Below are 56,568 nucleotides of genomic sequence, written 5' to 3'. Positions count from 1 at the left end.
TAGATATGGCTGAAGCCAAGAACAAACGCAGCAAACAAACGGTATTGTGTCAACTCCAAGAGTGGATGGCCGATTTGCCCTTGTACATTAAGGGTTTATTCGCTAATCTAAGCTGCGAAAGTTGAGTCACTTATTCCAGGTCTATAGTATCCACCTGCTAATGAGCCAATCACTATAACAACTTTTAAGTGGCTTCCAATAATATCAGCAATTCCATCTGAAAATTTCTTTGATATATCCCAAGCCTCTTTCTCGCTAATCATGCCACCCCTCCGAAAAACAAATTTACCACAATTATATACCATGGTCATAATTATAAGTATCCTGACCGTTAGCGGAATGAGGCCGCCGATCGATTCGTCGGCAGCCTCGTTCTAGTTGACTATTGAACTAATGTATCCGATAGTTTAACGAGTTTATTTCTTTTCCGATATGATTATTCAGTATATTTGAACTTGATATTTCCGTGTATTTCCCCAAAATCCTCGATTTCTTTCGCCGTTTGCGTCCCGATCAGAATATCGGCCATCATGCCGTTGGAACGGAACCAGCCTAATCTGCGTTCATGCTTGTTATAGAAAAGAGCGCAAAACGGATGGTAATACAAGTCCAATGCCCGGAATGTACTGCTAAATTGTTGTTCCGCAAGCTTTCTCGCTTGCAACGAAGATACCAACTTGCCCTTTAATCTACCTTTGGCGGAATGCTTCATATGACTAATGGCAAAGATCGCCGCTGTAATCATGACGTTTTCACAAAAAGATTCCATATTGGGTTCCCAGTACCATGCTTCATCGTCCATGAACATAATTTGTCTCTTGACCGCTGATAACGCAAAGGGCTCTTTTTTTCTCATACGATAGACGATATTTCCGTCGGAAACATGGATCTCGTCAATCGGTAAATAGCGGTCCTTCTTTTTCGAATTTCCGTCGGTCGTCAGCAGTGGATCGTTGCCGGCAGTAAGATAATATATGCGCAATTCGGCCGGCAATGAAACTCCTAACCTTTCTTCCGCGTCTTCGATTTGTTCTTCTGTGCAACCATTACAAATATCGCCGCCATGAACGATGTAGCTTAAGGTTTTCAACCATTGTTCCATATTCCGGATTTCTTCGTCGGATGCTCCGTGATTTTGAACCAATTTCGGAGCTTTGCCGTCCTTGCCTTCATTCAATACTTCGGATGAATAATACGTGCCGTAAAATTCCTTTTTGCCGCAATTATCTACTGTATATGTACCGGTTAGCTTAACCTCTTCTATGCAAATTCCTCCTCGCTATAGCCTCGTCTCCATCTCCTATTCTTTTACGCGCTGGTAAATGTAGTACTGGCCGCAATTGGTTTCCAAAGGAACTACTCATCCGTTGTCTCCCTCCAGTGGGGCATAGTTTTTCTCCATTATTCAACATTGTACTAACACTATCCTGCCCGTTAGCAGAGCGAGGCTGCCGATTGATTTCCGACAACCTCATGATGTATGCAATACGCTCACCAAAATTTCCACCAAGGGGCATTTAATTTCTTTACTTCATTAACATCTAATTCAAGTCCATCGAACTTTATATCTGTATTAACTATAGATATCAGCAATAGATCCGTTATTTCTAATAAGGCTTCAATACTCAGTTTGCATAATGGAGTTGTAATTTGAATTATTTGTGTTGAATCACCTTGGTTATAAATAGTTGCGTCAAAATCATCACCTTGGAAATTTTCCTTTAATGTCTTTGCTTGTTCGTATGAGTTTGAGATTAATACCCCTTTAATTCGACCCTTATCCCCTGTTTTTATATCCATCTCACGCAGTTTCTGCCAAAGTGCTTTCGTGAGTTCATGGTGTTTTAATCTTTCAGTAGAGTCGATTAATTCGATTCCTGCATAACCACTCATTTACGTATCCCCCGATTTAATAGGAATCTGCTCGGTCCGGGCTAATGTGGGTCCCGCTGATCAGCAGTAGTTCAACAGTTATTTATAAAAGACAAGCTACATAATCAAAAGGCTCTACCCCCGTTATCGGTGCTTTTGAATCTTTTTTGAAGGCATTTCCTTGATGGCCATAGTAAGAATCCTGCCCGTTAGCAAACCAGGCTGCCGATCCCGCCGGCAGCCTGGTTTCATTGAAGTATCGTACCCGTTAGCCATACATGCAGCGCAAGCGCCGCACCACAGATGATGAAAATGGGTCGAAACCGTCAATACTGCTACTATGGCTGGGAGAGGAAGGTCGATGAACTATGGTGCCATAGAGCCGCCCATCCGTTAGTCTGACTCCAACGACCACGGTGCATCACAGATTATCGCTCCCTTTCGGGAAGCACTCATGGGAGATTAATCCTACTCTGGTTGCTGCACCAGCCTCACTTTTATGTTCAGCCTTGAAAGGCCTTTAGTAATTTCATAACTCTTCCCAGGCACAGCCTTTTTTTAAAAAAACATTCGGCTAGGTCTAGTTTATTATTGTCTTTTTGAGGTTTTTAGCGGATTTAATTTTCATGGGAGTTGTACAATCTTAAATGTAAATTCGTTTTCCAGTTGATTCCTTATACAAACAAAACTTATCAAACAATCTTCCATGCTCATCAATAGCTTGCAATTCCAAAGAATTAGTAGTCATAACCACATTAAGAAAATGAGGTACAGCTAAGGATTGTGCAGTATGCCAACTTCTTTTGGGTAAAAACCAATCAGGCATTGCTCCTGCACCACCTGCAACAATATAAACGATCCCATTTGCAAAATCGATCTTACCATCACAGATTGGGTGACTTCGTTCGTACACAATCGTATGTGAATTAATGACCAAATCGACTCCGTACTGTTCCATTATCGGGCATAATTCACGTAAATCTTCCACCTGATACCCACCTGAAACAAAAGGAGGGTAATGAAAATAAACAATTTTCCACGTTGCAGAAGTCGATTGTAAATCGCGAATAAAAAAATCAAACTGCTCATTCCCGGGTACCATCTTCCCCGAACTATTGGGGTAGGTTTCACGGTCAATAAAATCTGTGCTGTCTAAGCAGATAAAATGGACATCTCCATAATCAAATGAGTAGTAATTTTTGGGGGAATCATAAGCAAAAAAGTCATAGTACCATGAGGCATTATCCTCATGATTGCCTAAGCAACTATAAAACGGTGTATTCTTTAGGAACTCCTTACCTGGGCCAAAAAAATATTTCTCCCAATCTTCGTATTTATTTCCGTCATCAACAATATCCCCAACAAACAAGGTAATATCGGGGCGGTATCTTTGCATTTGACTAAATATATTCCGATTTATTTGTCCCTGAGATTGATCGAAACCGCTATATCCACCAGTTTCACTTGTTACTGTAAATGAAAACGACTCTCCCCTCCGAACTGCCGTTTTGAGGAAATGGTGTCCTGATTCGATCTCATCTTGCTCATTCACCGAACGTACCTGATAAAAATAAAGGGTATTGGGTTCCAAATGATCAACTGTAAGCTGATGAATCGTTGAATACTCTCTTTCATCCACGGTTACTAGCACCTGCTCTGGTTTCTTGTAATTCCCCCGATATCCGCTATGTATTCTTTCGGTCAATAGGATATTTACAGTTGAAGAAGCAGGTTCTGATGTCTCCCACATGATGCTTATGGAATTTTCAGTTGGCCATTGTAAGTAAGGTCCCTTCACAATAGTTAGCATGTTTTACAATCCTCTTTCCGCTTAAATATAACGCAAAATACAGAACGTATGTTTGCTTATTATACACCATTTTCCAATTCTTTTAAAACCAATTACTAATATTTGGTTTAAAAGTGTTCGCGAAGCATTGCGGTAATCTGCCGGTTAGTTTAGCCCATCGCGTGCCCCCCCCACTAGAAACTCATGTACATATACAATGGCGCTACGGATGCGGCTTACCTGTTTTCGTACGCGGGCAAATGTTACCGGGGACTCAAGCTCGCCCTCCAGCAGCTCCGGCGCATTCAACAGATTGGGCTGTATGTACCTCCCGGCGATATCGTAATATTTACGCGTTCCTTTTTTGTGATGAATAATTAACTCTCCTGTGGAGTACATCTGCTCCAGCTTCGACCGGGATGAATTGTTTCCACTGCTCCAGTGGATGACCGATTGCCAGGAGAAATTTCCATCCAATTTTAGATCATCCGAACTTAGCGCACCGTGATTTTGGATGTGAGCCCGTACTTGCTCTATCAACGCTTCCATCTCGGGATAGCGCTTGGTATGTTGCCTTGCGGCCAGCCTGTACCGCTCAAAGTACGGCCAGTCCTCGACAGGGATAATGCAACACCGGCAGCCGAACATTTTTGGCCGGCTGCCGGTGTTTATGATTGAACTATCGTCTCCGCTAGTTTAGCAATACCAGTAAATACGCGCCCTTAAAACCAGGTGCCCATTCATCACCTTTATTTATGAACAGATCTTTTGGTATAAACAGGGGGTTAAGGTCTGTCCACCTTGTTCAAGATGCGCATATATACACTTTAAAGCATTCTTTGCGTCTTCTCTTTCTGATAAGAGCATAAATGAAGCCGCTGGTATATAAATGGTCATATACTTTTTAGGTATATCAAGATTTTGCATGTGTTGATCATACAGAACTGGAGACTGCCCATTTCTCTCAGCCTTAGCTCTGCATATATCCAACATGTCTTTAGAACAATCAACCCCATCAACATCAAGACCAGCGTCCAAATAGGGCAAAAATAATCTTCCAGTACCACATCCAAGCTCCAATTTCCGCTAGAATACCTTCGTATGATTCATCATTATTTAACAACATAATTTGTTGTTCCCTCCATGTTTTAAATGTTTTTACACACGGATGGTTATTAACAAGAATTCTATATTAACCCTTCCGCACCTCGAACTTTACTCTATTTTCAACTTTACTATAGCCAAAGCCCTCATCTTGATTGATGCATAGCTACTAGTTTTTTCCCCAAATCCCGACTAAACGCACGGCATTATAAGTAATTAGACCCTCCACCAAAAGTCATAAACCCTTAACAAATTTGATCTTGTGCTTCCCCAGCATCGATACTATACTGGAGATCAAAGAAAATAGTTCCAGAGGAGGACTTGCATGTCTGACATTCGACAAGGGAGTCAAATTGTGATTCCCGAAAACCCCGTATCGCATTTTTTATTCTCCAGCACACGTTCGGCACTCATCTGGCTCGTAATTCGCGTTTATCTGGGCTACAACTGGATTAAGGCCGGCTGGGGCAAGGTGACCAGCGACACTTGGACCGGCGACAAAGCGGGCGCTTCGATTCAAGGGTTCGTCAAAGGAGCTTTGGCCAAAGCCGAAGGCGGCAAGGACGTCACAGGCTGGTATGCGTCGTTCCTGGAGAACACCGTTCTCCCGAACGCCAAAGTATTCTCGTACATGGTCGCTTACGGCGAAGTGCTCGTGGGACTTGGCCTGATCGTCGGGTTGTTGACGGGGATCGCCGCATTTTTCGGCGGCCTCATGAACGTAAGCTTCCTGTTCGCCGGAACCGTCAGCACGAACCCGCTGCTGTTCGTTCTCGCCACCTGGCTGGTGCTCGGATGGAAGGTAGCCGGCTGGTACGGCTTGGACCGCTGGGCGCTGACGTACCTCGGTACCCCTTGGAACCGGGCCAAGAAGAAGTCGGATACGACTTCCGCTTGATTGCCGCCGCTGCCCGGCTCATATGAGTATGCAAACGGCGATAACGGGGCTATCCGGAAAGTCAGTGAAAGCTGACTTCCGGAGGCCCCGTTTCAGTTTAATCCTTCTTTTGTCCCACTGGCATAGGTGTCCTTAAAATGGGTAACCCCCTTAGGAACACCCATGAGTCCATGTATATCAGGCGCAATTCCTCCAAGCATGAATTCGCTCCTGTTTTTGATGCTAAGTTCGTCTGCCAATAAGGCCGCTATGCAATAGTGCATCATTCTTGAACCCATTCCAATCCCTCCTCGACAACTTTCTGACCTATCATAATCCTTCATGGCTCGATAAAATAATTATGCATTATGCGCTCGATTTGAGAAAACAATCCCTGATGTTACCCTAACATTTGACCATTCCTAATTCTGAAACTCTCTTCGGCAGCTTCCATAACGGTAAAGTCGACACAAAAAAGGCCGGAAAACAGGAAGTCGTTTTCCGGCCAACTTTACTTTTAGAGACTAATTAGACAAAAATCAATGATGGGATAAGTTCGTTATTCAGACTTGGCCGGGAAATTCAGCTCCGGCATCCACCGGCTCATATGACGGCGGATTGTTTCTTCGTGTGACGCGGTGTCGGGAATTTGGTCCGCTCCGGCTTCCCATACCGGCACTACCTTGTACTTCCGCCAGTTGGTCATCGTGATCCAGGTCGGGATAAACGACGGATGCTTAACCTCGATTCGTGACGTCCCGCCGGTCGCCGTTTTCTCGATCTCCAGCCGGAGAATGCCGCCGGTTCGCTTGTTCTCGCCTTCCTGCGCCGCGATAAAATTACCGAGCGAATAGATGACGAATGTTTTACGGCCCGTTCCGGTGTCGATCCACTCGGCCGGTTGAAGCACGTGAGGGTGGTGGCCGATCACGATGTCGGCTCCCGCTTCCGCGGCTTCTCGGGCAAACTTTTTCTGGCTGTCGTCCGGGAGATCCTTGTATTCTTGACCGAAATGCGCGCTGACGACGACGACATCGGCTGCCCGCCGTGCCGCCTCTATATCCGCCGCCGCGCGGTTCGTATCGATCAGATTAACCAGATACGGCTTGCCGGCCGGGACGGGAATGCCGTTCGTACCATACGTGTAAGCCAGAAAGGCGAACTTGATGCCTTTGACGTCGACCACCCTGACGGTGTCGCGATCTTCCTCGGAGCTGTACACGCCCACCGTCGTCATCCCCAGCTTACGCCAATGGGCCAGCGCGTTCGTTATGGCCTTCTCTCCGCCGTCCATCGAATGATTGTTGGCGAGACTGACGACGTCGAAGCCGATCGTCTTCAGCGCATCTCCAATCTCGTAAGGGCTGTTGAAGCGGGGATAATCCGACAAGCCCAGCGCTTCCCCTCCGATCATGCTCTCCTGATTGGCGATGGCGATATCGGCTTCCTCGATATACGTGCGGACCCGCTCGAACATCGGTACAAAATCGTAGCCGTCCTGCTTTTTCGCATCCTTGTAGATCGAACTGTGAATAAGCACGTCTCCGATCGCGGCCAGCGTCACCTTCGTCGTTACGATCGGCTCTTGAACCACAGGAGGCGGTTGCGGCGGCTCGGGAGGGCCGGTGGGCCCGGATGGCATCCCCTCGGTCCCGCCTCGTCCAGTGACGCCGGGATCGGGCGACGGGCTCCAGTCGTCGCCTGCCGCCTGCCGGCCTGGCGGCGCTTCAGGCCCGCTGGGCCGCTCCGTCCCGGAACATCCGGCAACCAACAAAAGAACAACTGCAAACCACAAAAGGAGCGGTCTCGCAATCGGCCTGCAATCCCGCACTGCGACTCCCTCCTTTTTATAAGGTATCAAGTATAATGATTCATCAGCATCAGCTAAGCTGAGCTTGTTGCCTTTTCATATCTAGTATTAAACCGAACGGCAGCGTCTCAACCTTGGGAATCTTTGCTCCCTCTTGTCTTCACCTCGGCCAGGCTGCGAATCGGGTCGAAACCTCCGGACACTTCCATAATGTTGCCGGTCAGAAAATCGGATTGCGGCATGCATAAAAAAGTGATGACCCGCGCTACATCCTCGCCGCTTCCTTGCCGGATGCCGGGAAACTCCTCATCGTGCAGATGGAGCACGTCGTCGATCCCTTTTTCCTTATTCGCCCCACGAATATCTCCCGGACATACCATATTGACGGTAATGCCGTATTCCGCCTGTTCGGCCGCAAGCGTTTTCGTAAACGAAACAAGTCCGACCTTGGCCGCGGCATACACGGCCCGGTGAGGCCAGCCCCGGGCTTCCGCCGCCAGACCGAAGCCGAAATGGATAATGCGTCCCCACCGATTGCGCCTCATATGCGGAAGCACGCAATGATCGAGCTCCAAAACGCCAAGCAGATTGCCGCGCATCACATAATCAATCTCATCGAGCGAATAAGCATCGAACGTACGCCGCTCCCGCACGAACGGACCTGCATTGTTGACCAGAATATCGATCGGTCCTAACGTTTCCGCAACCGTTTCCGTCATCCGGGTATTGTCTTCACGTACCGCTACGTCCGCGCGCACCGCCATAGACCGTATTCCTTTGGCCTCCAGCCGTGCGACCAGCCCGAACGCCTCGCGTTCGCTGTTCATATAGCTGACCGCCACATCGCAGCCGAGATCGGCAAGGGCGAGCGCCGTCCGTTTGCCGAGTCCTTTCGCGCTTCCCGTAACGAGCGCGATTTTTCCGTGAAGCATGGGAGCTTCCTCCTTTTCTTCATCGTTCAACCGCGTTTACGTTTTTTTGCGATGATGCACATAGGTGAAAACGGTCGATAATGTCCGGCATACCATCTCCAACCCCTGCTCCAGATCGTTCAGGTTGGCATCCAAATCTTCTATGTAGGTCCGGTCCGCCCGGCACAAATCGACATGAAGCAAATCGTCGAGCATCTCAGTATTGACCAGATGGATCTCCATGTTGCGTTTCTGGCGAAGCCGGGCGAGCGGCTCCTTGTATTGCTCTTTAATGTCATATAGCAGCCCTTCCAGGCCGGGTTCCGCATTGCGGTGTTTCATCTGGCGAAGAACGGTGAAGTACGAGAACTTATGCTTGACGCGTTCGGATTTGAGCCGCAGCAGATCGTTCAGGAAATAGCCAAGTTTGTCGAGAATCGAGAACAGGCGGATAAATCCGTTCTTGTAAAAATAAACGTGACGCCGGTAATCGGCCCGTTCCTCGGGCGACATCTTCTCTTCCTGATCGTGCGTCACTCCTGCGCGAAACTTGGAGGCGCAGTATACGCTCTGCTCCAGCTCGTCCAGGGCGTTCGTGAGCCCTCGGGCCCACAGCTCGTAACGCGTATATTTGCCGCACAGCGGAGTCTGCTCGTCGATAAGCTCCGTAAGCAGCTTGCGGTATCGGGTAATGGCGCGGACGGCTTCAAGAAGAGACCCGGAATCGGTACGATTGGGCTCTTCAAACCAAGCTCGGAACAATAAGAGTCACCGCCTCGAGTAAAGTATGAAAACGTGCCGGAGCTGCGGAAACGCCCTTTTGATGCGGGCAGCAGTCGCCCGCCGGGATCGCCGGCGGCCAGCGTTTTAGTGTTGACCCTCTACCGTTCGCTTATACGTCCGGCTTCTGCGAAGCTTACCCATTCTTGTAAGATCTCCATGCCAGCACGCTCATATAGCATAACACGCCGAACAAGCCCGATACGAGCACAACGTGAATTAACGCCGTCAGCAAATACCAGTCGCTTGCGAGCGTCCAGACGACCGATGCGCCGCTGAAAATTTGCAGCACGGTCAGCAGCAGCGCCCAGCGCGCAGAAGAGCGCAGCAGCTTCGAAGCGTTGCCCTGGCTGCCCGACTTATACGTGATATATGCGATGAGGATCAGCAGCAGCACAGCCGCTATCCGGTGGGCAAAGGCGATGCCGGTCGCCCCTTCGAGCGAGGGCACGACTTGACCGTTGCATAGCGGCCAGCCGAGACAGCCGCCGACCGATTCCGTATGCCGGACGAAAGCTCCGATGTACACGACCACGTAGCTGTAAATTGTCGTAGCCCAGATCAGCTTGATCATGTTGCGCGTCATAACCGGGGCATGCACGTCTTCGCTCCCGGCCTGTCCCTTGCGTGACGCTCCCCTGCTCCCTGACGGAACGTAAGCGCCGGTCCGGATGCCAATCACCAGAAGCAGCGAAGCGGAAAAGGCGACGAGCGAAAATCCGAAGTGTAGCGCCATCACCGCATCCGACTGCGGAAATACGACTGCCAGCGCTCCGAGAATCGCTTGCAGGATCGTAAAAAACAAAGTGCTGTAAGCGAACAGCTGCGCTTCCCGGCTGTGCCGGAGCTTCATGAAGGTCGCTATCGCCGCGCCCAGCACGAGCAACCCTACCGCCGCACTGACGAACCGGTGGCTGTACTCGATCATCGACTCGATCGTATAAGCCGGAACGAACTTGCCGTTGCATAAGGGCCAGTCGGTCCCGCAGCCTTCTCCCGACTCCGTCTTCGTAACGAGAGCTCCCATAAACAGAACGAGCCCCATCCCAATGGCGGAACCCATCGACAGCCATCTCAAATGTTTACCCATGGATGCACACCTACTTTATGTTCAATCGCGTTCCGAGAAAGTCGAAAATTGCGTCAAGTCCAATTATAGCGATTCTAACTCAGCAAATCCATTTCGGAAATGTGAACATCCTCCCTGCTCGGCCGATTTTCGCCGTTTAGCCATATCTGCATCGAGCATCCGGGCGGCCGGTGTCCCGATACGTCCGGAAAAACAGCAAAAGCCTTCCCCTCTGGGAAAGGCTTTTCGTATGTATTCCGTATGTTCTTCGGCCGGCAGGGCAGAGCTGATCGAAATCGCGGAAGCGGAAGCGAGAAAACATCCCGGCTTCGCTCCCGGGCCTCAATCGAACAGCCTCACGCCCCGGTTACTTCGCGGCGGCTTGAGCCGCTTCTACGACTTGGTCGAGAAATTGCTCGATTTCCTCGCGCGTTTTGCGGAGCTTGCTTACGAAGCGGCCGAGCTCTTCGCTTCGGCTAAAGCCGATAAAACTCGGAATGCCGAGAATATTGTATGTCTCGCACAGATCCGGAAGCTCGTCGCGGTCAATCTGAATAAACGTCAGCTTGTCTGCGTACGCCTTCTCTACATCGGGCATAAACGGATCGATATAGTGGCAATCCTTGCACCAGGTCGTCTTAAATACCGCAACGGTCGGTTTCTCTTGAGCGATCGCATCGTAAAACGCCTGCTCCGTTCTGATCGGTTCCATGTCGTGCACCTCCGGTCCGACCGGTGATGGGGTCGGTTTTACAGCTTGTTATAGCACGATGAGTCGGCAATGTCAATGTGTCTGCACCTGACCACCGGCACCGGGCTGTATACGGGTCCGCCGGAAGGCGCCGTATAGCGCCCGTTATCCGGCTGCTCCTTCCTTCTGGCTGAACATGCATGAATTCATTATTTTACAATACATACTAAAACAGAGCGGCGGAACCGTTCGGGAAGGGCGATTACTTCCAACCTGGACAGGCTGGAGGAAGAAAATAACGTTTTACATTTTATTGAAAAAGTGATATCATAAATATATCAAAAGAACATCACTTCCAAGGAGAGATGCACATGACAGAGAGAAAAACATGGCACGTTAGCGGATACTTCGGACTTTTGTTCATCGCGTTGCTGGTCGCACTAACCATCTACTCTTTCGTGCAGGAGCGATTCGTGCTCGGAGTGCTGCTGGCCGTAGCCGCCTTCCTGTTGTTGACCTCCATCACGGTCATTCAGCCTAATCAGTCGAATGTAGTTACATTCTTCGGCAAATATTTGGGGACGGTGCGCAAGGACGGCATATGGATCGTCGTTCCGTTCAGCAGCCGGAAAAAGTTGTCGCTGCGGGTGCGCAACTTCAACAGCGCCAAGCTGAAAGTGAACGATATCGACGGCAATCCGATCGAGATCGCCGCCGTCGTCGTCTTCCGGGTAATCGATACGGCCAAAGCGATGTTCGATGTCGATAATTACGAGCAGTTCGTGGAGATTCAGAGCGAGACCGCTCTGCGCCATGTAGCCAGCAAATATCCTTATGACAATCTGGACGGAGGCGGATATTCGCTGCGCGGCAATACGGAGGAAGTGGCGGCCGAGCTCGCCAAGGAGCTGCAGAGCCGATTGTCGGTAGCGGGAGTCGAAGTAATCGAGGCTCGCCTGACCCATCTGGCGTATTCGACCGAGATTGCCAGCGCTATGCTGCAGCGCCAGCAGGCGGCGGCGATCATCTCGGCCCGCGAGAAAATCGTGGAAGGCGCGGTCGGAATGGTGCAGATGGCGATCGCCCAATTGGAGCGCAACGGGTTGGCGCTCGACGAAGAACGGAAAGCGGCTATGGTCAACAATCTGATGGTGGCGATCGTATCCGACCGCGGCGCCCAGCCGGTTGTCAACTCCGGCTCGCTCTACTGACGGTGCGTCATGTCTGCCAAAAAAAGCTTTCCCCTCCGCATCGACCCGAAGCTGTACGAAATATTGGAGCGGTGGGCCGCTGACGAATTCCGCAGCGTAAACTCGCATCTTGAGTATTTGCTGCGCGATGCCGCCAGCAAAGCCGGACGACTGCCGGGAGGCCGTTATCCGCCGCCGGAATCGCCGCCTTCTTCAGACACAAACTAACAAGCGCAGCCTTCGGGCTGCGCTTGTTAGTTTGTACATGCCGAATCCGAATCGGAGTCTGGTCGTGTCCAGCCTCATCACGGGCATTACCTGACGATTTTATCGATCAGCCCGTAAGCAAGCGCTTCCTCCGCGGTAAAAAACTTGTCGCGGTCCGTATCCCGTTCGATCGTCTCGATCGACTGCCCGGTTCTCTCCGCCAGGATGCCGTTCGTGAGCGCGCGCGTGCGCAGCATCCAGTCCGTACGGATTTTAATATCCGTCGTCTGGCCTTGCGTGCCTCCCCACGGCTGATGGATCATCACCTCGGCGTTCGGCAGCGCCGCCCTTTTCCCTTTGGCCCCGCCGACCAAAATAATCGAGCCCGCCGAAGCGGCCATCCCGACGCAAATCGTAGCGACATCCGGCTTGATGTACTGCATCGTATCGTAAATCGCCATACAAGCCGTCGTCGACCCGCCCGGCGAATTGATGTACAGGCTGATATCCTTCTCCGGATCGTCCGCCGCCAGGAACAACAGCTGCGCCACAATCGCATTGGCCATCTGATCGTTAAACTCCGTGCCTATAAATACGATGCGATCCTTGAGCAAGCGCGAATAAATATCGTAGGATCGTTCCCCCCGGCTGCTCTGTTCGATGACCATCGGCAAATATAAAGACATGTGAACACCTCCGTTATTGTCCTTGAATTTCGTTTCGCTGCAAACCCCAGCCTGGCATTTCAACTGCCGACTGCCGCCTTATGCCGCCATACGTACCGTACCGCCGTCCGGCTTGACCGTTCTCGTCCAAAATCCGGCGCCTACGTACGTTACGGTCCCCGCTGGCTTCGCTTCCCCCGCTTGCCCCGGCAAAGCCGTCGTCACGACCGTCGGCTCGAGCACCGGCTCTGCTTTGGCCCCTCTCGGGGGCGGGTTAACGGCAGACACCGGAGCACGCCCTGAAGATCCGGATCTAATGAACAAACGTATTTCCGCAACAGACGTCCGCTCCCCGCGTACACCGCGCTCCGCCTTGCGGGGCGATCTCTTCCGGCTGCCACGCGCTGTGCTGATCGCGGCATTCCGTTCACCAGCTTGCTTCCGGTCCATTTAATCCTCTCCCTCGCCAATAGTCGGGTATACAGCCACAAGCACCTGATACGTTTCTTCTGGAGCGGGAGCATCCGCAGCTGCAGATGAGCTTCCTTCGGGCAGCCCAGCACCATACTTCTCCGTCAGCCGCCGAACCGCTTCCAGATATTCCTGAACGAACGATTGCCTCGCTTCCTCGCCGGCCAGACGGACCGTCGCCGACAGCGAAGCGCTGTGCACCGTCTCTCCCGCTTCCGTCTTCTCCATCAGCTTGACGGCGTCCCGCTTCAGCTTGTCGGACGTCCCGATCAGATGGGATAACGAAGCGTCTTCTTTCATCCGTCTGGCCGCTGAGGGTTCAAGTCCAAGCGCATCCGACAGTACGAACGTTTTGGCGATCGCCTGATACAGCACCTCGACCAGGTTGCGGACTTGCCGGGTTCCCGTCTTGCGTACAAGCCCGACCTTCTCGAGTGCTTTCAGATGGTAATTGATCCGCTGCGGCGTCTCTCCCATCGCCCGGCCGACCTCGGCTGCGGAGACAGGGGTTCGCATATGGCTGACGATCTGTCCCCGGAGCGGGTTCAGCAGAACGACCGCCTGCTCGGGGTTTACCACCGTGTATGTTTCTGCAAGCTCGATAGCATCCAACATTACTCACCACACAATACAAATTGTTTACGTAAAAATATATTATTACGTTACGATTCATTTGTCAAGAACACTCCGCCCTTCAACTGCAGACTGGAAAAACCGGATGGAACCGCCTCCAGCGATGCATGACGGAATCTGCCCGCTCCGTCCGAATGGGAGATCATTCCGGTCCATATACTGAACGTATACGAACCCACTTGGAGGAGGATCGCGAATGAACCGTACCGGCACTCCGTCCCGGCTGGAGGAGTTTCTCCGCCGCATCAAGTCCATTCCCGGGGGACTGGCCGCTTACTGGAGCGGCAAGCTGTCAGGCTGGCTTCAATCGGAGAAGCTGGCCGAAGAAGCGTCCGCGCTGCCCATCGCCCGGGACGAGATCCGCAGATTGCGCAAGTCTGCGCTGCACGGGCAGACCGCCTTCTCCGCTCCGCAGGCGCAAACGCCCAATGAACAGTCGCTGGTCGCCTCCATCCGCGAAGAGACGAAGCGCTTCAACCGCAACAACTTAACGAGAACGGCGGCGTACTGGAACGTTTTCTCACGGACTCCCGAGCTGCACTGGGCTTTTTTGGCCCATATGGTTTCCCGCAACGGAGGGTGGACGATGACCGATCTGAAGGGCGGGCTGCTCCCACGGCTGCTGTCGGGCAAAAGGGCGGAAGCGATATTTGCGCTGCTGGAGCGGGCCAACGGGTTAATTTTTCAGGATGCGTATCCTCAGCTTCGGCTGTATGAAGCTTCCATCCAGCGCAAACAGCCTTTATTCCATTTGCTTCGCGAATTCGATGTGTCGGCTTTTATGAGGCCGGTATGGGAGCAGTTCTGGGCCGAACGCAATTCCGCTCTGCTTACCGTCGCCCTGATCGTTAATGAACAACACTATATCGAAGGCCGCGTCGTGCAGGACGGCTATTTTCGCCGAACCGTTCTGGATACGCCCGCCTTTCAAGCCCAATCGCTGCTGCAAATGAACATGATCGTATTCCCCTACTTGGCCGAAGGGAACCCCGCCGCCCTCCCCGGTCCGGATACCGCCTACCGGCTCGCGGGACTTGTGATCGAGGACTTTACGGACCTTCACGAACGGATCGCTTTCGGCAAAAAGCTATACGCGATTCTTTTCGCCGTTCCCGGCATAACCCGCGGGGCCCGCGACTTCGCCGCCGGCAAACCGCACAGCGGCTCCCGGGCGGACTACTGGCCGCATCTGTTCGCTCCGGTCCGCAGACACGCGCCGGCCGCCGCCTACACGGCCAAGCTTGAAGGAGGCCTATTGAAGCCGGGAGCCGAACCGTTTTACAGTCCGAAGCTGGAATACGTGTGGCCAGACGTTTCTTTTCAGCCGGTAGATCGTTACGACTGGCATGCTTCCTGCAAAGACGCCTTCGCCTGGTTTGAATCGCCGCGTCCCCCGGCATCCTTCGAGATCACGAACGAATACCTCTTTTCCCTGAACAAGCTGGAGCTGGCCGTCCTGGCCGGGGAGCTGCTGTTTGAATAAGCGAGGGGAACGGAACAAGACAAAAAAAGAGACCCGCAAGCAACGGGCCGCGGGTCTAACAGATCTATATATCAAAAAGGGGGTCGACTTTTATTATAGGCGCTTATCATTAAGGGAAGATGAATTTCATATTTCATTTTTATTACAAATGTCATCCGTTGGACGGTTTGCGGTTTTTCACGAATTTGCGCAGTACTTTTTGCAGCGGTCCGGGGAAACGGGCGGCATCCTCAGCGGTTACCACTTTGGTTAACGCCAGGAGCGCCGCGTAAGCCGCCAGAACGACGACGCCTACGATCGCTCCGCCTATCATTGCGCTCATCCGGTATCCGAAAGGCTGGACATACGCATGGACCAGCTGCTCTAGCCCAAAGCCCGCCGCCACTACGATCAGGGTCGTCAGCAGCAGACCGTACCATTTCCGTCCGAGAATCGTATAATCGACATGTCTGCGCAATACGACGAGGTTCAACTGGGTCATCACGATGAAGCATAATGCCGTAGCCGTGATAATGCCGTATATGCCGAATACCGGAGCGAGCAGGTAGCTGCACGCCAGCTTGACGACGATGCCGATCCCGACATGGACGATAAGCGGCCGCATCTGCCCGATGCCCATCAGCACGGCGCCGGACGTCTGCATGACGATCTGGAAGATCGCGCTCGCGGTCAGCAGTATAATAATCCCGGTTCCTTCATCGTTGCCGAACATGAAGATGTTGATCGGACGCGCCGCCGCACAGATCGCCAGCACGAGCGGAAGCCCGGTCAGCACGGAAATGTACAACGCTTTGGACGCCTGGGCGTTCACGGTCGTTTGCTCTTTTTTGGCGAAAGCCGCCGAGATGACCGGGACGGTCGACTGGCTGAGCGCGATCGCCAGAATGATCGGGATGCCGGCAAGCGACTGGGCCCGTCCGCCGAGCACGCCGAGCGCGTCCTTCGCCGCTTCGTAGGCCAGATCCGGCTGCAGCAGCCCGATCGTGATCGTCGAATCGATTGCGTTAATGAGCGGAACGGCCAGCGAGAACAGCACGATCGGCACCGACAGCTTGAATATTCGCGCATAAATGTCGCCGTAGCCGAGCGGAGCGGCCGACGGGTTGCGGTTGCCCACTTCCCCGCTCTTGCGGTCTTCGCGTCTCAGCTTCATCGCATAATACAGCATGACCAGCACGGCTCCGACGCTTCCGGCTACCCCCCCGAACGAAGCGCCGGCAACGGCCCATACGTGGCCCCAGCCGATCTGGAGCAGCAGGAAGGCAAGACCGATCGCGGCAGCGAGCCGGACAATCTGCTCGACGATTTGCGATAAGCCGTTCGGCGCCATCCGCTGCCGGCCCTGGAAGTAACCGCGCATAATCGCGATCAGCGGAAACAGCAGCAGCGCCGGCGCCAGCGCGCGGATCGCCAGCGAGGCGTCGGGGTCTTTGGCCATATGCTGCGCATAATAAGGAGCGGCGGCGAACAGCAGCACGGTCATCACGGCGCCCGCGACGAGCGCGAATAAGATAGCGGCGCGGTATATGCGTCCGGCCTCTTCGTATTGCCCCAGCGCGGTCCGCTCGGATACCAGCTTGCTGAGCGCGCTCGGGATGCCGGCCGTTGCAACGACAAGCAGCATCATGTAAATGTTGAAGGCGATCGAATACGTCGCCATCCCGGCATCGTCCAGCAAATAAACGAGCGGAATGCGCTGCACGGCTCCAAGCACCCGGGCGACCAATGCCGCGACCGCCAAAATAATCGTACCTTTAATAAGCGAATCTTTGGACAAAGAACTCTTACCTTCTTCCGTATCATAATGAAAAAAGACAACGGAATCATTATACACCGATTCGGCTGCAATCTCACCCGTCGCTGCGGAAAACATCGCTTCGCTCCGGTGTTTGGCTGGTGTTGACACCGGCATCGGCAACGTTTATGGTTGGGGGTAGACAGGATGCGCAGACGAGATGATGGGCGGCGGATACGATGCCGGTCGTACGAATCGGCAACAGCCAATAGCCGGCCGCCTTAGCATGACCATACGAAAAGAAGCAGGTGGGATTCAATGGAACGGGATACATTGGAACTGTTTAAGACGTTAACCGAGCTGCCGGGAGCTCCCGGCTTCGAAGACGAGGTGCGCCGGTTTCTTCGTTCTCAGCTGGAACCGATCACGAACGAAATTGTGACCGACGGCCTCGGCAGTTTGTTCGGCGTTATGCGTGGCGATCCGGACGGGCCGGTCGTTATGGTAAGCGGCCATATGGACGAGGTCGGCTTTATTGTAACCGCTATCCAAGATAACGGCATGATCCGCTTTCAGCCGCTCGGAGGCTGGTGGAATCAGGTCGTCCTGGCGCAGCGCGTACACATTGGCACGAAAAACGGACCGGTTACCGGCGTAGTCGGGTCGATCCCCCGCCACTTTCTCAGCGAAGCCGACCGGAGCCGGCCGGTCGACTTCCCGGCGATGTTTATCGACGTCGGCGCGGATAACCGGGAACAAGTGCTCGCGATGGGCATTCGGCAGGGACTGCCGATCGTCCCGATCTGCCCGTTCACCCCGCTCGGCGACGGGAAGAAGCTGCTCGCCAAAGCGTGGGACAACCGTTTCGGCGTAGGACTGGCCATCGAGCTGGCCCGGGAGCTGCAAGGCAAGCGGCATCCGAACGTGCTGTATACGGGCGCTACCGTGCAGGAAGAAGTGGGCATGCGGGGAGCTCAAACCGCGGTGAATCTTATCAAGCCGGATATCAGTTACGTGCTGGAGGCCGGACCGGCGAGCGACGTCAGCGGGGATAAGCTGGCGTTTGGACAGCTTGGACGCGGGGCGGCGGTACGCATTCTGGACAGCGCGATCGTCACGAACCGGACGCTCGTCGAGTTTATTATCGATACGGCCGAGACGAATCGGATTCCTTACCAGTACTACATCTCGCCCGGAGCGACCGATGCGGGCAAAATCCATCTGAGCGGCACCGGGGTCCCCGCCGCCGTAGTCGGCGTCGCCGCGCGTTATATCCATACGGCGGCCACGATGATTCATACGGACGATTACGACGCGGCCAAGGAGCTGATCGTCAAGCTGGTGCAGGCGACGGACCGCACTACGGTCGATACGATTACCGCTTTTGCCTAGCAACGGCCTCGCCTGTCCAGGAGTACAAGGCGGCGGGACTGGCGGGGCTGGTGGTTTAAACATCTAAAATATCTAGTACCTCTAGCACATCGAGCTCGCTCAGGCGCGTACAGCATGTCTAGCACAACCGGTACGCTGAGGCGCGTCCAACATCTCTACCGCGTCGGGAACGGCCTGCTAACACTTCTACACATTGAATCGACAGCCTCATTTGCACCTCCTATTCGGGTCGTTTTGGCGGAAATCCTTCATTAGGGCCAGTTTAAGATCTGCAAACCGCTCTTATTTCCGCAACAACTCCGATTTCCAACGAAATAAAGGGTGCGAATCGCTCTTAATCTCCTTCTGTCGGCCGTAGATGACCCGACGGCGCGAATATCGGCTGCTGCCAACGGCTTGCTATACCGCTGGAGTTGGCTTCTTTAAAAAGCATCGCCAAAAGACCGCAGGCGTTCCGGAACCTACTATCCGGGCGGCCTTGCGGTCTTATCGTTTTACAGCTAGCTCTACATGCCCTTACCTTCATTTACTCCTGAGCGATCTCGTACAGCCCCTGGTAACAAATATCGGCGTGACGCATCAGGTCCTCGATGACGATGAACTCGTCAGCCGCATGGATGTTGTTATTGACTCCGCCGCGCAGCCCGGCGCCGAACGCCACTCCGTTATTGCGCAGCTTGCGGGCGTATGTGCCGGCACCCATACGCAGCAGCTCGGCCTTTTCGCCGGTTACCCGTTCGTAGGCGCGGCTCAAGCGGCGGATCACCTCATGATCCGGGTTCACATAGACCGGATGCAGATGGCGGATGACGTCGGTCTCCAGTCCGTAAGAACCGGCCAGCTCCGTAACCGTCTCGATTACACGCTCGCCGCTGTGGGTTACCGGGTAACGGATGCTCACTACCGTCTCGACCCGGTCCTCCTCGGTCGTTACCTGCTTCACATATACGACGAGCTTGCCCGATACGTCGTCCTCGCAGGAGATGCCCAGCGACGCACCGTTGGATTCCAGCCCGATCCGTTCCTGCAAAAAGCGCAGCAATCCGTCCATGTTCGTCCTGCATTTCACCGCGCGCAAAGCCGCCATCAGGTTCACGACGGCATTCGCCGTCCCGGTCTCCGCGTTCTGGACCGGCTGACTTCCGGACTGAATCCGAAGCCGGTCGCCCCCTTCTCCATCCCATTCTGCCGTTATGTTAGGCAAAACGGATACAGCCTCCCGAATCCGGCCAAGTTCCTTCCGGCCTTCCCCGTCCTCGGCGCCAAGCACAATACCGCTTTCCTTCGGAATGAGCGCGATGGGAATTCCGCCGCTGAAGGAGAGCACGGCTACCCGGCTTCCCGCAGCCAGATCGACCTCGGTACGCATCCACCGGAAAGCGACGAGCATATTGCCCAGCTCCACGTTGTAGATTGGATACCCGGCGTCCGGGGCGAAGGCAAGGCTTGGCAGCGGCTCCTTGGCAAAATAATAATCCAAGTCCTTCATCCCGCTCTCCTCGTTCGTTCCGAAAATAACCCGAACCCGTTTGCGAGGCAGAAATCCGGAATCCTTCAGCGCTTTCAGCGCGTACAGGGCGACCACGGCAGGCCCTTTGTCGTCCGCAGCCCCGCGTCCGTATATGCGGCCGTCCGCGATCGTGCCTCCGAACGGATCGTAGTTCCAGCCGTCTCCCTCGTGGACCGTATCCAGGTGAACCAGGACGGCCGCAATCTCTTCCCCCGCGCCGTATTCCGCATGGCCGGCGTAGCCGTCGGTATGGCTGACCGCAAATCCCATCGATTCGGCCAGCTTCAGCATATAGTCGAGCGCGCGCCAGTTCCCTTCGCCGAACGGCTTGCCCGGCAGCTCCGGCTCCTTGACGCTGCGGATTCGGATCAGCTCGCACGTATGCCGCACAATATCATCCTTATACCGGCTCATGGGGCCGGCATAAACGGGGACGGGCACACTCCCGTTCGTATCATTCATCATCGGTATCCTCCGTGAAAGTAGTCGGTTGCCGCTCCTATTTGGCCAGCACCGGGAACAAACGTCCGCGAATCGGCTGATCCGCCGTCAACGCCTCGCCGTTCGTGACCGGATGGCCTTTGCCGCTGTAGGTCGTGCCGTCCGGCATATAAATAATCGCCAAAACGCGGCGGGGTGCGTCGGTCTGGTTCGAATGCGCGTAATGAAACGTCAGGCCGTCATGGAACGTACAGCTTCCGGCCTTCATCCGGACGATGACCGGCTGTTTCGCGGCAATCTCGTGATCTTCCACGTATTCGTTGATATCCTGCGGATTGATAAAATCGATTCCTTTCAGCTTGCCGGCTTTTTGCGAGCCGGGGACGAACATCATGCAGCCGTTGCGCTCATCCACATCGTCCAAAGTAATCCAGATCGACAGCGAGCCTTTCTCGTTCATCGGCCAATACGGCATATCCTGATGCCACGGCGTCGGTTTGGAATCGCCCGGCATTTTGTACAGCGCATGATCGTGGAACAGCCGGATCGCGGACGCCCCTGTCAGTTGCTTGGCCAGCCCGGCGAAGCGAGGATGGAGCACGTATTTGGCCATCCCGCCGTGATCGCGCCATGTGTTCACCTTCTGGTTCAAGACGCGGTAATACGCTCCGCCCTCTTTGTCCGTAGAAAACGAATTGTCTTGATCGGCCTGCATCGCTTCCCCCAAATACTCGCGCAATTCCTCAAGCTCCTCTGCGTTCAGCACGCCGTCCACCTGGACAAAGCCGTTCTCCCTGTAGAAACGGATCTGTTCGTCCGTCAGTATCGTCTGTTCCATCGCTGTACTCATATGGCTTCTCCCTTTCGAAAGGAATGGATTCTGTTTGGTTACGACTTTATTGTAAGGGGAGAGCCGGCATACGGACTTGGTCGATTTCACGCAAAATAGGGTGTATCCGATTCGCATCGGTCACCCTGGGTATAGGCAGTTGCGCACGAAAAAGCATACCCCCGTGCACGTTTTCGTTCCTTACCGTTGGACTATATGAGTTGAACTAATGAATTGACGTCCATTCCATAGCGAACAACCCGGACCTCTCCCATTCGAAACGTCACGATCGGATCTGGCCCTTCGACTATTGCCGGGGAGAAGATTCAGCTCCATTTGCATAGAGACTCTGGCTGTCTCCCTACCAGCTGCTCCAGCCTCCGTCTACAATCAAATTGTGGCCGGTCACATAGCGGGACGCATCGGAAGCGAGATAAACGATAGCCCCTTTAATGTCCGTCTCGTTCGCCATCCTTCCGAGCGGCGTGCGTTCTACATAATTTCGCACGAATTCCTCCGCCCGAATCTCGCGATCCGTGCCGACCGGATTGTAGCCGCCCGGACTGATGCAGTTGACGCGGATGCCGTATTTTCCGTAGTAGTTGGCCAGCCACTTCGTCATCCCGACCATCCCCCACTTCGCATACGTATACTCGATTCCGCTCGTCATGCCGGTTTCTCCGTATACCGGAAAATGGGGTCCCAGAACGCCCTGGATGGACGCAATGTTAATGATCGTTCCGCCGCCCTGCTCCCGCATCCGGGCAACGGCCGCTTTGGTCAGCAGCATCAGCCCGAGCCCGTTCACGCGCTGCGCCTCCGTCCAGCCTTCGGAGGTCGTCTGCTCGATATCGGCGAGCCCGGTCCGGGACACCGAATTGTTGATCAGAACGTCGATCCGCCCGTGCCGGTCCGCCGCCTCCGCCGTGAAGGAGCCGATGCTGGACTCGTCGGCCATATCAAGCCGCATTCCCTCGGCGCGATATCCCCGCCCGCGAAGCTTGGCCGCTTCCTCCTCGCACCGCTCCCTGCTTCGGGAAGCGATCAGCACCGTCGCACCCGCCTCGCAGAGCGCTTCCGAGATAGAAGCGCCGTACAGGCCGGCTCCCCCGGTTACGACGGCTACTTTGCCGCTTAATCCGAACATGCTCATTACGTCCATTTCCCATCGCCCCTTTCATGTCTGATTCCGCCGTTTCGATTATCCCTGGAGCTGGAGCTTCCCGCATTCGCCCACAGCTTGCATAATCCGGTTGTACAGCTCGTCGATCTGCTGTTCGTGCTCGCCGCCCACCTGTTCGAGCGGAGCTCTCACCCCGCCGCAATCGATGCCGCGCCGCTTGATAAGCTCCTTAAGCGCTCCGTAAATCGGCAGCTCCAGCATCCGGGTAATGATCTCGTTGATCCGGACCTGCAGCGACAAGGCTTCCTCCAGCTTCCCGGCCCGGATCTGACGCTCCAGCGCGACGAACAGCTCGGGCATCACCCCGTAGGTGCCGCCGATTCCGGCGTTTGCGCCCATCATTCTGCCGGCGAGATATTGTTCGTCCGGACCGTTGAATACGACGAACCGATCGCCGCCGACCGCTTTAAATTGCTGAAGCTCGTAGGTGGAGGACGTCGTAATTTTCACGCCGATTACTTTCGGGTTTTGCTTCATTTCTTGCAGTACAGAAGCGCTTAAGTGGAATCCGGTCGTCGACGGAATATGGTAAATGATAAACGGCAGTTCCGTGCTGTCGATCATCGCGTTCCAATGCTGCTTGACGGCCTTGTCGCTCACCCGGTAATAAAACGGGGCAACCGACGACAAAGCGTCCGCTCCGGCCCGCTCGGCATGACGCGCCAGCTCTACGCTGTCCCTCGTATTCGCCGCTCCGATATGGGCGATGACGACCGCCTGGCCGCGCGCCTCCTCCATCACCGCTTCGAGCATCCGTTTGCGCTCCTCCACGCTTTGGATCAGCCCTTCTCCCGTACTGCCGCCTACGTATAGACCGCTTACCCCTTTGTCGAGCAGAAAGCGGGTCAGCTTTTTCGCCGCCGATGGGCTCACTTCGCCGAACTCGTCGTAGCAGGAATTCATCGCTACAAATACACCTTCATATTTCGTCAAATCATAGGTGGACATGGATTAACCTCCTAAAATGAACGGGCTGCCCGCCCTCCGTCGTTTACTCCGGCGACACCGGCGGTTCCGTCCCGGCAAGCATATATAGAGGATCGCCCGCCCGGACCGGCGGACTACCCGCCAGCATCACGACCATCCCGCCGCGAGATGCCCGGACCTCCTGCAGCTCCAGGCCGTCGAGCCGGCATACGGCCCCGATTTTGTCCCCGGCGCGAACGATTGTATTTAATGAAACGGCAGGTATAAAAAACCCGTCCGCTCCGGCCGTCTCGGAGCCGTCAAAATTGCCGTCCCCGTAAATCCGCGTGGGCGGGCGCCGTTCGGCCTGTTTCGCTCCGGTATGAGCCGGCACCTGAATTGGAACCGCCTGTTCCGCGTGCGCCCCGGCTTGATCTCCGGTTTTGTCCGTTTCGTCCGCCGCCTCTCCAAGCATCCCCAAATGCCGCATCAGCCGATATGCGCCCGAGTAAAACAGCTCCGCATCCTCGCGACGGATTCGCCGCAGATTGGCCGCAGGAATCATAATGACCGAACCGGCAAGGCGTCCCGGGCGTAAGCTGCGGTATAGCCGCAGCACCGTTTCCACGCCCTCGTATTCGTCTCCGTGAACGGCAGCCAGCACGAGCAGAACCGGCCCCGCCTCCGCTCCGTCCACTTGCAGCACCGGGAGCGCTAGCGGCTCGTCCAAGCCGATGTCCGCCATACATTCCAGGTAACGCTTCGTCCCTCGGCAAACCGCCTTCGCTTCATAGTGCTGAAGCTCCATCCGAATCGTCATCGGTCTTATCCCCTCTTCTGCGTTCATTCGTAATTTTGAGGCACAGCTGCCAGCGCAACGTAACTTCCTTTTGCGGCGCACCGCACCGGGGCTCCGCACCGAGGGACTACGGCCGACGCTTCACATGCCGCCTCATACGATGCTCAGCGGCGCCACCCCTTCCCGGAACCGCCTGTGCGCAGCCGCGACATCCTCACCTCCGCGCTCGGTGACGGCATAGCCGTGGCCCGGAAACAGCTGCTCGACCTCGAGCTTGCTCAGCCCTGTTATCGTCTGCCTGTACGCGTCCATCGAGAAATCCGGCGTCCGAATCACCGCCAGCTTGCCTCCGGCAAAGACGGCATCCGCCGAGAACAGCGCCTTCAGCTCCGGGCAATAATAACAAACCATATCGAAGCTGTGCCCGGACGCCGCTATGACCTGCAAAGACAGATCGCCTGCGGTTATCTTGTCGCCTGCCGCCACAGTCCGGTCGATCCGGCAAGGCTGGAGCCGGTACCACGGCGGATACGTCCCGCTTGCTCTCGCCTCCGCAAGCGACGTGCGGACCTCGTCGCCGAGCTCCACCATGGGGGCGGTCTTCTCCGCGGCGACGACCTCAACGCCAAGCCGTTCGCGGATCGCCCCCGCGCCGCCTGCATGATCCGCGTGACCGTGCGTCAGCAGCAGGCGCGTGACGCGCTCCGGAGCAATCCCGTCCTCCTCAAGCCTGCACAGCAGCAGCTCCGGCTCGATCCCCGAGCCGGCGTCGATCAGGGCGTATTCGCCGTTGCCGCAGTCGAGCGCATAAACGTTACAGTCGTAATGGCTGCTTAGTCCGTATCCGAGTCCTCCGCCTCCTACCACCCGCACACGTCCGGTCAGCTTCATAAGGGATTCGCTGCCGGAGTCAGCCGTACCGGACGGCCTTCCCGGGCGGACTGTCGGACAGCGTCCGCTACGCGAACCGCCTTCCAGGCGTCGGACGGGCGGAGAATGTCGGACGGGCGTCCCAGACGCACGCACTGCGCAAAATGCTCCAGTTCCCGGGCAAGCGGCCCTTCCACCCGGCCGTGCACCTCGCATCCGGTCAGCAGCGCCGGCTGTTCGGCCGACGAGCTGCCGATGTAATCGATCCCGCGTTCCGGATCGCGGATAATGAGACTGCCGAGCTCTCCCGTAATCTCGGTCCGCACGTCCGCAGGGGAAGCCGCCCCGTCCGGCAGCAGCCAATTGTTCTCCAATATGCCGATCCCGCCTCGCGCGAACTTCAGCATCGCCCAGATCAGATCTTCCGTAGGATGACCGGATGCCGAACGGATGGCCGTTACCTCGATAACGTCATCCTCGAACAGCCAGTGCATCAGATCGATATCGTGTATGCCGAGTATGAATACGGGAGAAATCCGGTTATAGATGGAGAAAAATGTTTTGCCGTTGTTCCGCTTGGCGTAAATCGAGCGGATCGGTCCCGTCTCGCCCCGCAGTATGCGGGATTTGGCCTCGGTATATCTGGCATCGAAGCGAAGTACGTGTCCCGTCATTAAAATCCGGCCATGCTGCCCGGCGGCCCGAATCATCGCCTCCGCCTCCTCCGGCGCGGAAGCGAGCGGCTTTTCTACAAAGACGTGCGCCCCGGACCGGATCGCATGCAAGACCGGCTCGGCGTGCAAGTGTTCGGGCGTCAGCACATCGACCGCATCCGGGGATTCCCGGTCGATCAGCTCTTTCCAGTCCGTATAGCAGCGGGCTTCGGGAAACATCGCCCGAAACGGGCCGAACGTCTCCGGATTGCGGTCGCATACCGCAACGACTTCAATGTGTTCCATTTGCGACCAGATCCGGGCATGCGCCAGGGCGAACCGGCCCAACCCGACGATCGCTAACCGTATGGCTCCCATTGTGATCCCATCCTTCTTTAATTCGCTCATGATCCCTAACAAAGTCAGAGCTGCCCCTTGTCTGGAACCCGATTGGAGCAATCGCCAAAATTCACGGCCAACTCACCATATAAGTTCAGGCATACGCTAGTTTTCTCCGACCCGTCCGGCAGATCATATGTCCAATCGCTCCACCTCGAGCATCGGTACATGCTTGTGCGCGACCATGTCGAGCAGCCGGTTGCCATCCTTGAACCCGACGCCGGTAATAACGCAGACGGCCCGTTCGTCCGGAAGTCCGCCCTGTTCGCGGCACCGGCGGATCAGTCCGGCCAGCGAAACCGCTGCCGCCGGTTCGCCGAAAATCCCCTCTTCCTCGGCCAGCAGCCGTTGAGCTTCCCAGATCTCCTCATCCTCCACCGCCAGAGCGGAGCCGTCTCCACGCGCCATAATATCTAGGGCGATCGCACCGTCGGGCGGATTCGGCACCTGCAGACCGGATATGAGCGACGTCGAAGGTCCTGGAGCCGGTGTACGCCCGCCGGCCTCGTACGCTCTGACGATATTCGAGCAGCCCGCCGATTGGACGGCGGTCATGTGAGGTTTGACCGGAATCGCTCCGAGGGCGTGCAGTTCCTCGAACCCTTTCCAGATTCCGACGTACAGACCGGCTCCTCCTGCAGGGGCGTATACGCGGGTCGGCGGCGCTTGGAGCTGCTCCGCCAGCTCGAAGGATATCGTCTTTACTCCTTCCATCGCGTACGTATTGTAGCGGAATGCCGTAATCATCACTTCCCAATCGTTTAGCCGCGCCGCTTCGAAAATACGGCCGAACACGTTGTCGCCGACTTCCGGGTCCGTTCCGAACCGTTTGACTTTGCGAACGTCCGCTCCATACGCGAGCACTTGCGCCAGCTTCGCTTCCGCCATATGCTCCAGCACGAACAAGTGGTACGGGATGCCCGCTCCCGCCGCATAAGCGGCAACGGCCGCCCCTGCATTACCCGACGTCGTGCCGATGCAGGCCGAACGCCCGCCCGCCAGCGCCCGCGATACGCCTATAGCCGCTATGCGGTCTTTGTACGATCCGGTAGGATTGCCTCCCTCCAGCTTGAAATAAAGCTCGCCCACCTTCAGCCGTTTCGCCAGTCTGCGGCTAGGTACGAGCGGAGTCGCTCCTTCGCCCAAGTAAAGCCGGCAAGCCTCCGGGACATCCGGCAGCAGCCGGTGGTATTTCCACAACCCGGACTGTCCGTCGTCTTTCCAAGGTCCTGTAACTCCCTCGTATTGCAGCATCAAAATCCCGCCGCAATCAGAGCACGCATACAGCCGCATATCCGTTGTCGTACGGCCGCATTCCCAGCAGCAAGCTGTCTTCATCATCGGCTCCTCCATCTTGCATAAATATATTATGGTTAGACCATATATAATTCTTTGCAACCTTTTAAGCGATAAGCCCGCTCGTACGCAAAATCGCGACCGACCAGCTTCCCCTATACAGCAACTTTAACCATCCGAAACTACAAATAGTCGATGGTTGGACCATCTTACATTCACTTACTACTATAGGGGCTTCGCTTTACCGGTGTCAACAGATTTTATCGCAAATGGATGACGGATGCCGCTGAAGCCGCATCATTGACAAGTTATTCGAAAACGACTACGATGTCTATAAAATCGTGGTCTGACCAGATTCCCTCACCTAATTATGGAAACGTAAGGAGCTAACCGGATGAAACCGATCGAAACAGCGGAGCGCTATACGCTCAGTAAACTAGTGGTCCACAAACTAAAACAATATATCGTCGAGCACAACATCGCCCCCGGAGACAAGCTGCCCGCCGAACGGGAGCTGTCGCAGACGATGAAAGTAAGCCGTGCCATCCTCAGGGAAGCGCTGCGTTCGCTGGAAAGCGCGGGAATTCTCGAAATTCGCCATGGCGAAGGCGCGTTCATCTCGGCCAACAGTCTTAGTCCGCTTCTGGAACAGCTGTCGTTCGCCGCACAGCTGAACCGGAAAGGCGGCCGGGAGCTGCTCGAAATCCGCTATCTGTTGGAGGCGTCCGCGGTAGATGCCGTGCTGGAGCAGGGCGGAAACTTTCCGTTTGCAGAGCTGGAGCGTCTAAACGAAGAGTGGGCCTCAAGCGCCGGCTCCGAATCCCGGCAAACCGAGGCGGAGGTGAATCTTCATCTTGCCGTCGTGCAACCTCTGCTCAACAGCTCCTTCACTTCGTTAGCCGAGCTGTTCATCCGGCAAGCGGCCTCCTCCACGGGGACAGACCGGTCGCCCGCTGCCGCCTCCTATGAGCAACATTCGCGGTATATCCGTCTCCTGCGGGAAGGCAAGGCACTTGAAGCGAAAGCGGTATTGCGCGAGCATCTCGCGCTCTGATAGACAACGTTCCTACGCACATCCCGGGCTCTAATGCGCATCGCTCCTAACGCGTATCCCGAGCATTGATAGACATCGCTCTTACGAACATCCCGGGCTCCGATGCACATCGTTCCTAGCGCGTATCCCGAGCTCGGATAGACGACGCTCCCACCCACATCCCGGGCACGCGGTAATTTGCCGGTTAAGGCGGACGTTTTTCTATTGACTCTGTATGTAGAGCGAGTTATATTTTTATTGAACATTAACAACTTTTATTGAACCAATCGCATCGAAAGGATCTTATCCCCCATGTCCCGTGTTCTAAAAGTATCGGTTGACGAATTTATCGAAATCGCCAAAGCGTTATCGAACGAATCCCGGCTGGACATCTTTAAGCAAATTCAGAAGGCCGACATGAACGTCAACGAAATCGCCGACATGTTCGGTCTCCCTTCCTCCACGGCAACCGTAAATATCAAGAAGCTGGAAGAGGCGAATCTGATCAAAACCGAGCTGATGCCCGGCGTTCGCGGCTTTCAGAAAGTTTGCTCGTCACAGTTCGATCAGCTCGTCGTAGAGCTGAAGCCGGGAGGCTCGCCCGCCGAGGAGGCGGCCCGATACGTCCACATGCCGATCGGCCTGTACTCCGAATGCGAGGTGCGACCGACGTGCGGACTCGTCAGCGACAAAAGCATTATCGGCTATCTGGACGATCCCCGCAGCTTTTATGAGCCGGACAAAGCCGGAGCTCAGCTGCTCTGGTTCCGGCAAGGATATGTTCAATACCAGATTCCGAATAAAGTGCCCTATGACGCCCGGCTGACCGGCCTCGAGATTTCCATGGAGCTGTGCTCGGAAGCTCCCTTGTACAATGCGAACTGGCCTTCCGACATCACCGTATCGATCAACGGCGTAGAACTCGGCACTTATTTAAGTCCGGGTGACTTCGGCGGCGAGCCCGGGGTTCTGAACCCGCCCTGGTGGGATTTGAGAAATACGCAGTACGGTTTACTAAAAAAGTGGAAGGTCGATGAGAACGGAAGCTATATCGACGGCCGGCGTTTATCCGACGTAACCGTAGACCGGCTCGGCATTCACGACAGCCCCGCCTTTGCGCTGCGGATCGGCGTCAAGCCGGATGCCGCCAACATCGGCGGATTGAACCTGTTCGGCAGCAAATTCGGCAACTACGAACAGGATCTGCTCGTCCGGTTCGATTACAAACCGCACAAATCCGGACACTCGTAAGGAAAAGGTTCGCAACAACATTTCCTCCGGCACACTCCGCCCGTCCGCTGTGCCCAACGGATCGATTGCAGACTGGAGCGTGCTCCCTTCTGCACCGTTTACCTCAATTTTAATTGTTTTACTACATATATTATTAATATTAAGGAGAGATGAACGATGAACCAGCATCCGGCCATTCCCCGTCCGGAATATCCCCGCCCTCAGTTTGAACGCAGCGACTGGCTGAATTTGAACGGCCAATGGGAATTTGACTACGACGACCGTGACGAAGGTGTGCGGGAGAAGTGGTACGCCGGCGCGGCCCAGCCGCTGACCCGAACGATTACTGTTCCTTACTGCTTCCAGAGCAAGCTTAGCGGTATTGGCGATCCCGATATCCACGATATCGTATGGTACCGGCGTACGTTCAAGCTCCCGGATTCCTTTGCCGGCAAGCGGGTGAACCTTCATTTCGGCGCTGTCGACTATGAGGCCCAGGTATGGGTGAACGGTCAGCTCGCAGCTGTACACAGCGGGGGCCATACGCCGTTTCAAGCGGATATTACCGATTACGTTACAAGCTCCGGGAGCAACGTTGTCGTCGTACGCGCGCAGGACTACAGCCGCGACGTCTCGCTTCCCCGAGGCAAGCAGTATTGGAAGGACCGCTCGGAAGGGATCTTTTACACGCGCACGACGGGCATCTGGCAGACGGTATGGCTGGAGGCGGTTGCTCCCGCCCACCTGAGACAGGTCCGTATGACACCGGATATCGACCATCATCGCATTCATCTGCAGTTCGATCTCTCTCATCCTTATACGGCCGGAGATCCGGTGCTGAGTTCGCTTGCGGTACGGACGATCATTTCCTTTAAAGGGGAGCTTGTCGCAGAGGATCTGTTCAGCATGCGCCGCGAAGCGGAGTCCCGCAGCATCGTTCTGACCGATAAGTACGGCCACGATTCCGGCCGCTGGTGGAGTCCGCAAAATCCGCAGCTGTACGACGTCACCTTCGAGCTGATCCAGGACGGGCAGTCTGTAGATGTGGTTAAAAGTTATTTCGGCATGCGCAAAATCTCGATCGATAACGGCAAGCTGCTGCTCAACAACCGTCCCTGCTTCATGAAGCTGGTGCTCGACCAAGGGTATTTCCCGGACGGTCTGCTGACCGCGCCGACGGACGAGGCGCTCCGTTATGATGTGGAGGCGACCAAAGCAATGGGCTTTAACGGCGCGCGCAAGCATCAGAAGGTGGAAGATCCCCGCTACTTGTATTGGTGCGACAAGCTCGGTCTGCTCGTTTGGGGCGAGATGGCCAATTCGTACATGTATTCGGAAACGTATGTACAGCGCATGACCGCCGAATGGACGGAAGCCGTGGAGCGGGATTACAACCATCCTTGCGTCGTCGCCTGGGTGCCTCTCAACGAAAGCTGGGGTGTCCCGGACATCGCCCACGACAACCAGCAGCAGATGCATGCCAAGGCGATGTATTATTTGACCAAGTCGCTGGACGTCACCCGGCCTGTCGTATCCAATGACGGCTGGGAGCACGCCACCACCGACCTGTGCACCATCCATGACTATGAATGGAGACGCGAGGTGCTTGCCGAACGGTACAGCTCAGCGGACAAAGCGGTCTTGGCCGTTCCGGCCGGGCGGACGATTTTCGCCGGCGGTTTCGCCTACGGAGGCGAGCCGATTCTGGTTACCGAATTCGGCGGGATCGCCTTTAAAAAGGCGGACGAGGACGGCTGGGGATATTCTGGCGCCAAAGACGAAGCCGATTTCGCCCGCAGGCTGGCCGACGTCGTTCATCCGCTGCTGCAAAGCCCGGTCGTACAAGGCTACTGTTACACGCAGCTGACGGACGTCGAACAGGAGAAAAACGGCCTGCTCACCTACGACCGCAAACCGAAGCTCCCGCTGGACGTCATCCGGCAGATTAATCAAGGGAAGCTGCCGGAGCTGTAAAAGCGGGCTAGATTCCGTAAAAGTAGTACTGGTACAAACGTCAAAGGCAGTCCCTGCCCTTCGATCGAAGGAGGACTGCCTTTTCATCGGAACAAAATGTTAAAGGAAAGCACGCCTCAACAAAAAAGCCCCATAAATGCAAAAAAATCGCACATTCGCGATTGTAGTCTACTATTTAAATAAAATGGCGGAGCTGACGGGATTCTCGTTACTCCGTAACGAGACTGCGAAGCTTATACTACCGAAGTAACGCTTCGACGAACCTAAAGGTTCTCATCCGTACTGTAAGTAATACAAATGGCGGAGCTGACGGGATTCGAACCCGCGGTCTCCTGCGTGACAGGCAGGCATGTTAGGCCACTACACCACAGCTCCACTATGTAAATCAAATTGCGGGGGCAGGATTTGAACCTGCGGCCTTCGGGTTATGAGCCCGACGAGCTACCGGGCTGCTCCACCCCGCGTCGTTATAATTCGGATCTCGTCCGCCGCAGCAACAGCTGCGTTCCGTTTGATCACTTTTCATACTATACTATGATTGCACGCGTAATGCAAGGCCTTTTCCCGTAATCCCGCAAACACAGAATGCTCTGAATTGTCCGACACCGATTAGAAGCCCCTGCATAACAACCAAATGTGGCAGCTTGCGGTCGACCAATCGTATTCATGCAGCATATCCGCAATACCCCGTTGTTGGGAGATGTCTCGCACCGCAGCCGTCCTTTCGCTGTCCTCGTATGCTATAATTAGCGATAGAATAGGGTAACCCGCTTACCGTCTAACCAGACGCCGATTCTCCGCCTGACCGTTTCCCGGCAGCCGAATCCCAATTGTAGCGTGGAAGGGAGCTGACCATGTGAGTATTTCGTTTATGTTGCTGATCGCCGGAGGTTTGTTCCTCCTTCTCGTCGCCGCCCTTGTGATTATCTTGCTATTGAAGAAATAATTCTTGTAAAAGAAGCCCCCGAGTCGCCTAAGTCGAGGAGTACAGGTCTGCCTGATTTGCTCTTTCTACCCGGCCAGCAAATTAGAGCTAAAATCGCTCTTATTACACCTCAAATGGCCGTCCGCACCGGAATAGGTGACGATAGAGGCTCTTATATCGCTGGAAAACTGCGATTCCGGGTAAATGTTCGATTATAAGAGCTGGAAACCGCTCCTATTCCTCCACAAACCGCTGCCTGCGCCGAAGTAAGATATACTAAACGGGGGACCTAAGTAGTAACCTACTCTTATCCGCAAAACCACGGTGGACCAATCCGAAAGCTGGACCCTTTCCGGTTCAGCCCTTACTCTTGGCTAGCGGCAGGCGCTCTCCAGTCCCCGTTCCGGACTTTCGCCGTATAGATGACGCCCAGGCCGGGCGCACCGAAACGAACATCCCCGGAACCAAAACGGTCCGGGGGATGTTCACAGCTTAAGCCCATCGGATCGCGGCAACCGGAGCACCGGCGGCAACATTCCCCGCAAGCGCCGCCGATATCGTCACCGCATTGCCGGCAATCGCCGAAATGGTAGTCCACTGCGTCGTCCGGTCGTCCAGGCAAACGGCGAGCACGTCGCCGACACTCATGCCGGACACATCGGTCACCGGCAGCACGTCAGCTCCCGAGCTTTGCGCGGTCGATACGGCCGCATCCGTTCGGCCTGCGCATATCCACAAGCCGGTTCCGTCGCTTTTCGCAACGGTCAGCCCCGGATAGACCAACCCTCTGACCGGTTTGGCCGCTTGCACCAGAGGGCGGTGCTGCCTTCTGCCTATATCGTCCACGGACCAACCGGCGGCATTCGTCCTGACATACGCTTTCAGCCTTGCATATTATTTTTACAACAAGTTCAAGAGAAAGTATGGGGTAACGCCGAATCAGTTCCGCAAATCTTATTCAGGTGCTTTCGCAGAAGCGCTGCGGTAACATGCGAAAAGAAAAGAACGCCCTTCGATTGAACCCGGGCGTTCCTCGTGCACATATTCATACAATGGCGAATGCGACTACCCTCTCGGCCAGCCTCGCGTTAGCAAGCTCGCCCATGCGCAAATGCAGGAAAATCGCCCGCTTAAACAACTGCGCTTCCGTCGCGCCCTTTAACGGCCTCATTATGTACATTTCCGGGTAGCGATCCAATTGCAATTTTGCGTTATTCGTTATACGTATCCGCTATCAGGGTTACAAGTAATCGAGAGCAGTTATAGTTTCCCGTCGCACTCCCAAGGTTGCCAAGCCGGGCGCACCAAAACAAAAAAGCCTTGCTAAGCAAGGCTTTCCGGGTATTGCTATGGATGAACGCTAACGGGATCGAACCGCTGACCCCTACCCTGTCAAGGTAGTGCTCTCCCAGCTGAGCTAAGCGTTCATGAAGTATTGGCAAGCTCCGACGAACCTAATAGGTTCTCATTCCAGGCGAAGCTATAACAAGGATGGTGACCCGTAGGGGATTCGAACCCCTGTTACCTCCGTGAAAGGGAGGTGTCTTAACCCCTTGACCAACGGGCCATGCTAGTTGTTGCATTCGCTTGTCCTCACTAGGAGTGACAGCGAAATTAATCTTAGCATAAATCTATCGACTTGGCAACTAGTCTTCTACATTTTTTTATTTTCCTCCGCGAAAACGTCCAGGGCCGCGGCCCATGTAAAACCGCCACAGCCCTGCCGACGCCCGCCCGACACCTGAACAGCCTCTCGAGCCGCCGCCAACTACCGGTATGTTTTCACAAAATCGACGGCCTGGCGGATATTCGCCTCCGGATGTTCGCCAGTCTCCCGCTCGATCGTCAAATAGCCCGTATAGCCGATATCCAGCAGCGCCTGGAAGTAAGCGTCAAACGAAACATGTCCTTCTCCCAGCGGCGTTTCGGTGTACACCTTCCTGGCCCGGACCAGCTCCCGGATCTTGCCGTTCTCCTGAGGCGTATAATGAAGCGCCCCGTACACTTCGCGCGGATCGACGGCTACGAAGCGGACTCCGTCCTTCACATGCGTATGCACGATATAGTCCTTCAGCGTATATACGCCGCGAACCGGATCGTCGCCGGTAACCATCACAAGATTGGCCGGGTCGTAGTTGACGGACACCCCTTTGCCTCCGAGCGTATCGAGAAATAGCTTCAAATGATAAACGGTAGTCGGCCCCGTCTCGATGGCAAAAAAGGAGCCCATGCTCTCCGCATACTCGCACAGCTCCCGGCAAGCCGCCTGCATCGCCGCATACTCCCTGCTCTCCGTGTCGTAAGGGATAACCCCGATATGCGTCGTCACGATATCGGTCCCGAGCTCCTTGGCAAGCTCCATAATTCGTTTCGACTTCTCGACTTTCTCCGGATTGGCCGCCTCGTCCTCAAAACCGAACGCCCCCAAGTCGCCGCACAAGGCGGCTATATCCAGTCCGAGCGATGCGATATAATCTTTCAGTTCCCGCCGCGCCGGCGCCGATAATGACTGCGGCTCCATCTCCCCCCGGACGGCGTACAGCTGCACCCCTTCCGCCCCGGCTTCTTTCGCCTTCGCTATTCCTTGCATGACCCCGACTCGAAACCCGTCGGCGATAACTCCAATTTTGTTTGTCATTTTCACGGTAAGCACTCTCCCCTTCCTCGTCTCACGCTAAGTATAAGGAACAGCCGCCTCCGCTGTATTGTTCCGGCGCCGCCGTAATATTGTGCAGCCGCCCGGAAGTTGTACCCCTCCTCCACAAACCGAAAAAAGACCTGCCGCCATGGACAGGTCCCGCTTCCAGATCAGGCAAGCCGGTTTAAAAAACGGCGTTATTGCTCCGTGCAGCGCCAGCCCCGGAGGGCGGCTTTAAATGTTCGCGGATATATTGCGTCGGGGAATAACCGAACGCCTTGCGAAACGCGCGGCTGAACGTGTGGATCGAGTCGTAACGCATGATGGCGGCGATTTCCGTAATCGAATATTCTCCGGTTTTCATCAGCTCGACCGCCTTGCGCCACTTTTTCTTGACCACATAATCGCGGAGGCAGTCGCCCGTTTCCCTGGAAAACAAATGAGACAAATACGATAGGCTGTAACCGAACGCGTCGGAAATTTCTTTCAAATCCTCGATTTGCAGCAAACGGTCGTCGATGTAATGGATGGCCGCATATACGGCTCTCTTCGCAGCATTCTCGCCGCCTTCCCCGGGATATTTAGCATCCCAGTCGGAGAAAAAGTTGCGGTAGGTCAAGATCAAGATCTGCTCGAGGTACATCTGAATCATCGACTCGGAAAACCGGTTGGTGCCGCACATTTCTTTGAGCACATTGACAAACGGCGTGCGGATGTCCAGCCGGTCCCGGCAGCGGGGCGTCGCCTTGTTGTCCATCCTCTTCTTGATATCGAGGAACGGATGATCCGCAGGCAGCGACGGGTTGAAATGAAAGCCGAGGTACAAGTACCGGAACGGTTCGTCCGGATCGCTCCCGCCCTGATGGTACTCTCCCGGCTTGCCGATATAGATATCGCCCTGTTCCAGATCGAACCGGTGATCGTCGGTGGCGAACCAGCCTTTTCCCGAAACGACGTACGAGATTTCATAACAGACTTGCTGGTGATTGGAAAGGACAAAATTCGCATCACAGCTCAGATCGCCGATCTGCTGCAGCAATAAGGGTCCGTAATGCATAGGCTCGGGAAGGTGCAAACAATCGAATTGAAATCGCCGCTTGCCCGGTATGCTCGTCATCTTGGCCCCTTGGGGTACCGACATTACGACCGCTCCTCTCGTTCCGTCTCCATCGCCCTGCTCCTCTCCATCATACCCACTTTCCCTAAAGTACCGCAATAGGAAGATCACGGTCCACCCGTTGAAACGTTGCGGCACCCTCCTACGGAAATAGGCGCGAGGCTGGGCGGGGAAGCGTAAGAGGAGTAGAGAAGCTGTATTCTCCCGCCGGCCCAAGTAACCGACTACTGGTGCACAGTCCGCTATTGTCCGAAGACTGCCGCTAATCCGGTAGAAACCGGCAGCCGCCTGTCCCCTATGAAACTTAACCGATCAAGGAGGAAAAGAGCAGCAGGCTGCTTGTTAGTCTAACGAACCGAGTAACCCTTAATGGGTCAAATTACAACGATATGACAATATTGCGAACTTCATAAGCGTTATTTCACTCATCCGATCACACTTTCGTCTGTTTACGACTTCATAAGGTCGCTGGAGTTCGTTAAATCAGTAAGAAGCCATTCTCCCGGCAATAAGCACGATACGATTCGTTAGCCTAAAGCATAAGCGGGTTGCCCCCGACTTTTTTGCGCCGCTTGGGGCTCCAGGGTATGAGTTTCGTACAAAAAACAAAAACAGTCCGCTCCCACTCCGTAGGCGGACTGTGTCTAATGTGATCAGGCTCCGGCTCTGCCCCTGCGGTAATCAGAAATCGAACCTGCCGCAGCTGCCAGACGGGCATTCCAAATAATTTCGTTGCCTGATACGTGATCCCGTTACTTCTCGGCGGCAATATACGCGTCGATCTCTTCGCTGGCTTCCCGTAGCGCGGTGTTCACATCTTTTTTGCCTGCCGCGTAATCTTTGTATTTCGCTTCCAGTATGCCCCGCGCCTTCGTAAACCGGGTTTGCACGACATACGGGGCCGGCTTCGTTTTCAGAATCGCTTCGATATGTTTGTTTTTAAGCAGCGGATGGTCGGCGCCGAAGTTTTTGTTGATCGCTTCGTTCTGCAGCGCGCTCAGCATAATGCCCGACCGGCTCAGCGCCGTCTGCACCTCATCGGAGGTCGCGAGCTTGATCACCTGCATCGCCTGCTCGGGATGCTTGCTGTTCGAAGCGATCTGCAGCACGAACGTCTGAACCATCCCCGACGTGTGCGGCCGCTCCGGGAAGCTCGGATATTCCGCGACGTCCCATTCGAAATCGGCGTTGGCCATCCCGTTTAACACTTCGGGGGCGGCCAGCATCGCCACGTTTTTGTCCTTCACGAACCGGTTGACCGTATTGCCGTGGCTCGTGATCTGAAATTCGTTGCCGGGGATATCGTTGATCCGCTTGGTCAGCTCGAACACTTTCCGCCATCCGTCCGTATTTACCGCAGCCTTGAGAGTAACCGGGTCGACGTAGGGGATCGACAGCGAGTTGCCGACTTTCTCGATGCCTTCCGGATCGAGACCTTTGTACTGAATTCCGCCCTCCATGCGCGTCAGCTTTTTGCCGAGCTCGATCGCCTGCTCCCAGGTCATGCCGTCGGACGGATAAGGAACGCCGAACTTATCGAAAATGTTTTTATTATAAAACGTCGCATAGTAGTTGTAGCCGAACGGGAGGGCGAACAGGCCGCCTTTGGCGATCGTATCGGATTGCAGCCTGACGCCGTCGAGGTTCGACTTCTCGAACCGGTTCAGATCCACCTCGTACTTTTTGATCAAAGGCGTCATATCGGCCAGCAGCTTGAAGTTGGCGAATTGGTCCAGCAGGCTGCCCCACCCTGTAATAATGTCCACTTCGTTCCCGCCGATGGCGAGGTTTTCGATCGGCATCGCCGTGCGTTCCAATACTTGCAGCGTGATGTGCGGATATTTCTGTTTCAGCGGCTGAACGAACAACTGCTCGATGATCTCCGGAGTAAGCGCGCCATAATTGTACAATTTCAGCGTTACCGGCTCCATTTTGACCGGCGTTTCCTCCGGCTTGCCGCTGTCGCCTGCCTTGGGCGTCCCCGAGGAACCGCAGCCGCTCGCGAATACCGCCAGCAAAGCCATACTCCATATGAGCTTTTTCATACTTCTGCCCCCATTTCACAAGAATAAAATGTAACCGTTTGCAAATAAAGCTGAGAAAATAACTCCCCCATTAACGCGTCCTTTCGCGGAAACCGTTGTTCCTCTTCACCCAAAACGGCACCCCCTCCTTGATCGTTGTTCCGTTATAAGCCTAGTATAGAAAATCGCCGGTTCCGCTGTATTGATCCTAATCCGCCGCAATATTGTGCAGACGCCGCGATTGAGCCGGAAACAGCCGGTCCAGCCTGGCCGCGGCTGCGGCGGCGAATCGTCTCTCCCTTGTGCAGCAACAGCCCTTACCCGAGACACGAGAAAAAGCCCGCAGCCTGCATTCGCGCAGACAACGAGCCTTTCCTCACACTTTCCTTATTTCACGGTAATCTGCAAAGCCGCCCCGAGCTTGAACTCGAAGCCTTCGCTGTCCTCTTCCTCCTCATCATCGTCATCATCGTTATCGGCAGATTCGACTTCCACAGAAATCGTCGTCGTTCCTTTGTTGTGCGCCTTCAGCCGGCTCTGCCCGTTGACGTTGGCGATATTCGGGTGCTCGCTGTCCCAGTCGAGTTCATATCCCGACAGGTCGGCTTCGGTGCCGTCCGCGTACCAGCCTTTCACCTGGAGCTGAACAGTTTCGTTTTTGGTCAGCTCCGTCTTGGGCGATACGATCGTTATCGAAGCCGGCCACATCAGTTGACGGGCGAGCGGGATGACGAACGTGTTACCGGGCGCAACGTCGTACTTAAACCCTTGCGACAAATCGGTCGTACTGGCATAAGAGCGGATGAGCGTAATATCGCCGAGATCAAGCTCGTACAGTCCCCCGCCAAGCGGCACGACGTCCTTGATCAGATAGACCGCATTGCGCTGGCCGTCGTTGCGCACGTAGACCGATCGGCCGATCAGACTGCCCGGCTGCTGATCTTGCAGATCAAGCTGTACCTGAAGCTTGTTCTGAAGCGACAACTCCCTCGTAAAGTCGGTGACCGTTCCTTCCAGACGGGCAACTCCTGTGTTCGCGTATCCGGCGTACTCCGGACCGGTTCTGCCGATAGAGGCGCCGTTGCTTATGTAGCTGAACACCGGCTGGCCGCCGTTTTCGGAGTAGACGCCGAAAGAGCCTTGGAAGCGGATTTTGCCGTCGATCACATAGGCCGCATCCGGGTTCATCGAGCTGACGACGTAGTCGGTCCGGCCGTTCGCCAGCTGCACCTTGACTGCCCTCACGCCGTACACGTCGGCCGATACCGAGCCTGGCGCTGCCGATACGGATGCTTGCGAAATATCGCTGATGAAACGGGAGTTCTCGTAAGGCTCGATCACCGACGTGAACGTACTGTCCAGATTCGCGCCGCTGCGATGGGCGACGACGTATTTGAGACTTTCCGGGTTGCCGGGCTTATTGCGCGGCGGAACCCCGTCGGCCAAAGCTACGTCGTCCAGATCTCCGAGCATCGTCATCCGCACGTGAATATCCCGGTCGACCGGATGAACGTTCCACGTATCCTCCACGTCGTAATCCACGCTGAACGCCGCGGACGGCTCGTTGTCACGCTCCACGTTTTTCAGCCAATGGAAGCCCGGTCCGGCATATCCCGATCCGGTTACACTGTCGTTTGCCGGTCTGACGCCGAATTCGACGCCCGGTCCGGCATACGTTCCCGTCGGCTGCGCCGTCAGCGAGAGCCCTTCGGTCGTTACCGGTCCTTCTGCGGCATGGAAGCTGAAATGATGCTCGCTGCCGCCCTTCACCCGGAAAAAGTCAACGACATACGAGTTCGCCTCGTCCACCTTCACCATCGCCGAGGTCCGTTTGTACAGCTCGGTTTGCGGATACGCTTTTGGAGCTTCGGCCTCGAACAGTTTGACCATCGAGCTGTCGTCGTACAAGGTCGGAGTGCCGTCCCAAACCGCCGCCTGTTTTTTCTTATCGACCATAACCGTATTATGGCTGATCGTATTATTCACCCATTCGAACCGGTTCACGTCGGTCGCATTCGCCTGTTCGGGGTATCCGAGGTCCGGGAGCAGATCGATACCGAAGCCGTACAAGCCCAGATTCAGCATATCCCGGTGCCCGTGGCCGCTCGTCCGTCCGTAGTACGTCCACATCGCACGTCTCGTATCCGCTCCGGTGCCGGCCGCCCCGTCCCTAAGCGCCGCCAGGCCGTAACCGGTCAAGTTCGTGCTGTCGAGATCGAGCGGGCCATGCTGCGCAATGACGGCTTCGATGTCTGCCGCAACCTGATTCGGATTGGCCGTATACACGTCGGAATGAATCCCTTCCGTCTTATTGCCGTTCAGCATATAAGCAAGCTGGGCGTATACCGGATCGCCGAACCGTTCGAACGCTTTGATCGACTGGGCTTTATCGACCTGGATGCCGGGCTGCCCCGTCGTGCCGCTGTCGCCGATCGAAGGCGTATACCGGCCCAGCATCGTCAGCGGATACATCGCCTGGAACATTTTGCGGAACTTCACGTTTTCATACAAGTCGGCCGCCGGATATTTGTCATACCCGTCCAGCGCATCGGCAACTGTCAAGTACGTATTGAGCCACAGCTTGTTGTAGCCCGGTCCCGCTTCGTTGCCGTGCCCGTCGCGGTCGACATCGTTCACCATACTGAACAGCACGTTGCCTCCGGTGACACGTCTAGGGATCTGATTGACGAACGCCCCCGGCTGGAAGACGAAATCGAGCCAGTCTTTCGTCTCCGGCAGCGTATCGTGAACGACCGCGGCCAGCGCTACCGCGCTTTGATGGAATCCGTTATTGCCGCGGATCTGATCCCAGTACATGCCCGGCTGCACTTGCCGCAGAATGCCGTCCTCGATGTTCCGGCGGATCTTCGTGCCGCTCGATTTCATAGGCAGTTTGTACTGCTGGCCTTTGGCCTGGAGAAACGCCACGACGTCCGGCGCATCAAACGCGGTGAAAAAGGCGTCGTAAGCGCCGACAAATACTTTGACGAGCGATGTTTCCCAGATCGATCCTACCGCTTTACCGTCCCCGGTGCCCCCGTGGGAGTTGACATACACCGCGTTGCTGAATTCGGCCACGTCGAGCGACGGATACACGTCGGCCACCCGGTCGAGCAGGACCGCGCCGGCTTTGGCATATTTCTCGTCTCCGGTGTATACGTACGCGCTTTGCAAATGGCTGAGCGCGCCGTTCACGTTGGCGGGGCTGCCGTACCAGGCGAACCAATGCGCATAATACGCGATAAACGTATACCGCTTGTTCGTCTGCGGATCTACCCAGCCGTAGCCGTCGTCGACGCCCCATGTCGGGCCTTTGTCCGGATACAGCGTGTTCACCAGAAGCGAGCGGTCGGCTAATGCCGGATTAAAATTGCCGTGCTCGTCCAATCCGCTCTGGTAATAGGCTCCGAAATCGTTTGTCGGAAACTTGTAGCCGCTTGCCGGGTCGGTAATTTTCCACGGATCGTTCAGCGGGTCCGCTTTCCACGGATAGTTGCCGTACGATTTCAGATCGCCGGATACCGGGCTGAAGTTGCCGGTAAGCTGATTCGTGTTATAACTGCGCGGGATGGCCTGGGTCGGCACGAGGTTCCACAGTCCCTCGTACCCGAGCGCGACGAAGGCGTCCGCTTTGGCCAGCACGCTATCGCGCAATGCCGCCGCCCAGTCGTACTGCTGGACGTTTTGCCGCGCCGCTGCCATTTTCGCATCCGTCATATACGTCCTTCGCGTCTTGCTGTTCGTCACCTGATCGCTGTTGATCAGCACGAGGCGATGCGGATACATGACCGTTCCCGTGCCGTTGCCGACTCCGTTGCCCTTGCCGGTTACGGTCAGCGTAATCGTATGCGTCCCGGCGGTCAGCGGCAGCTCCTGCACATACAGATCGGGCCGCGGATATTTGCCCGTCACGCTGTAGAAGCCGTACTGCGACGCCTTGACTCCGTCGATGCTGACGTCGGCCGTGCCGCCGTCTTGTCCGGTCATGCCGCCAAGCTTCACAATGTAATTTCCGGCCTGGGCGACCTGAAATTCGAACGTGCGGAACGGCGCCGTCAGCGTCGATTCAATCTTCACTCCATATGTAGCGTTCGTCACTTTGGGTGCGGCGTTCGGATCGCCCGCCAGCGTGACCGTAGGCTGTCCGGGGACAGCGCTTCCAAATCGGTAAACCGTCGTATCCGGCATAATAAACTCCGCTACTCCGCTTCCCGCAGCCAACGCCGGCCGGGAAGCTGTAAATGATACTGCAGAAACTAACATCAGCAAACAAAGCACGACCGATATCGGCCGGCGAATCGATACACTCATCTGGGTCCCTCCCGTTTCCTATACACGAATGGTTCATGAGGCCGGTTCTTGGATGTCGACGTACAGCTTCATGACAACGCTTCCAATCCTTCTCCGCTACCACCCGCTTCCCGGGATACCGTTCTGAGCATGTATAAAAATAGTGAGTTGTATTATACATGTCTCTTTTTTAGTATAAGCGCCACTCTATCATTTGAACAGGGAAAAAAGGCTCTTCTTTTTTTTGAAAGTTTTTGCAGATTCGAAGATGGAGCGCAGTTGGGGAAATTCGCGGATGTTACGCGGATTTTGAATCATACAAGTGCTTACCCTTACAGGCTTACTATGAAAAACCGTCCGGCAATTGTGTGTCCGGACGGTCCTTTGGCATGCACAGCGGGCTCTAGGCTGGTTAAGATGCGGCTTCAAAACCGTTTCGTCAAAGCGGACCATCGTGCGAGTACATTTAATTTGCCTTTCCATGAGAGGTCCGTGCGAGCTGAGCCCGTTCAACACGACCATATCTCCGGGTGTCAGATCAACAACAGTGGTCCCTAATAAATATTGGCATTGACCGGCGTGTACATATAAAATTTCATATTCGGAATGGGTGTGAAAAAAAGAAGACAGAAAGCTTTCATTTCGGTAACTGAATACATCGATTAAAGGGTAGGTTTGGCTCATTCGCTTTCCACCTTTGGTGTAAGATCGGTCATGAGTCAGCTCTGACACTGATATTGGCTTGGGGACTTCCCGCTATATCGCTCACGATGCGCCGAGTTTGCAGCTTGTAACCGTCTTTTAAAGAGGTTTTATCGCGTCGACTATAAGCGATACGAAGCCTAATTTCCCGTCCCGGTTCCGGTGATCGAACCGCTTGGACCGGTAGATGAACCCTTTTCTCTCGTCCCATTCTTCATAGTGGAACTCTCCGCTCTCATCGCAATATTCCAGTAGAACGACCTCATAACCGGAACTCTCGAACATCGTGCTTAACGATTTGTAAGTATGTACGATCTTATGACTCGCCGCCGGATGGTCCAGCGGGCCGGGTCCGCCTACCTGCACCAGCTTCTGGTACGTTTCATCCGGAAAATAGCCGTCCGGCACCGCACAACGGATATACCCGCCCGGCTTTAAAAACTCTAGACAAGTTCTCGCCGCTTCGATCCCTTCTTCATAAGACAGATGCTCCCATACATGCTCGGCCAAAACCGCCGACAAGCTGCCCGGCGTGAAAAGCCTGCTCCACTGATCACGCGCCAGCAGATTCAAATCGGCCTCCTGAGTATGCGTCCAGCCGGGGTTGTTGTTTTGCTGCCCGGCACCGATTACCACTCTTTGTTCCATAATGCCCCCTAGATATAGAAAATGCTTGTGCCGCCTGTATTTGGAATCATACGCCGATCCGGGTTGGTAAGTTGCGGCAGATGGCATCATTTATCGGTTTCAAGCGCAATGCCAAATTAATAACTGCAACTTATCATTGAAGCTCAGCGTATGTAAACAAGAGGTACCTTCTCATAAAACAAGCGGGACGGTGTATCGTTGATTCACGAAACTTCTTACGAGCATGAGCCGGAGCTGGAACCATTTATAGCATGGATGGAGCAATATGCGTTATACGGTTACGAGGAATCGCTATCCTCCCGGCTAAAGGATCAAATCGACCGGTGGGCCGAGCAAGGCCGAGACGATGTGCTGCTCCGGGCGGTCGAACTTACCGAGCTTCGGATCCGGGCCGAGGAGCAAAACTGGAACTTGGTCGGGACGATGCTGAATGTTTTGGAAACGGTGATGGTCCAGGTATCCCCGTCCGCAAGCCTCCTCGCCTCGCTTCAGCAACTGCTGACGGAACGGCGCGGCACGGAATCCGCATTTCCGAGAAATGCAAAGCAGCACCATCTCCGTTACTACATAGCCGTACTGGCGGAGGCCCGGCCGCTGCAGGAACTGATGACGATCCTGGAGCACGCAGCCCGGGAAGACAACCATTCGCTGGAGCCGCTTGCTCTGCTGTTGTATGAAGCGGTCGTCCGGCACAACGTGGATCGCCGGAATCCGGTCGTACAGCAGGTGTACAGCCGGATTAAGGAACACGGCCATCCTCTGGCGTGGCTGCCGCTTCATCGAACCGAGCTGGAGCAGGATTTGATGCTCCGTCATTACAACAAAGGCGGCGGAGGGGGATACGGCTCGTCCTTCGGTCCAAAGCGGCGTGCAGACAAAGAGACACGGCGAGCGGTGGAACAAGTTGCAGCACGGTCGGCTCCTTCCGCTTCGGCAGCCTACAGGTCGGTTCATACGCCGGAGGAAGTCGATCGGCTTCAGTCCGCCGTGACCAACTGGCGCGAACATTCGGGCGGACGATCGGAAGCGGCGGTTTTTGACCTGGAGAAGCTTCATGCGCCCGTTCATATTACCGAAGAATTACTCGTATCGCTCGGCCTGTTATGTTTGCACGGCTCATCCGCATCCCATGTGATGCTGAGGTCGGTTTTTGCCACACGCGCGTTTAATCTGCTGTATTCCGCTGCAGCGAATGGCGGAGCTTACAATGACGGGAACTGCAATGCTTTCGGGCGGCTGGAGGCATGGAAGTCGTTTGCCGCTTTATGTGGAGCTCCGGTAACCGCCGATGCCAATACGGTCCTACAGCTCGCCGGAAATTGCTCGTGGTGGTATTTCGACGCCCCGACTCCATGGTTCCGGCAGGTCGCGTGGGATATGGGCATCGCCTGCCTCAGGCCTGACGGCCGCTCGCTTGCCGTGCTCGCCTCGACCGATACCGATTAGGTCCCGGCTGCCCACCTGTAAATGGCCATAGCGTATAAGCGGGGCAAATGAATGGAACGAATCAACCCGTGACGTTTTGTCCACTACAAATGCACACGAGTCCATGTTATTAAACCTAAAGGCTGGAGACCTATTCGGGTCGCCAGCCTGTCTTCATTCCAACTACTATCGCCCGATGCAGCGATCGAGCAAGTTCCGGGTGATCCGTTGTACCCGCGGATCGGGGCCCTGGACGCGGCCGAACGTACCTACGGCCGGGATATGCCCTGGCGGGCTGCTGAGCCCTTCCGCCCACCAGATCGTACCGGCGTTGAACACCCAGTTGCCGTGCGGACCCGGATAGATGACGGCCGCGTGCTTCCCGTCCCCTTCGGCGACGGCGCCGGTTCCGATCAGCTCGCTGTGGGCGAGCAGCTCCATCCCCTCGATTTGCTTTAGCGGAATGCCGTGATATTCCCAGCCGATCAGCCCCGGGATGCTGTCGCCGGCTTTCATGCCGGTCCCTTCGAACACCCAATGATCGGGCTTCGCCACCGTCCAGTCCCCGTAACCCGGCCCGTAGGAACGGGCGCCCATCAGCTCGTGCTCGTCGGTAAACCGTTTCTTGCGCGCGAAAGAACGGAACGATTCCGCCGAACCTAGAGACGAATAAGGAATAATCTCATGATACAACGCGTTCCCGGACAAAAATAACAGGCTCACTCCTTTGTCACGCGCGGCCGTCGCATGGTCGTACATGTCTCTGGTCCAATACTCGTCGTGACCGACCGAGATGAACACCCGGCAGTTGTCCAGCAGGGAAGGATCGGCATGAAGGTCGAGATTCGAGCAATACGTGACGTCGTATCCTTCCGCTTCCAACCAATAAGCGAGCGGGAATTCCCATAGCAGAAACTCGCCCGAGCCACTCGACAACGGCGCATCGACGATTTGGCAATATCTCGAATACGGACGGTCGAAGCCGACCCTCACGTTCGGCCCCTGGTACCACAATTCCGGCGTTCCGTCGTCGTAGATCGAGTTTACTCCCGGCCACTTGTTGTATGCCTGCCACGTAAGATCGCTTACTTGAACGAGAACCTCTGTCGCCCTCCGATGCTTGACGACGAAAATGATATAGCTCTGCGCATAGGGAGGGGCCTGCCGGGTCAGTTTGGCCAAATACACCCCGCTCGCCCAATCCTCCGGGATAACGAGCGTCGTGCACGACGACCAGTCGCACTCCCGAAGCCGCTCCACCGTCTCCATCGGCATCGGCTGCACCTCCCCCTCGAACGGGCCCAGGTGCATCTGGTGCTTTCCTCCTGTCCCGTCGTAATACCCCATCCGGTAAATGTCCACCGTGAATGGACATTCCGGGTACACGCTCACCTTCAGCTCGATGCTCTCTCCGGGATATACGCTCGTACGCGAAGCATACCCTTCGATCGCCGAGGAGCGAAGGCCGCGGATTAGCGTTCCTTGCAGCGTAGGCGTATAATCGAACTTAAATTTCGTGATTTGCCAGTCCAATGTGCCTGGCTGCGTATTTTCGCGCTGTGTCGGATTCGGCATGCCGCTCACTCCTCAAATCTCATCCGGGTTGTCCGGTGACTAATATAACCGCATACAACACTTATTAGAACAACTCTGGAATCTTCTCACCTAGTTAGTTCAACTGCGGGGCGGAAACTCCTTCCACAATTCTTTCGAAAACGTCTTAAAAAATCTGAACCGTTTCTCCTACAATGCCACTATAGAAATGAAAGGCAGGTGATGCTGTGAATTCAAACGGTTATGCCGATGCCAAGGAAGATTATTTGGCACTGTTGCAGCAGGAATATTTAGAAAAGCTGGTCTACTACGCCTTGAAGAAAACAGGGAATAAACACGAAGCCGAAGAACTTGCCCAAGATATTGCCGTTCAGGCGGTCATCAGCTTATCCAATGGAAGTGAGCCGTACGAGTTCGCACATTGGCTGTGGAAACTTGCCAGAAACCGGTATGCGAGATGGGCGGAGCGCAAGCATCGCGGTCGTCTAGTTACAGCAATCATTGATGACGAGCAACTGGCTGAATTTGAAGACGGCGGCCCCTCCGTCGAAGATCGTTTGATTCTAAAAGAAAACATCTCTCTATTGAAACGGGAACTCTCTCTCCTGTCCTTCTACTATCGAGAGATCACCATAGCCTACTACATTCGGGGGGAGCGAGTTCAAGACATCGCCTCTAATCTGCAACTGCCCGCAGGTACGATCAAACGAAAGCTGTACGAATCCAGGAAAAATATTAGGGAGGGCATGCAAATGGCGCGGGAAATCGGGCAAAGGAGCTTTCAAGCGGAAAATATTACGTTTACTAAAAGCGGGTCAGACGGAAAAGGCGGCGGACCTTGGCCGTTAATCCAAAGAAAAATTCCTAAAAACATATTGATCGCAGCCTACCGGAATCCGCTAACACTGGAAGAGCTGTGTCTGGAGATGGGCATTTCCATGCCGTATATGGAGGAAGAAGTTCAACTTCTGGCTGACGGAACACTTCTGAAGGAAGTCGAAAAAGGCCGGTACGAGACAGACTTCATTATTGTAGATAAAACGATGCAGTCGGACATATTCCACAAGCTGGCGGAGTCCGGCGAACGTTTCAGCCCGCTGTTGTTGAAGCTCCTCGATTCCGCTCTCGAACGAATAAGAGCCGTCGGTTTTATCGGCTGTCATCTGGATACAGACGAATTATATTGGACGTTGATCCCCCGGGTCATCGATTTATTGTCCAACCAGGCGGAGCAAGCGAAGCAAGTTCCCAATCAATATACGGCAAGACCGCATCAAGGAAGGTGGGACATCGTCGGGTACGAGGATTGTCAATTGCCCTATAGCACCTTTGTCGGCCATAACGGGAACGGGTCAAAAACTGCGGCCATGTGGGCCTACAAAATCAGGATGGAGAACCTTTGGAACCGTGCCGGAGAACTATTCTCTCATGAAGTCCATATATTGGCCAATGCGATTCAGTCGGGCAAACCTCCGGAGCTGCTCGGGGATTCAGAAAAAGAAGTCATTCGCGATCTCATGGAGAGGGGATTTGTGAAAAAGGGTAGCGGACCGGTCATGCCGACATTCCCCGTATGGACCCGGGAACAACTTCATCAATGGGTGAATATTCTCAAAAGCGAATGTTTCTACGACGAGCTATACACCATCATGGAAGAGCATTACGACTATATTTATAATAAGATCGGGCAGCATGTGCCCGACCGACTCGTCAATCAGTTGAAATATGTTTCAGGTTCCTATCTGTCCGACTTCCGGATGACCGGATTGCGTTATGCCTTGAAGCATAACCGGATTACCATCCCCGATCCCCTAACAAGCAGCACCATCGCCATGTACATGGAGCTACACGGATTGTCCGCCGACCGTCCCGATGGTCCATGAAAACGGCGTCAGACACCTTCCGTCGTCGTCGAACAGGGTAGGACGAGGCGAGGCGCCATATAAGCCGTGCACCGTGACTTCCCCGCTCAGGCTTCGGCCAAGCCGAAGGAGGATATCGGTCCCGCCGGGCCATTCATACTGTTCGATCGGCACGGAGCCCGCCGCATCTTGAACCGTAATATCCGAGGGATGGCGGGCGGCGGTCCAGTCCCCATGGACGTTAGCGAAACGCAGCAGCAAAGCGTCGTCCGCTTCACCCTCCACGGTAATGCCGGCCGGCTCCGGATACCGGTAAGCGGTCGGCGTTCCGTGGATACGTTCCAGAGCCGCATCGGCGAACCGTTCCCCCACCAAGACGTTGCCGGAGGAGGAAATATGAATTTCGTCCGACAGCGGGCAATCGACCGTTACGATCAGCTCCACCTGCTCCTCATGGGCGATCCGCCGCTGAATCTCCCGCATCCGGCTCCACTGCGGATCGGGAGCGTCCAGCGCCGTATAAGCGCCAAGCTGAGCCGTGAATACCGGGAGCTCCGTTCCGGACTTACCGGCAGCGGTACGAAATGCCTCCAGCAGAGAACGAAACCGATGCGGATATCGGCCGATGCGGTCGTCGGCAGTCGGGCCCAGCGCGTCCGACTCTCCCTGGTACCATAAGATGCCGGCGATTTCGCCTCCCGCTTTGCGGATCATCTCTTCCATATTGAGCAGCAGCGAGCCGTAGCTGCCGTCCTCCCGCACCCATTGCTCGATCCGGCTCCCTCCAAGGGCGGTCGGAATGAGGCCGACCGGGATGCCGGTACGCGCGAGCAGCCGTTTGCCGAACGCGAGCCAAGGGCTATGACCGTGAAAAACCGACGTGATCGTAATCGGATGCAGCGTGCCGGTCGCGTCCTCCAGCGGATGCGTAGCGAGTTTCCAGCTTTCGTCGTTCGCGAACAGATGAACGCCGAGCGCCGGGCCGTCCGCAGCCGCTCCTTTGCCGGTGCCGGAAGCGTTGCTTTGTCCGGCGATGACGTATATATCTCCGACCCCGATATGATGGATGCAGTCTCCGCGCATCGGCCGCTTGTCCGGGCCGCTCAGCCGGCGTACGCGCGTTTCGATCCGGTACAAGCCTCCGGCGGGTAAGAGCAGCCGGATCGAAAAAGTACCGGCATCGTTGTCCGTCTCCGCATCCTGCCAATCGAGCCTGGGCAAAACGGGTGTATTCATGTTTTCATCGACTACCCGGACCTGGATCGTAAAGTCGGCCGCATTCGTCACAAAAGTTCCCGAAACGGCGATTTCGCCGAGTCCTTCCCCATTGCGCTGGATGATTTGCCAATCCGACGGACCGGCTGTGATCGTTACTCCCGGACTGCTCATCTCACACGCCTCCCGACTCCCGATCAGCGGATGGCAGATCACGCATAAACTGCACATACTGCGGAAAAGCTAGCTCCGGCTCCTCCAAGTCGCGGTGCCACCTTTTCTCCCATTCGAACGTATACCAGCCGTCGTAACCGCTTTCTTGAAGCACCGAATATATATCGCGGAAAGGAATATCTCCCTCGCCCATGAACCGGTAACGGAACTTTCCGGGCTCGCTCAAGTCCGGCAGCGAATCTTTCCAGTGCGTGTACGCAATGCGGGAGCCTAGCGCCTTCCACGTCTCTTCCGGCCGTTCGCCCAGCATCCGGTAAGGGTGATGGACATCCCACAATACGCCGACCGCGTCCGGCGACGTCCCCTCCAGCAAAAGCAGCATATCCTCGCAGCTCGTCCAGTCGTCATGCGTCTCGATGATCAGCTTCACGCCCGCCTGACGCAGCACCGGCTCCATCCGCGACAATTGGCCTGCGGCGGTGTCCAAAGCTTCCTGTCTTCCCGCCCCGCCAAGCTTGCCGCCAAATGCCCGGATGTACGGCGTGCCGAACCGCCTGCATAGCTCCGCATATCGTTCCAGCTCTTCGAAATTTTGCTCCTCGCGTTCCTTGGACACCAGCGTAATCGAGCTGGAGAAGCAGGTGACGGCGAGCCCGGCCTCCTCCAAACGGCTGATCGTCTCCGTACAATCTTCCGCGAACGGACGCGCCTCGTACACATTCATCTGGTCCTGCAGCCCGCGGAAATCGACTCCGTCGAATCCATAACGTACCGCGCTGGCGATAATCGTCTCCAAGTCCCACTGCGGGCAACCCAGCGTCGTAAATGACAGCTTCATCCCAGTTCCTCCCCGATATACTGATAAATTTAGAAAAAAACCGCCCGATCCATCAGCCGGAACAGGCGGGGTGTTTGATCTTACTGAGCGCCTTTGATCGGCTCAAGCGGTTTGGCATTGCCGTACGTCTGGCGAACTCCGTGTCTCGGAGCGGCCCAATTCACCGCATTGGAGATGACTTTCAGGACGTCTTTGTTGTAATAGGTCGGGTACGTCTCGTGGCCCGGGCGGAAGTAAAAAACTTTGCCGTTGCCCCGGTGGTACGTGCAGCCGCTGCGGAACACTTCTCCGCCCTCGAACCAGCTGATGAAGACCAGCTCGTCCGGCGCCGGGATGTCAAAATGCTCGCCGTACATTTCCTCATGCTCGATCTCGAAATATTGGCCGAGCCCTTCCGCGATCGGATGCGCCGGATCGACGACCCAGATCCGCTCCTTGTCGCCCTGCTCGCGCCATTTCAGGTCGCAGCTCGTGCCCATCAGCTTCTTGAAAATTTTCGAGAAGTGGCCGGAGTGAAGCACGATAATGCCCATGCCTTGCAGGACGCGGCTATGTACACGGTTGACGATCTCGTCGGACACTTTGCCGTGTGCGCGGTGGCCCCACCAGATGAGGACGTCGGTTTCGTTCAGCACTTCTTCGGTCAGCCCATGCTCCGGCTCTTCCAGCGTCGCCGTACGGATTTGCAAGCCTTCCGCAGCGATTCCGTCGGCGATGGCGCCGTGGATGCCTTTCGGATAAATGCCGGCAATTTTCTCGTTTACTTTCTCGTGCTCGTACTCATTCCAGATCGTGACTCGAATCATGTTCACTCAGCTCCCCGTTATCCTTCTAATTGGTTATGATCCATATAATAAACAGCACAATCATGAGCGTCTGCAAAATCAGCTTAACGATCGTGCTTGAAAGAAAACCGACTAATGCGCCGAGTCCGGCCTTCGTCGCCTGCTTCATATCAGCCCCGGTCAGCAGTTCGCCGATCCATGCCCCGATAAACGGGCCTGCGAGCAAGCCGATACCTGGTATGACGAACGGACCGACAATAATGCCGATCGTGCTCCCGATCACCGACGCCCGGGTTCCGCCGAACTTCTTGACTCCCCAGGCGCTTACGACATAATCCGCGACCAGGATCGCGATGACGACGGACGTTTGCAGCAGCCAAAACCATACTCCGAATTCTGTGAAGCCGAAAAACAAGCCGTAGACGAAAAATGCCGCATATACCGCAAGCACGCCGGGCAATATCGGAAATATCGCTCCGGCCATCCCGACAACGAACAGCACAACGACCAAAACCCAGCCCAAAATATCCACGAATCCAAGGCCTCCCGTTACCGTAAACGCTCCAGATTAGACGAGCACGTGCTCTTTAATGATTTTGGCTACGGCGTGCTCGTTGTTGGTTACCGTAACGAGCTTGGCGGCGGCTTTGAGCGCGTCCTGGGCGTTGCCCATCGCTACGCCCAGTCCCGCTTCACGGATCATGGACATGTCGTTCATACTGTCGCCCATCGCCACCACTTCGGACATGTCGATACCGAGCATCTCGCATACTTGACGAAGCCCGCTCGCCTTGCTGACCCCGATCGGATTGATCTCCAGATTGTGCGGATGCGAATTCGTAATCTCGTAGATCCCCTGCTCGTGCAGCCATTCGAGGATGCGTGCCCGGCTGTCGTCGTTTTCGGTAAAAAAGCCGAATTTCAGCCACTGCAGCGAATCGAGGCTTTCCCCGGTCCACGTTTCCTTGTTGAACAGCCCTTCCACCGCGTATGCCCAATACCAGCTGTCGTACCGCTGAGCCAACGCGTGCATCGCCCGGATCTGATCGACGTCCATCAGCGTACGCTTCAACAACTCCCGCGGCGCTTTCCACACTTCGCTGCCGTTGACGGCTACGATCGGACTGTTCAGGTTCAGTTTGTCGCAATACGGATACACGTTCTGAACGCCGCGGCCCGTAGACAGCATAACCATAACGCCTTCCTCAAGCGCCTTGAACATCCATTCGCGATTCTCGTCCGACACCTCGTGCTGGCTGTTCAGCAGCGTGCCGTCCATGTCGAGCGCAAGCAATTTGTAACGACCGATACCCATCTGTACGTCCACTCCCTCTGTTCTATAACGATAGCGATCGGGCCGGTTACGAAACCGTTGCGCTTCTTTCGCGGCCGAAGTTCGTCCCTTCCTGCAAATATGTCGAGTGCCACATGCCGAAAATGTAAACGGCCCACAGCAGCCGGGCGTAATCCCCTTGACCGCTCTGGTGAAGCTTCATCATCCGCTCCACTTCGGATATCTGGAGCACGTGATCGATGCCCGAGCCGCGGATGCTCTCCAGCAGCTCCGAGCCGCGGGCGCCTTTCAGCCAGTCGCGGAGCGGCACCGGAAAACCGAGCTTCGGACGGTTCAGGATGAAGTCGGGGATAATCCCCTCCATCGCTTTGCGGAATATGTACTTCGTCGTTCCCCCGCCGAGCCGGTACGATTGCGGAACCGTCCGCGCGAACTCGAACAGCTCCTTGTCGAGAAACGGAACCCGCAGCTCCAGCGAATGCGCCATCGTCATTTTGTCGGCTTTCATCAAAATATCGCCGGGCATCCACAGATTCATATCGATATATTGCATCCGGGAGACCGGATCGAGATGTTTCGTCTTGTCGTAGTATTGGCCGGCGACCTGCCAAGGATTCCGGTACGAATTGAGCAGGCTCCGGTCATACCGGACGAGCCTCGCCTTCGCTTCTTCACTGTACAGCTTGGCGTTGCCGAGAAACCGCTCCTCCAGCGGGGTCGTGGCGCGCAGCAAATAGTTGCGCCCGGTCAGTCCGCTCGGCAGCAGCCGGGCTGTGGCATGCAGCATCCGCTTAAGCGGCAGCGGCAGCCAGGCCAGCGGACGAAGCGAGAGCGGCTCGCGGTAGATCCGGTAGCCGCCGAACAGCTCGTCGGCGCCTTCGCCCGACAGGACGACGGTCACATGCTCACGGGCCAGCTGCGCCACATGGTACAGCGCGATCGCCGAAGGATCGGCAACCGGCTCATCCTGATGCCAAACCGCTCTCGGTACGGAGTCGAAGAAGTCCCGTTCCGTAATAATTTTCGCATGGTGACGGGTTCCGAGCGCCGCTGCCGTTTCTTTGGCGATCACCGTCTCGTTGTTCGGTCCTTCGAATCCTACGGAAAACGTACGAATCGGTTCGATCGCCCGCATATGCGTCGCGATGGCCGTCGAGTCAATGCCGCTGGACAAGAAGCAGCCCCGTTCCACATCGCTGTGCATATGATGGATGACCGAATCTTTCAGCCGGGCCCGCAGCTCTTCGACCATCTCGTCAAACGGCCGCTCGACCGGCGCGAACATCGGGTCCCAGTACCGCTTAATCTCCATCCGCCCGTCAGACATCACCGTCACCGTATGCGCAGGAGGCAGCTTCAAGATGCCTTCAAACATCGTATTCGGCTCAGGCACGTACTGAAACGTCAAATATTGCAGCAGGCTTTCGTCCCGGAGACGGCGATTGACGCCTTCCGCTTCGAGCAGACTTTTGATCTCCGACGCGAACAGAAACCTTTTGCCGTCATGGATGTAATAAAACGGCTTGATTCCGAAATGATCCCGTGCGCCGAACAGCTTCTTGCGCCTGCGGTCCCAGATGACGAAACCGAACATGCCGCGCAGGTGCTGGACGCAATCTTCGCCGTACTCCTCGTACAGATGGACGATCACTTCCGTGTCGGTCTGCGTCCGAAAGCTATGCCCGCGGGCGAGAAGCTGCTCCCGCAGCGGCTGGTAATTGTAAATCTCGCCGTTAAATACGATCCATACGGACTCGTCCTCATTGCAAAGCGGCTGGTGCCCCTCCTTCAGGTCGATGATCGACAGCCGCCGGAAGCCGAGCCCGATGCCCGGGTCGGTCCAGGTTCCCATATCGTCGGGTCCCCGATGGTGGATGACGTCCATCATCGCCTGCAAGGAAGAAGCTTTTATTTCTCTATGATCGAAGTACATCATGCCGGTTATGCCGCACATTAGGTACAATCCTTTCTCTATCGCGATTCAAGCCAGCGGAACGCAGCTTAGGCCGGAGGCGCTACTCCTCTCCAGCTTTGCCCGCTTTCTCGTTTTGCAGACTCGCTCCTCCCGTCGGCTTGACCGGACAAGCGTTTTCCACAACAACTATAGAGTATACCATACCTTAGGCGGTTTTCGTAAAAAGATAGACTTGCTTCAGAGCAAGTTTTAGTCCAGGCGGATTTCGCGGCCGAGCTTGGCCGATTCGTAGATCGCGCACAAAATTTTAATCATATCCACGCCCTGCTCCGGCACGAAAATAGGCTCGGCTTTCCCTTGCACGACATCGATAAAATGGTGAATGTTCGATTTATGGCCGCCCGAATCTTTTGGCAGCTGCGGAATGACGTTGCACAGCGTGCCCTCGATCTCCGTGAACAGCTTCAGGTCGTCGTTAAACAGGCTAAAGCCCGACTTCGTGCCGCGAAGCTCGATAAAACGTCCCTCGTTCTCGACATTGGACGCCCAGCTGCATTCGAGCTGCAGCGTAGCCCCGTTGTCGAAGCGGATAAACCCGGTAGCCAAATCCTCGACGTCAAACGTACCGCCCGCCTTTTTCTCGCCGAAGGCGCCGTGCTCGGAATCGTTCAGATCGTTGCCCGCAAACTTCGTATACACCGAGCCGCTGACTGCAACCGGTTTCGGATTGCCCATAATCCAGATGGCCAGGTCGATCATATGAACGCCGAGATCGATCAGCGGACCGCCGCCGGACAGTTCCTTCGTCGTGAACCAGCCGCCTTTGCCGGGAATGCCTCTACGGCGCACCCATCCGCAGCGGCCCGTATAGATCTCGCCCATATGCCCTTTCTCCACATACGTACGCAAGAAATCCGACACCGGGCGGAAACGGTTGTTGCGCATGACCATGAGCACTTTCCCGCTCGTTTTGGCCGCTTCCGCCATCTTGACCGCTTCATCCGGATTGATCGCATCCGGCTTTTCGCAGAACACGTGCTTGCCCGCTTGAAGCGCTGCCACCGACACGACCGAATGGTACAAGTTCGGCGTACAGACGTTGACGACATCGACTTCGTCGCTGGCGATCAAATCGTTGTAATCGGAATATACTTTGGCAATTCCATGCTCGTCGGCAAGCTTCTGAGCCGCTTCCTGATTCGCGTCGCAGACGGCGACGATTTCCGCATCGGGATGAGAGAGCCATGACGGCAAATGCGCATGTTTAAAAATATTGCCTACCCCTACCACACCTATCCGCAATTTCGACAAAACGAGCACCTTCCCCTTGTCCATAGTTTTCCTCGCCTTCCATTATCAA

Annotated in this window: 50 protein-coding genes and 4 tRNA genes; 10 read left to right on the top strand and 44 right to left on the bottom strand. The window is 55.4% G+C overall.

Annotated elements, in window-relative coordinates:
- Positions 1 to 107: 107 nt before the first annotated feature.
- From PV433_RS10275 to PV433_RS10250, 6 genes are all read right to left on the bottom strand, one after another.
- Positions 108 to 263: a hypothetical protein gene (locus PV433_RS10275; protein WP_332072049.1), complete on the bottom strand. Its 156-nt coding sequence runs from the start codon at positions 261 to 263 to the stop codon at positions 108 to 110.
- 173 nt (positions 264 to 436) lie between these two features.
- Complete coding sequence (locus tag PV433_RS10270) at positions 437 to 1,102, bottom strand: SMI1/KNR4 family protein (RefSeq protein WP_332072048.1); 666 nt, start codon at positions 1,100 to 1,102, stop codon at positions 437 to 439.
- Between the two features lie 389 nt (positions 1,103 to 1,491).
- A complete protein-coding gene (locus PV433_RS10265; protein ID WP_332072047.1) occupies positions 1,492 to 1,893 on the bottom strand; it encodes a hypothetical protein in 402 nt (133 codons plus the stop codon).
- A gap of 622 nt (positions 1,894 to 2,515) precedes the next feature.
- Positions 2,516 to 3,682, bottom strand: coding sequence for a metallophosphoesterase family protein (locus PV433_RS10260; protein WP_332072046.1), 1,167 nt, complete (start codon positions 3,680 to 3,682; stop codon positions 2,516 to 2,518).
- Between the two features lie 144 nt (positions 3,683 to 3,826).
- Positions 3,827 to 4,309 (bottom strand): DNA glycosylase AlkZ-like family protein, encoded by a 483-nt coding sequence (locus PV433_RS10255; protein ID WP_332072045.1) that lies wholly within the window; start codon positions 4,307 to 4,309, stop codon positions 3,827 to 3,829.
- Between the two features lie 105 nt (positions 4,310 to 4,414).
- Positions 4,415 to 4,741, bottom strand: a complete 327-nt coding sequence (locus PV433_RS10250; protein ID WP_332072044.1) for a class I SAM-dependent methyltransferase — start codon at positions 4,739 to 4,741, stop codon at positions 4,415 to 4,417.
- A 349-nt stretch (positions 4,742 to 5,090) separates the two neighbouring features.
- Between PV433_RS10250 and PV433_RS10245 the strand changes: the two genes are divergently transcribed.
- A complete protein-coding gene (locus PV433_RS10245) occupies positions 5,091 to 5,663 on the top strand; it encodes a DoxX family protein (protein ID WP_190932485.1) in 573 nt (190 codons plus the stop codon).
- A gap of 92 nt (positions 5,664 to 5,755) precedes the next feature.
- On the opposite strand, the gene PV433_RS10240 is transcribed toward PV433_RS10245, so the two are convergent.
- From PV433_RS10240 to PV433_RS10215, 6 genes are all read right to left on the bottom strand, one after another.
- Complete coding sequence (locus tag PV433_RS10240; protein ID WP_332072043.1) at positions 5,756 to 5,941, bottom strand: hypothetical protein; 186 nt, start codon at positions 5,939 to 5,941, stop codon at positions 5,756 to 5,758.
- A gap of 260 nt (positions 5,942 to 6,201) precedes the next feature.
- Positions 6,202 to 7,473, bottom strand: coding sequence for a CapA family protein (locus tag PV433_RS10235; protein WP_332072042.1), 1,272 nt, complete (start codon positions 7,471 to 7,473; stop codon positions 6,202 to 6,204).
- Positions 7,474 to 7,580: 107 nt separating this feature from the next.
- Entirely contained in the window at positions 7,581 to 8,384 is an 804-nt protein-coding gene (locus PV433_RS10230; RefSeq protein ID WP_332072041.1) for an SDR family oxidoreductase, read from the bottom strand.
- A 36-nt stretch (positions 8,385 to 8,420) separates the two neighbouring features.
- Entirely contained in the window at positions 8,421 to 9,125 is a 705-nt protein-coding gene (locus PV433_RS10225; protein WP_332072039.1) for a Cthe_2314 family HEPN domain-containing protein, read from the bottom strand.
- Positions 9,126 to 9,279: 154 nt separating this feature from the next.
- Positions 9,280 to 10,233 carry a COX15/CtaA family protein gene (locus PV433_RS10220; RefSeq protein ID WP_332072038.1) on the bottom strand — a complete coding sequence of 318 codons (954 nt, stop codon included), beginning with the start codon at positions 10,231 to 10,233 and terminating at the stop codon, positions 9,280 to 9,282.
- Positions 10,234 to 10,579: 346 nt separating this feature from the next.
- A complete protein-coding gene (locus PV433_RS10215; RefSeq protein WP_332072037.1) occupies positions 10,580 to 10,924 on the bottom strand; it encodes a thioredoxin family protein in 345 nt (114 codons plus the stop codon).
- Between the two features lie 350 nt (positions 10,925 to 11,274).
- Between PV433_RS10215 and PV433_RS10210 the strand changes: the two genes are divergently transcribed.
- Positions 11,275 to 12,114, top strand: a complete 840-nt coding sequence (locus PV433_RS10210) for an SPFH domain-containing protein (RefSeq protein WP_190932480.1) — start codon at positions 11,275 to 11,277, stop codon at positions 12,112 to 12,114.
- 9 nt (positions 12,115 to 12,123) lie between these two features.
- On the top strand, positions 12,124 to 12,321 hold the full coding sequence (locus tag PV433_RS10205; RefSeq protein ID WP_190932479.1) for a hypothetical protein: 198 nt from the start codon (positions 12,124 to 12,126) through the stop codon (positions 12,319 to 12,321).
- A gap of 86 nt (positions 12,322 to 12,407) precedes the next feature.
- Here the strand turns inward: PV433_RS10205 and clpP are convergent, their stop codons facing one another.
- From clpP to PV433_RS10190, 3 genes are all read right to left on the bottom strand, one after another.
- Positions 12,408 to 12,986, bottom strand: coding sequence for an ATP-dependent Clp endopeptidase proteolytic subunit ClpP (gene clpP, locus PV433_RS10200; RefSeq protein WP_190932478.1), 579 nt, complete (start codon positions 12,984 to 12,986; stop codon positions 12,408 to 12,410).
- 78 nt (positions 12,987 to 13,064) lie between these two features.
- Positions 13,065 to 13,415, bottom strand: coding sequence for a hypothetical protein (locus tag PV433_RS10195; protein ID WP_332072036.1), 351 nt, complete (start codon positions 13,413 to 13,415; stop codon positions 13,065 to 13,067).
- Entirely contained in the window at positions 13,416 to 14,051 is a 636-nt protein-coding gene (locus PV433_RS10190) for a winged helix-turn-helix domain-containing protein (protein ID WP_332072035.1), read from the bottom strand.
- Positions 14,052 to 14,265: 214 nt separating this feature from the next.
- On the opposite strand from PV433_RS10190, the gene PV433_RS10185 reads away from it, so the two are divergent.
- Positions 14,266 to 15,552, top strand: a complete 1,287-nt coding sequence (locus tag PV433_RS10185) for a DUF2515 family protein (RefSeq protein ID WP_332072034.1) — start codon at positions 14,266 to 14,268, stop codon at positions 15,550 to 15,552.
- A 151-nt stretch (positions 15,553 to 15,703) separates the two neighbouring features.
- Here the strand turns inward: PV433_RS10185 and PV433_RS10180 are convergent, their stop codons facing one another.
- Entirely contained in the window at positions 15,704 to 17,425 is a 1,722-nt protein-coding gene (locus PV433_RS10180) for a putative polysaccharide biosynthesis protein (RefSeq protein ID WP_332072033.1), read from the bottom strand.
- Positions 17,426 to 17,605: 180 nt separating this feature from the next.
- On the opposite strand from PV433_RS10180, the gene PV433_RS10175 reads away from it, so the two are divergent.
- Positions 17,606 to 18,679 carry a M42 family metallopeptidase gene (locus PV433_RS10175; protein ID WP_332072032.1) on the top strand — a complete coding sequence of 358 codons (1,074 nt, stop codon included), beginning with the start codon at positions 17,606 to 17,608 and terminating at the stop codon, positions 18,677 to 18,679.
- A 526-nt stretch (positions 18,680 to 19,205) separates the two neighbouring features.
- Here PV433_RS10175 and PV433_RS10170 read toward each other — a convergent pair.
- The 8 genes from PV433_RS10170 to PV433_RS10135 all read right to left on the bottom strand — a co-directional run bounded on the left by PV433_RS10170 (position 19,206) and on the right by PV433_RS10135 (position 27,610).
- A complete protein-coding gene (locus PV433_RS10170; RefSeq protein WP_332072031.1) occupies positions 19,206 to 20,654 on the bottom strand; it encodes a Sapep family Mn(2+)-dependent dipeptidase in 1,449 nt (482 codons plus the stop codon).
- Positions 20,655 to 20,688: 34 nt separating this feature from the next.
- The gene (locus tag PV433_RS10165) at positions 20,689 to 21,480 is read right to left on the bottom strand and encodes a phytanoyl-CoA dioxygenase family protein (protein ID WP_332072030.1); all 792 of its coding nucleotides are present in this window, start codon (positions 21,478 to 21,480) and stop codon (positions 20,689 to 20,691) included.
- Positions 21,481 to 21,820: 340 nt separating this feature from the next.
- Positions 21,821 to 22,621 carry an SDR family NAD(P)-dependent oxidoreductase gene (locus PV433_RS10160; protein ID WP_332072029.1) on the bottom strand — a complete coding sequence of 267 codons (801 nt, stop codon included), beginning with the start codon at positions 22,619 to 22,621 and terminating at the stop codon, positions 21,821 to 21,823.
- Between the two features lie 39 nt (positions 22,622 to 22,660).
- On the bottom strand, positions 22,661 to 23,590 hold the full coding sequence (locus PV433_RS10155) for a dihydrodipicolinate synthase family protein (RefSeq protein ID WP_332072028.1): 930 nt from the start codon (positions 23,588 to 23,590) through the stop codon (positions 22,661 to 22,663).
- A gap of 43 nt (positions 23,591 to 23,633) precedes the next feature.
- Positions 23,634 to 24,368, bottom strand: a complete 735-nt coding sequence (locus PV433_RS10150; protein WP_332072027.1) for a succinylglutamate desuccinylase/aspartoacylase family protein — start codon at positions 24,366 to 24,368, stop codon at positions 23,634 to 23,636.
- A 132-nt stretch (positions 24,369 to 24,500) separates the two neighbouring features.
- A complete protein-coding gene (locus tag PV433_RS10145; RefSeq protein WP_332072026.1) occupies positions 24,501 to 25,238 on the bottom strand; it encodes an MBL fold metallo-hydrolase in 738 nt (245 codons plus the stop codon).
- Entirely contained in the window at positions 25,235 to 26,248 is a 1,014-nt protein-coding gene (locus tag PV433_RS10140; RefSeq protein ID WP_332072025.1) for a Gfo/Idh/MocA family protein, read from the bottom strand. The genes PV433_RS10145 and PV433_RS10140 overlap by 4 nt, the downstream gene beginning before the upstream one ends.
- A 153-nt stretch (positions 26,249 to 26,401) precedes the next feature.
- A complete protein-coding gene (locus tag PV433_RS10135; RefSeq protein WP_332072024.1) occupies positions 26,402 to 27,610 on the bottom strand; it encodes a threonine synthase in 1,209 nt (402 codons plus the stop codon).
- A gap of 349 nt (positions 27,611 to 27,959) precedes the next feature.
- On the opposite strand from PV433_RS10135, the gene PV433_RS10130 reads away from it, so the two are divergent.
- The 3 genes from PV433_RS10130 to PV433_RS10120 all read left to right on the top strand — a co-directional run bounded on the left by PV433_RS10130 (position 27,960) and on the right by PV433_RS10120 (position 31,802).
- Positions 27,960 to 28,619 carry a FadR/GntR family transcriptional regulator gene (locus PV433_RS10130; RefSeq protein ID WP_332072023.1) on the top strand — a complete coding sequence of 220 codons (660 nt, stop codon included), beginning with the start codon at positions 27,960 to 27,962 and terminating at the stop codon, positions 28,617 to 28,619.
- A 291-nt stretch (positions 28,620 to 28,910) separates the two neighbouring features.
- On the top strand, positions 28,911 to 29,849 hold the full coding sequence (locus tag PV433_RS10125; RefSeq protein WP_332072022.1) for an ArsR/SmtB family transcription factor: 939 nt from the start codon (positions 28,911 to 28,913) through the stop codon (positions 29,847 to 29,849).
- A 156-nt stretch (positions 29,850 to 30,005) separates the two neighbouring features.
- Positions 30,006 to 31,802, top strand: a complete 1,797-nt coding sequence (locus PV433_RS10120) for a glycoside hydrolase family 2 protein (protein WP_332072021.1) — start codon at positions 30,006 to 30,008, stop codon at positions 31,800 to 31,802.
- 298 nt (positions 31,803 to 32,100) lie between these two features.
- Here the strand turns inward: PV433_RS10120 and PV433_RS10115 are convergent.
- The 12 genes from PV433_RS10115 to PV433_RS10065 all read right to left on the bottom strand — a co-directional run bounded on the left by PV433_RS10115 (position 32,101) and on the right by PV433_RS10065 (position 44,146).
- A tRNA-Asp gene (locus tag PV433_RS10115) sits at positions 32,101 to 32,177 on the bottom strand.
- 15 nt (positions 32,178 to 32,192) lie between these two features.
- Positions 32,193 to 32,266, bottom strand: a tRNA-Met gene (locus PV433_RS10110).
- A gap of 953 nt (positions 32,267 to 33,219) precedes the next feature.
- Positions 33,220 to 33,573 (bottom strand): hypothetical protein, encoded by a 354-nt coding sequence (locus PV433_RS10105; RefSeq protein ID WP_332072020.1) that lies wholly within the window; start codon positions 33,571 to 33,573, stop codon positions 33,220 to 33,222.
- A gap of 199 nt (positions 33,574 to 33,772) precedes the next feature.
- Entirely contained in the window at positions 33,773 to 33,898 is a 126-nt protein-coding gene (locus tag PV433_RS10100) for a hypothetical protein (protein WP_332072019.1), read from the bottom strand.
- A gap of 183 nt (positions 33,899 to 34,081) precedes the next feature.
- Positions 34,082 to 34,154 (bottom strand) — tRNA-Val (locus tag PV433_RS10095).
- A 65-nt stretch (positions 34,155 to 34,219) separates the two neighbouring features.
- Positions 34,220 to 34,294 (bottom strand) — tRNA-Glu (locus tag PV433_RS10090).
- Between the two features lie 201 nt (positions 34,295 to 34,495).
- Positions 34,496 to 35,365, bottom strand: coding sequence for a sugar phosphate isomerase/epimerase family protein (locus PV433_RS10085; RefSeq protein WP_332072056.1), 870 nt, complete (start codon positions 35,363 to 35,365; stop codon positions 34,496 to 34,498).
- A 184-nt stretch (positions 35,366 to 35,549) separates the two neighbouring features.
- Positions 35,550 to 36,506 (bottom strand): AraC family transcriptional regulator, encoded by a 957-nt coding sequence (locus PV433_RS10080; RefSeq protein WP_332072018.1) that lies wholly within the window; start codon positions 36,504 to 36,506, stop codon positions 35,550 to 35,552.
- Between the two features lie 728 nt (positions 36,507 to 37,234).
- On the bottom strand, positions 37,235 to 38,527 hold the full coding sequence (locus PV433_RS10075; RefSeq protein ID WP_332072017.1) for an ABC transporter substrate-binding protein: 1,293 nt from the start codon (positions 38,525 to 38,527) through the stop codon (positions 37,235 to 37,237).
- A gap of 366 nt (positions 38,528 to 38,893) precedes the next feature.
- Entirely contained in the window at positions 38,894 to 42,817 is a 3,924-nt protein-coding gene (locus PV433_RS10070; protein WP_332072016.1) for a heparinase II/III domain-containing protein, read from the bottom strand.
- Positions 42,818 to 43,006: 189 nt separating this feature from the next.
- Positions 43,007 to 43,480 (bottom strand): AraC family ligand binding domain-containing protein, encoded by a 474-nt coding sequence (locus tag PV433_RS34050; RefSeq protein ID WP_442951495.1) that lies wholly within the window; start codon positions 43,478 to 43,480, stop codon positions 43,007 to 43,009.
- Between the two features lie 117 nt (positions 43,481 to 43,597).
- Positions 43,598 to 44,146 (bottom strand): class I SAM-dependent methyltransferase, encoded by a 549-nt coding sequence (locus PV433_RS10065; RefSeq protein ID WP_332072015.1) that lies wholly within the window; start codon positions 44,144 to 44,146, stop codon positions 43,598 to 43,600.
- A gap of 198 nt (positions 44,147 to 44,344) precedes the next feature.
- Between PV433_RS10065 and PV433_RS10060 the strand changes: the two genes are divergently transcribed.
- Positions 44,345 to 45,592: a DUF6183 family protein gene (locus tag PV433_RS10060; protein ID WP_332072014.1), complete on the top strand. Its 1,248-nt coding sequence runs from the start codon at positions 44,345 to 44,347 to the stop codon at positions 45,590 to 45,592.
- 165 nt (positions 45,593 to 45,757) lie between these two features.
- On the opposite strand, the gene PV433_RS10055 is transcribed toward PV433_RS10060, so the two are convergent.
- Positions 45,758 to 47,146, bottom strand: a complete 1,389-nt coding sequence (locus PV433_RS10055) for a N,N-dimethylformamidase beta subunit family domain-containing protein (protein ID WP_332072013.1) — start codon at positions 47,144 to 47,146, stop codon at positions 45,758 to 45,760.
- 206 nt (positions 47,147 to 47,352) lie between these two features.
- Here PV433_RS10055 and PV433_RS10050 point away from each other — a divergent pair, with 206 nt between their 5' ends.
- Complete coding sequence (locus PV433_RS10050) at positions 47,353 to 49,008, top strand: RNA polymerase sigma factor (RefSeq protein ID WP_332072012.1); 1,656 nt, start codon at positions 47,353 to 47,355, stop codon at positions 49,006 to 49,008.
- Here the strand turns inward: PV433_RS10050 and PV433_RS10045 are convergent.
- From PV433_RS10045 to PV433_RS10015, 7 genes are all read right to left on the bottom strand, one after another.
- A complete protein-coding gene (locus tag PV433_RS10045) occupies positions 48,970 to 50,376 on the bottom strand; it encodes a sialate O-acetylesterase (RefSeq protein WP_332072011.1) in 1,407 nt (468 codons plus the stop codon). The two genes, PV433_RS10050 and PV433_RS10045, sit on opposite strands and share 39 nt — an antisense overlap.
- A gap of 1 nt (position 50,377) precedes the next feature.
- On the bottom strand, positions 50,378 to 51,214 hold the full coding sequence (locus tag PV433_RS10040; RefSeq protein ID WP_332072010.1) for a sugar phosphate isomerase/epimerase family protein: 837 nt from the start codon (positions 51,212 to 51,214) through the stop codon (positions 50,378 to 50,380).
- A gap of 80 nt (positions 51,215 to 51,294) precedes the next feature.
- Positions 51,295 to 52,020: a ThuA domain-containing protein gene (locus tag PV433_RS10035; protein ID WP_332072009.1), complete on the bottom strand. Its 726-nt coding sequence runs from the start codon at positions 52,018 to 52,020 to the stop codon at positions 51,295 to 51,297.
- A gap of 25 nt (positions 52,021 to 52,045) precedes the next feature.
- The gene (locus PV433_RS10030) at positions 52,046 to 52,531 is read right to left on the bottom strand and encodes a DUF456 domain-containing protein (protein WP_332072008.1); all 486 of its coding nucleotides are present in this window, start codon (positions 52,529 to 52,531) and stop codon (positions 52,046 to 52,048) included.
- A gap of 36 nt (positions 52,532 to 52,567) precedes the next feature.
- Positions 52,568 to 53,308: a Cof-type HAD-IIB family hydrolase gene (locus PV433_RS10025; RefSeq protein WP_332072055.1), complete on the bottom strand. Its 741-nt coding sequence runs from the start codon at positions 53,306 to 53,308 to the stop codon at positions 52,568 to 52,570.
- A gap of 52 nt (positions 53,309 to 53,360) precedes the next feature.
- The gene (gene asnB, locus PV433_RS10020; RefSeq protein WP_332072007.1) at positions 53,361 to 55,247 is read right to left on the bottom strand and encodes an asparagine synthase (glutamine-hydrolyzing); all 1,887 of its coding nucleotides are present in this window, start codon (positions 55,245 to 55,247) and stop codon (positions 53,361 to 53,363) included.
- A 210-nt stretch (positions 55,248 to 55,457) separates the two neighbouring features.
- The gene (locus PV433_RS10015; RefSeq protein ID WP_332072006.1) at positions 55,458 to 56,543 is read right to left on the bottom strand and encodes a Gfo/Idh/MocA family protein; all 1,086 of its coding nucleotides are present in this window, start codon (positions 56,541 to 56,543) and stop codon (positions 55,458 to 55,460) included.
- Positions 56,544 to 56,568 lie beyond the last annotated feature (25 nt).

It is taken from the genome of Paenibacillus sp. GYB004, assembly GCF_036577605.1.
Lineage (GTDB): Bacteria > Bacillota > Bacilli > Paenibacillales > NBRC-103111 > Paenibacillus_AB > Paenibacillus_AB oceani.
The sequence above is the reverse complement of the archived record's forward strand: the minus strand, read 5'-3'. Positions and strand labels throughout refer to the sequence as shown.

Coding starts and splice junctions, on each gene's coding strand:
- PV433_RS10085 (WP_332072056.1), bottom strand. CDS start 35,365: ATGACAAACAAAATTGGAGTTATCGCCGACGGGTTTCGAGTCGGGGTC.
- PV433_RS10145 (WP_332072026.1), bottom strand. CDS start 25,238: ATGAAGCTGACCGGACGTGTGCGGGTGGTAGGAGGCGGAGGACTCGGA.
- PV433_RS10150 (WP_332072027.1), bottom strand. CDS start 24,368: ATGACGATTCGGATGGAGCTTCAGCACTATGAAGCGAAGGCGGTTTGC.
- PV433_RS10190 (WP_332072035.1), bottom strand. CDS start 14,051: ATGTTGGATGCTATCGAGCTTGCAGAAACATACACGGTGGTAAACCCC.
- PV433_RS10275 (WP_332072049.1), bottom strand. CDS start 263: ATGATTAGCGAGAAAGAGGCTTGGGATATATCAAAGAAATTTTCAGAT.
- PV433_RS10230 (WP_332072041.1), bottom strand. CDS start 8,384: ATGCTTCACGGAAAAATCGCGCTCGTTACGGGAAGCGCGAAAGGACTC.
- PV433_RS10135 (WP_332072024.1), bottom strand. CDS start 27,610: ATGATGAAGACAGCTTGCTGCTGGGAATGCGGCCGTACGACAACGGAT.
- PV433_RS10185 (WP_332072034.1), top strand. CDS start 14,266: ATGAACCGTACCGGCACTCCGTCCCGGCTGGAGGAGTTTCTCCGCCGC.
- PV433_RS10130 (WP_332072023.1), top strand. CDS start 27,960: ATGAAACCGATCGAAACAGCGGAGCGCTATACGCTCAGTAAACTAGTG.
- PV433_RS10220 (WP_332072038.1), bottom strand. CDS start 10,233: ATGGGTAAACATTTGAGATGGCTGTCGATGGGTTCCGCCATTGGGATG.
- PV433_RS10075 (WP_332072017.1), bottom strand. CDS start 38,527: ATGAAAAAGCTCATATGGAGTATGGCTTTGCTGGCGGTATTCGCGAGC.
- PV433_RS10125 (WP_332072022.1), top strand. CDS start 28,911: ATGTCCCGTGTTCTAAAAGTATCGGTTGACGAATTTATCGAAATCGCC.
- PV433_RS10205 (WP_190932479.1), top strand. CDS start 12,124: ATGTCTGCCAAAAAAAGCTTTCCCCTCCGCATCGACCCGAAGCTGTAC.
- PV433_RS10270 (WP_332072048.1), bottom strand. CDS start 1,102: ATGGAACAATGGTTGAAAACCTTAAGCTACATCGTTCATGGCGGCGAT.
- PV433_RS10165 (WP_332072030.1), bottom strand. CDS start 21,480: ATGAGTACAGCGATGGAACAGACGATACTGACGGACGAACAGATCCGT.
- PV433_RS10155 (WP_332072028.1), bottom strand. CDS start 23,590: ATGTCCACCTATGATTTGACGAAATATGAAGGTGTATTTGTAGCGATG.
- PV433_RS10240 (WP_332072043.1), bottom strand. CDS start 5,941: ATGGGTTCAAGAATGATGCACTATTGCATAGCGGCCTTATTGGCAGAC.
- PV433_RS10180 (WP_332072033.1), bottom strand. CDS start 17,425: ATGTTTTCCGCAGCGACGGGTGAGATTGCAGCCGAATCGGTGTATAAT.
- PV433_RS10265 (WP_332072047.1), bottom strand. CDS start 1,893: ATGAGTGGTTATGCAGGAATCGAATTAATCGACTCTACTGAAAGATTA.
- PV433_RS10245 (WP_190932485.1), top strand. CDS start 5,091: ATGTCTGACATTCGACAAGGGAGTCAAATTGTGATTCCCGAAAACCCC.
- PV433_RS10070 (WP_332072016.1), bottom strand. CDS start 42,817: ATGAGTGTATCGATTCGCCGGCCGATATCGGTCGTGCTTTGTTTGCTG.
- PV433_RS10170 (WP_332072031.1), bottom strand. CDS start 20,654: ATGATGAATGATACGAACGGGAGTGTGCCCGTCCCCGTTTATGCCGGC.
- PV433_RS10255 (WP_332072045.1), bottom strand. CDS start 4,309: ATGTTCGGCTGCCGGTGTTGCATTATCCCTGTCGAGGACTGGCCGTAC.
- PV433_RS34050 (WP_442951495.1), bottom strand. CDS start 43,480: ATGAGCCAAACCTACCCTTTAATCGATGTATTCAGTTACCGAAATGAA.
- PV433_RS10100 (WP_332072019.1), bottom strand. CDS start 33,898: ATGAGGCCGTTAAAGGGCGCGACGGAAGCGCAGTTGTTTAAGCGGGCG.
- PV433_RS10045 (WP_332072011.1), bottom strand. CDS start 50,376: ATGAGCAGTCCGGGAGTAACGATCACAGCCGGTCCGTCGGATTGGCAA.
- PV433_RS10175 (WP_332072032.1), top strand. CDS start 17,606: ATGGAACGGGATACATTGGAACTGTTTAAGACGTTAACCGAGCTGCCG.
- PV433_RS10210 (WP_190932480.1), top strand. CDS start 11,275: ATGACAGAGAGAAAAACATGGCACGTTAGCGGATACTTCGGACTTTTG.
- PV433_RS10015 (WP_332072006.1), bottom strand. CDS start 56,543: ATGGACAAGGGGAAGGTGCTCGTTTTGTCGAAATTGCGGATAGGTGTG.
- asnB (WP_332072007.1), bottom strand. CDS start 55,247: ATGTGCGGCATAACCGGCATGATGTACTTCGATCATAGAGAAATAAAA.
- PV433_RS10080 (WP_332072018.1), bottom strand. CDS start 36,506: ATGTCGGTACCCCAAGGGGCCAAGATGACGAGCATACCGGGCAAGCGG.
- PV433_RS10215 (WP_332072037.1), bottom strand. CDS start 10,924: ATGGAACCGATCAGAACGGAGCAGGCGTTTTACGATGCGATCGCTCAA.
- PV433_RS10035 (WP_332072009.1), bottom strand. CDS start 52,020: ATGATTCGAGTCACGATCTGGAATGAGTACGAGCACGAGAAAGTAAAC.
- clpP (WP_190932478.1), bottom strand. CDS start 12,986: ATGTCTTTATATTTGCCGATGGTCATCGAACAGAGCAGCCGGGGGGAA.
- PV433_RS10140 (WP_332072025.1), bottom strand. CDS start 26,248: ATGGGAGCCATACGGTTAGCGATCGTCGGGTTGGGCCGGTTCGCCCTG.
- PV433_RS10055 (WP_332072013.1), bottom strand. CDS start 47,146: ATGCCGAATCCGACACAGCGCGAAAATACGCAGCCAGGCACATTGGAC.
- PV433_RS10040 (WP_332072010.1), bottom strand. CDS start 51,214: ATGAAGCTGTCATTTACGACGCTGGGTTGCCCGCAGTGGGACTTGGAG.
- PV433_RS10120 (WP_332072021.1), top strand. CDS start 30,006: ATGAACCAGCATCCGGCCATTCCCCGTCCGGAATATCCCCGCCCTCAG.
- PV433_RS10195 (WP_332072036.1), bottom strand. CDS start 13,415: ATGGACCGGAAGCAAGCTGGTGAACGGAATGCCGCGATCAGCACAGCG.
- PV433_RS10160 (WP_332072029.1), bottom strand. CDS start 22,621: ATGGACGTAATGAGCATGTTCGGATTAAGCGGCAAAGTAGCCGTCGTA.
- PV433_RS10260 (WP_332072046.1), bottom strand. CDS start 3,682: ATGCTAACTATTGTGAAGGGACCTTACTTACAATGGCCAACTGAAAAT.
- PV433_RS10065 (WP_332072015.1), bottom strand. CDS start 44,146: ATGGAACAAAGAGTGGTAATCGGTGCCGGGCAGCAAAACAACAACCCC.